This window comes from Pseudomonas sp. TUM22785 (assembly GCF_028198105.1).
GTDB lineage: Bacteria > Pseudomonadota > Gammaproteobacteria > Pseudomonadales > Pseudomonadaceae > Metapseudomonas > Metapseudomonas solani.
Window position 1 is genome coordinate 2301030 of the sequence record NZ_CP116239.1, and the last position, 55814, is coordinate 2356843.

Below are 55814 nucleotides of genomic sequence, written 5' to 3' on the forward strand. Positions count from 1 at the left end.
GCGGCGACAGCCACAGGCGGGTCGGAATCGAGCCCTTGACCTTGTCCAGCAGCTTACCGGCAGCGCGGAAGTGGCCGATGTTGGTCATGCAGGAACCGATGAACACTTCGTCGATCTTGTCGCCGGCAACGGTGGAGAGCAGGCGGGCATCGTCCGGATCGTTCGGAGCGCAGAGAACCGGCTCTTTCACGTCGGCCAGGTCGATCTCGATGATCTCGGCGTATTCGGCGTCCTTGTCGGCTTCCATCAGCTGCGGGTTGGCCAGCCAGGCTTCCATCGCTTGGGCGCGACGTTCCATGGTGCGGGCATCGCCGTAGCCTTCGCCGATCATCCAGCGCAGCAGGGTGATGTTGGACTGCAGGTACTCGGCGATGGCCTTTTCCGGCAGCTTGATGGTGCAGCCCGCAGCGGAACGCTCGGCGGAGGCGTCGGACAGCTCGAACGCTTGCTCGACGGTCAGGTCGTCCAGGCCTTCGATTTCCAGGATGCGGCCGGAGAAGGCGTTGATCTTGCCCTTCTTCTCGACGGTCAGCAGGCCTTTCTGGATGGCGTAGTAGGGAATCGCATGGACCAGGTCACGCAGGGTGATACCGGGCTGCAGCTTGCCTTTGAAACGCACCAGAACGGATTCGGGCATGTCCAGCGGCATGACGCCGGTGGCGGCGGCGAAGGCTACCAGGCCGGAACCGGCCGGGAAGGAGATGCCGATCGGGAAGCGGGTGTGGGAGTCGCCACCGGTGCCGACGGTGTCAGGCAGCAGCATGCGGTTCAGCCAGCTGTGGATGATGCCGTCGCCAGGACGCAGGGACACGCCGCCACGGGTGCGGATGAAGTCCGGCAGGGTGTGGTGGGTGGTGACGTCGATGGGTTTCGGGTACGCGGCGGTGTGGCAGAAGGACTGCATCACCAGGTCGGCGGAGAAGCCCAGGCACGCCAGGTCTTTCAGCTCGTCGCGGGTCATCGGGCCAGTGGTGTCCTGGGAACCGACGGTGGTCATCTTCGGCTCGCAGTAGGTGCCCGGGCGAACGCCGGCTACGCCGCACGCCTTGCCGACCATCTTCTGCGCCAGGGTGAAGCCCTTGCCGCTGTCGGCGGGCTGTTCCGGCTTCTTGAACAGGTCGGAAGAACCCAGGCCCAGTTCGGCACGGGCTTTCTCGGTCAGGCCACGGCCGACGATCAGCGGGATACGGCCGCCAGCGCGGACTTCGTCGAGCAGCACCGGGGTCTTCAGTTCGAAGGTGGTGATGACATCGTCGGTGCCGTGTTTGCACACCTTGCCGGCGTGCGGGTAGACGTCGATCACGTCGCCCATGTTGATGTTCGATACGTCGAACTCGATCGGCAGGGCGCCGGCGTCTTCCATGGTGTTGTAGAAGATCGGGGCGATCTTGGAGCCGAAGCAGAAGCCGCCTGCGCGCTTGTTCGGCACATAGGGGATGTCGTCGCCGAAGAACCACAGCACCGAGTTGGTGGCGGATTTACGCGAGGAACCGGTACCGACCACGTCACCGACGTAGGCGACCGGGAAGCCCTTGGCCTTGATCTCTTCGATCTGCTTCAGCGGGCCGATGGCGCCTTGCTGCTCGGGGACGATGCCGTCACGGGCCATTTTCAGCATGGCCAGGGCGTGCAGCGGGATGTCCGGGCGCGACCAGGCATCGGGAGCCGGGGACAGGTCGTCGGTGTTGGTTTCGCCGGTGACCTTGAACACGCTCAGGCTGTACTTGTCAGCGATGGCGGGCTTGCTGGTGAACCACTCGCCAGCGGCCCAGGACTCCAGCACGGCCTTGGCGTGGGCGTTGCCAGCCTTGGCTTTCTCGGCTACGTCGTGGAAGGCGTCGAACATCAGCAGGGTGTGCTTGAGCTGTTCGGCAGCGGCGGCGGCCAGCTCGGCGTCATCCAGCAGCTCGACCAGGGTGGCGATGTTGTAGCCGCCCTGCATGGTGCCGAGGAGTTCGGTGGCGCGCTGCCTGGAGATCAGCGGGGACTTGGCTTCACCCTTGGCGACGGCGGAGAGGAAACCGGCCTTTACATAGGCCGCTTCGTCCACGCCCGGCGGAACGCGGTTGGTGATCAGGTCTACGAGGAATTCTTCTTCGCCGGCCGGCGGGTTCTTCAGCAGCTCTACCAGGCCTGCGGTTTGTTCGGCGTTCAGCGGCTGGGGCACGATACCCTGGGCGGCACGCTCTTGTACGTGTTTGCGATAGGCTTCAAGCACAGTTTTACCCTCATCAGTGGTCCCAAGGAGTTGTCCGGGACGCTCATCCAGGAATCCAGCGAACACGTGCGCCGCGCAGCTTTGTGAGCTGCCTGGCCAGGGTTTCGTTGGTTCCATCCAGAAGCTGTTTTCAAAGTTTTACGCCGGAAGGAAGGCCTGATGAGGGCTGGCGCAAGGCACTCGCTGGGGAGTGCCCAACGCCAATTTTCCTGCCGGGTGGACTGTGCTCGTGACGCTTTGAAAACAGCTTCCAACGGACATTGGCGCCTAAAATGGCGGGCCAATTCTAAAGGAAAGCTGAGCCGAAGTTAAGACAAAAGCCCTGGGTTTCTTGGGGTGACCCTGCCTAGACAAAGGGCTAAGATGCCGGCCTGTTCGTGCTTTCCCAGACCCTCCCGCCATGTCCAATCAGCGCATCAAGACGCCCTGCGTCGGCCTCTGCTCCACCGTCTACGGGGATCTCGTGTGCCGTGGCTGCAAGCGCTTCCACCATGAAGTGGTGAACTGGAACCTCTACAACGACGAGGAAAAACGCGCCGTCTGGCGCCGTCTGGAAATCCTCCTGGTCCAGGTGATGACCGCAAAACTCGAGGTTTTCGACGAAGATCGCTTGCGCATGCAGCTGGAGCAACGCCAGGTCCGCTTCGTGCCGGAGCAGTCCGCCTATTGCTGGGCCTACCAGCTCATCGCCCGTGCCTCGCGCATGATCAACCGCCTGGACGCCTACGGCGTGGCGCTGATGCCCGAGTTCCGCGGCTGGACGCTGCCGGAGCTGCGCGGGGCCATCGATCGGGAGTTCTTCCTTTTGTCGGAAGCCCACTACGATCGCTACATCGCGCCGCGCTTCCTGCTGGAGGGGATGGAGAGCCGCGTCTGAGCCCTTCATCCACGGCAGTGAAACGCCAGGCACGAAAAAGCCGCCCATCGAGGCGGCTTTTTCATGGGGCGGGTCAGCGCTGGGCGACCAGTTCCTCCAGGTGGGCGATGATTTCGTCCGGCTTCAGCACCAGCACGTCGCTTTCCAGCGAGTCCAGCACCACTTCGGCGGTGTTGCCGATCAGCGCGCCGGAGAGGCCGGTACGGGCCACGGTGCCGATCACCGTTACCGCCGCCTTGAGCTTGTGGGCGACATGGGGGATGAGCACATCGGCCGGGCCTTCCTCCACGTGCAGGCGCTCGTCGCTGACGTCGAACTCCTCCTGGAAGCTGCGGCATTCGGTGCGGTAGCGCGCCTCGATGCTTTCCTTGAGCTGGAAGGTCGGGTCCGCCGCCGAGAGCATCGGCGAGGGGTGGGCGCTGATCACGTGCAGGGTGCCCTTGGCCAGCCCGGCGATGTCGTAGCCGTGGCTGATGATGCTGGCGTGCAGGGTGCGGTGCTCGCCGTCGCTGTTGCCGACGTCCACGGCCGCGAGAATGATGCCGCCGGTCCAGGGCGTGTCGGTCTTCACCATCAGCACCGGGCCGGGGCAGTAGCGCAGCAGCTTCCAGTCGTCCGGCGTCAGCAGGAAGCGCTTCAGCGGGTTGTCCGGCACATGCTGCTTGATCACCAGGCCACAGCCTTCGGCCTGCTGCACGGCGATCACGGTCTGGTGCAGGTTCTCGTTCCAGGCCTGCTGGCTGGTCACGCTGTAGCCTTCGCTGGCGAGCGCGCCGGACAGGTCGGCGAGGTAGGCGGCGTGATCCGCCTTGCGGTCGCAGATCAGCAGGTGCAGGTGCGACTGGGTCACCCCGGCGATCAGTTTGGCGCGCTTGAGCGCCAGGCCATCGGGGTGGTTCGGATCAACTACCACGAGGATGCTGCGGATGGCTTGCATGGTCGTGCTCTCCCTGGAAGACATATAGCTGGAACCACTGTAGCTGCCCTGGACGCTTCGCGTTCTTGACATATATCAGTGCATCAAGCTGGCTGCGGCCTGCAGCCCCCGTATAATGCTCCGCCATTGCCCGCCCGACCAGATTGCCATGCCCTTGTCCGCCATCCCCGCCGTTCCGTTTTCCCTCGTCATCGCCCGCCAGGGAGCGCCCCGCCCATGAACCTCCCGGAAATCCACGAGTTCCTCGGTTGCCGCACGCCTGCCGCCTGGGTGGAGGCCGCGCTGGCGGACCAGGAAACCCTGCTGATCGACCACAAGAACAACGAGTACAAGGCGGCGTCCACGGCCATGGCGCTGATCGCCAAGTACAACACGCGCCTGGACCTGATCAATTTCATGTCGCGCCTGGCCCGTGAGGAGCTGGTCCACCACGAGCAGGTCCTGCGCATCATGAAGAAGCGTCGCGTGCCGCTGCGCGCGGTATCTGCCGCGCGTTACGCCTCTGGCCTGCGCAAGGTGGTGCGCAACCATGAGCCGGCCAAGCTGGTGGATACCCTGGTGGTGGGCGCCTTCATCGAGGCGCGCTCCTGCGAGCGTTTCGAGGCGCTGGTGCCGCACCTGGACGAAGAACTGGGCAAGTTCTACTTCGGCCTGCTGAAGAGCGAGGCGCGCCACTACCAGGGCTACCTGAAGCTGGCCTACCAGTACGGCGAAGCGGCGGACGTGGATGCGGTGATCGAGAAGGTCCGGGACGTGGAGCGCGAGCTGATCGAGAGCACGGACGAGGAGTTCCGCTTCCACAGTGGCGTGCCGGTCGCCCAGTGAGCCGGCGACACCGAGCATGAAAAAAGCGCCCCGAGGGGCGCTTTTTTTGTGGCCGGGGAGGGCTCAGTCCTTCACTTTCAGGTCCAGCGCCAGGTCACGGGCCGCCTTGGTGGCGAGCACGCCCATCAGCTGGCCGATCTCGTCCTGGCGGCTGCTGGCGCCGTTCTGCCCGGCGCCCATCATCACGCTGGGCACCGGCGCCTGGGCGGCGGCCTCGGCCCACACCTTGTTGATGGCGATCAGCGCGTCGAGCTTGGGTTGCAGCGCGCCGTCCGCCTTGATCACCGCTTCGCGGGCATAGGCTTCGGCGTCGGCGGTGATCTTGGTGGCCTGGGCGGTGATGCTGGCCTTGTCACGCAGCAGCTCGGCGGTCTGCTTCTCGATCTCGGCACGGCCCTTTTCGCGCTCGGCGTTGATGCGCGCCAGCTGCTTCTCGGTCTCGGCCTGGGTGGTGCGCTCGATCTGGTCGCGCAGGGTTTCCTGGCGGCGGGCTTCCACTTCCTTCTCACCGCGGGCGGTGACCAGCAGCTTCTCTTCCTCTTCCTTCAGGCGGTTCTGCCGGGCCACGGCCAGCTCGGCCAGGGCCTGCTGCACCTTGACCATGCGCTGCTTGTACTGCGGGTTGGGGTCGACGTTGGTGATGCGCGCTTCCACCACTTCCACGCCGTATTTGCGGAACTGCTGTTGCTTGCGCACCGGCATGCCCTTGGCGTCGATCACTTTCTCGGTGATGAACTGGCTGGCGTTGTTATCGCCGAAGCTGCCCTGCTCGGTGCCGGCCTGGAGGATGGCGGTCTGTTGCGGCACGTGGCCGCGCGGGCCCCGCACTTCCTTGCGCTTGATCAGGTAGAGGCCGTCGTTGAGCTGGTTTTCGAACTCGGCGGCGAACTCGCTGCGGGCGCCGGCGTAGAAGTCGTCGGCGGTCATCAGCGAGGCAGTGGCCTGCAGGGTTTCCTTGATCGCCGGTACCAGCGCGGTGCGGATGAAGTTCTCCGGGTTGCGGTATTCCTGGGCGATCTTGAGGAACTGCTCGCCGCTGGGCAGGCGGAAGCGCGCGGAGGATTCCACCTTGGCGTCGACGTTGCCGAGGAAGACGATGGGGAAGGCCTCGATGGTGGCGCCCAGGGAGTCGTTGTCGCTGGTGTCGTCGATCTGGTTGAGCGCTTCGGTGAGCACCGATTGCACGCTCAGGGCCTTCTTCCAGGGCGTGGCGCGGCCGAACCACTTGGTGGCGTAGCCGACGTCATCCACCACTTTCTCTTCGCCGAAGATGGTCCGCACATGGGTGGCGAAGCCGGCTTCGTTGTAGAAGAAGATGCCGTTGAACAGCACGAAGGCGGCGGCCGTGCCGGCGACGATGCCGACCAGGTACTTGATATAGGGGGAATCGCTGAACGGCATGGTCGCTCCTTGACGTGAAATCGAAAGCGGCGATGCTGCTGGCCGCGTGCCATCCCGTCAAGGAGAGCCGGCGCGGCCTGCGGAGGAGTTCGCGTTGCGCGGCTCAGTCGAGGGCGAACGGTGCCTGGCGGAAGCCCTGTTCGTCGACTTCCAGGGCCCAGCCCTGGCGATCCCAATCCCCGAGAACGATGCGCTGGGCGGGCAGGCCGCTCACTTGCAGTTCGTGTACGGCAGGGCGGTGGGTATGACCGTGGATCAGCGTCGGTACGCCCTGTGCGGCCAGCAGGCGCGGGATTTCTTCCGGGGTGACGTCGGTGATTTCCGCCGCCTTCTGCCGGGTCTGCATGCGGCTTTCGCTGCGCAGCTTGCGTGCCAGCTTGTGGCGGGTGGCCAGCGGCAGGTGGCGCAGTATCCACAGCACGACGGGGTTGCGCAGGATGCGCCGCATGCGCATGTAGGCCTCGTCGCGGGTGCACAGGCTGTCGCCGTGCATCAGCAGCACCGGGTGGCCGGCCAGCTCGACGCGGCTCGGGTCCGCCAGCAGGGTGCAGCCGGCTTCGCGGCAGAAGCGCGTGCCGATCATGAAGTCGCGGTTGCCATGCATCAGGAAGATGCGCGTGCCGCCATCGGCCACCTGGCGCAGGGCCTGGGCGATGGAGCGTTGGAAGGGGGTCATGGCGTCGTCGCCGATCCAGGCCTCGAAGAAGTCACCCAGTATGTAGAGCGCTTCGGCCTGGCTGGCGCGGGTCTGCAGGAAACGAAGAAACGCCCGGGTTATATCCGGGCGCTCCTCTTCAAGATGCAGATCGGAGATCAGCAGGATCACTCGACGATCTCGGCCTTCTCGATGATCACGTCTTCGACCGGTACGTCCTGGTGGCCGGACTTCATGGTGGTGGCCACGCCCTTGATCTTGTTGACCACGTCCATGCCTTCGGTCACTTCACCGAACACCGCATAGCCCCAGCCCTGCACGGTCGGCGCGCTGTGGTTGAGGAAGCTGTTGTCGGCGACGTTGATGAAGAACTGCGCGGAGGCGGAGTGCGGCTCCATGGTGCGGGCCATGGCCACGGTGCCGACCTTGTTCGACAGGCCGTTGTTGGCCTCGTTCTTGATGGAGGCGCGGGTGGTCTTCTGTTTCATGCCCGGCTCGAAGCCGCCGCCCTGGATCATGAAGTTGGAGATCACGCGGTGGAAGACGGTGCCATCGTAGTGGCCGGCCTTCACGTACTCCTTGAAGTTGGCCACGGTTTCCGGGGCTTTGTCTTCGAAGAGTTCCAGGGTGATGACGCCATGGTTGGTGTGCAGCTTGATCATTTCGGTATTCGCTCTGTCGAGAATTCGAAGGCCTGTCAGGGGGTTGACAGCTTCGGCTATGATAAGCGCTTTGATTTGACCGGCCTACCCTGTGCCGCGCACCCGTAGACCTAAGGATCCCATGAGCAAGCCTGAGACCCCCGCCGCCGCCAACTTCCTCCGCCCCATCGTCCAGGCCGACCTGGATGCCGGTACGCACGCCAAGATCGTCACCCGCTTCCCGCCGGAGCCCAATGGCTATCTGCACATCGGCCATGCCAAGTCGATCTGCCTGAACTTCGGCCTGGCCCAGGAATTCGGCGGTGACTGCCATCTGCGCTTCGACGACACCAACCCGGCCAAGGAAGACCAGGAATACATCGACGCCATCGAAAGCGACGTGAAATGGCTGGGCTTCCAGTGGTCCGGCGAGGTGCGCTACGCCTCCAACTATTTCGACCAGCTGCACGCCTGGGCCATCGAGCTGATCAAGGCCGGCAAGGCGTTCGTCTGCGACCTCAACGCCGAAGAGATGCGCGAATACCGCGGCAGCCTGCACGAGCCGGGCAAGAACAGCCCGTTCCGCGAGCGCTCGGTGGAAGAGAACCTGGACCTGTTCGCCCGCATGAAGGCCGGCGAGTTCCCGGATGGCGCCCGCTCCCTGCGCGCCAAGATCGACATGGCCTCGCCGAACATCAACCTGCGCGACCCGATCCTCTACCGCATCCGCCACGCCCATCACCACCAGACCGGCGACAAGTGGTGCATCTACCCCAGCTACGACTTCACCCACGGGCAGTCGGACGCCATCGAAGGCATCACCCACTCCATCTGCACCCTGGAGTTCGAGGACCATCGCCCGCTCTACGAATGGTTCCTGGCCAACCTGCCGGTCCCCGCGCAGCCCCGCCAGTACGAGTTCTCGCGCCTGAACCTGAACTACACCATCACCAGCAAGCGCAAGCTCAAGCAACTGGTGGACGAGAAGCACGTCAGCGGCTGGGACGACCCGCGCATGTCGACGCTCTCCGGCTACCGCCGTCGCGGCTACACCCCCGAGTCGATCCGCAACTTCTGCGAGATGGTCGGCGTCAACCGTGCCAGCGGCGTGGTCGACATCGGCATGCTGGAGTTCAGCATCCGTGACCACCTGGACGCCACCGCGTCCCGCGCCATGTGCGTGCTCAAGCCGCTCAAGGTGGTCATCACCAACTACCCGGAAGGCCAGGTCGAGAACCTCGAACTGCCGCGCCACCCGAAGGAAGACATGGGCGTTCGCGCGCTGCCCTTCGCCCGCGAGATCTACATCGACGCCAGCGACTTCGAAGAAGTCCCGCCGGCCGGCTTCAAGCGCCTGATCCCCGGTGGCGAAGTGCGCCTGCGCGGCAGCTACGTGATCCGCGCCGACGAAGCCATCAAGGATGCCGCCGGCAACATCGTCGAGCTGCGTTGCTCCTATGACGAGAACACCCTCGGCAAGAACCCCGAAGGCCGCAAGGTCAAGGGCGTGATCCACTGGGTGCCGGCCGAGGCCAGCGTCGAGTGCGAAGTGCGCCTGTACGACCGCCTGTTCCGTTCGGCGAACCCGGAGAAATCCGAAGAGGGCGGCAGCTTCCTCGACAACATCAACCCCGAGTCGCTGGTGGTGCTCACCGGCTGCCGCGCCGAGCCGTCCCTGGCCAATGCGCAGCCCGAGGAGCGCTTCCAGTTCGAGCGCGAAGGCTACTTCGTCGCCGACCTCAAGGATTCGCAGCCCGGCAAACCGGTGTTCAACCGCACCGTCACCCTGCGTGATTCCTGGGGGCAATGATGGCGCTGTCGATCTACAACACCCTCAGCAAGGTCAAGGAAGCCTTCCAGCCCCTGGAAGGCAACAGCGTGCGCATGTACGTGTGCGGCATGACCGTGTACGACTTCTGCCACATCGGCCACGCCCGCGTGATGGTCGCCTTCGACGTGGTCACCCGCTGGCTGCGTGAGCGCGGCTACGACGTGACCTACGTGCGCAACATCACCGACATCGACGACAAGATCATCCGTCGCGCCCAGGAGAACGGCGAGCCGTTCGAGGCCCTGGTCGACCGTATGATCGCCGCCATGCACGAAGACGAGGCGCGCCTCGCCGTGCTGCGCCCGGACATCGAGCCCCGTGCCACCGGCCACATCGCCGGCATGCACACGATGATCCAGACCCTGATCGACAAGGGCTTCGCCTACGCCCCCGGCAATGGCGACGTCTACTACCGCGTGGGCAAGTTCGAGGGCTACGGCAAGCTGTCCCGCCGTCGCATCGACGAGCTGAAGATCGGCGCCCGCATCGAGGTCGACGAATCCAAGGAAGACCCGCTGGACTTCGTGCTCTGGAAGGGCGCCAAGCCCGGCGAGCCGAGCTGGGAATCCCCTTGGGGCCCCGGTCGTCCCGGCTGGCACATCGAGTGCTCGGTGATGTCCACCTGCTGCCTGGGCGAGACCTTCGACATCCACGGCGGCGGCCCGGACCTGGTGTTCCCCCACCACGAGAACGAGATCGCCCAGAGCGAGGCGGCCACCGGCAAGCTCTACGCCAAGGCCTGGATGCACGCCGGCGCGGTGCGCGTGGACGGCGAGAAGATGTCCAAGTCCCTGGGCAACTTCTTCACCATCCGCGAGGTGCTGGAGAAGTACCACCCCGAGGTGGTGCGCTACCTGCTGGTCTCCAGCCACTACCGCAGCCCGATCAACTATTCCGAAGACAACCTCAAGGAAGCCAAGGGCGCGCTGGAACGCTTCTACACCGCCCTGCGCGGCCTGCCGGAGGCGCCCGCCGCCGAGGGCGAAGCCTTCGTCGAGCGCTTCAATGCCTCCATGGATGACGACTTCAACACCCCCGAAGCCGTCGCCGTGCTGTTCGACATGGCCCGCGAGGTCAACCGCCTGCGCGACACCGACCTGGCCGCCGCGGCAGCCCTGGCGGCCCGTCTCAAGGCCCTGGGCGGCCTGCTCGGCCTGCTGCAACTGGACCCGGACGCCTTCCTCCAGGCCGGCGCCACCGGCAAGGTCGATGCGGCCGAGGTCGAAGCCCTGATCCAGGCGCGCCTGCAAGCGCGTGCGGACAAGAACTGGGCCGAGTCCGACCGCATCCGCGACCAGATCACCGCCCTGGGCGTGGTCCTGGAAGACGGCAAGGGCGGCACCACCTGGCGCCTCGCCGAGTAGTCGTACGCGTTATGAACGAGGCCGCTTTCGAGCGGCCTTTTTCTTGGGCGCCGAAACCTTCACCGAAACTCCACGGCAACTCCATCTGCGGTCCACGCAGCCTGCACGGCGCGCGTGCATAAAGGCGACCCGCCCCGAGGAAAAGGACGTCGCCGTGGACATCACCCTGATCAACCCGCCCCACACCGCCATCGGCAGCCGCCTGCCCCGCGAGCACCTGCCGCCCCTGGGGCTGCTCGCCATCGGCGGGCCGCTGCTGGACGCGGGCTTCCACGTCTCGCTGCTGGATGCGGACCGCGAGGGGCTGAGCGTGGCGCAGATCGTGGCGCGCATCCAGGCGACGGCGCCGGATGTGGTGATGCTCGGACACTCCGGCTCCAGCTCGGCGCACCCCACGGTGGTGGACATCTGCCGTGCCCTCAAGGGCGTGCTGCCCGGGCTGGTCATCGTCTACGGCGGCGTGCACCCCAGCTATCACTGGGACGAAATCCTCCAGGAGGTGGCGGAAGTCGACTTTATCGTGCGTGGGGAGGGCGAGCAGACCGCGCTTTCGCTGATGCAGGCTCTGGCGCAGGGGCACTCGCCACTGGATGTCCACGGCATCGCCCTGCGCTACCTGGGCGAACCCTACGCCACGCCTGCCGCCGCCATGCTGCGCAACCTCGACGACTACCGCGTGGGTTGGGAGCTGATCGACCACGCCCACTACTCCTACTGGGGCGGCAAGCGGGCGGTGGTGGTGCAGTTCTCCCGGGGGTGTCCCTACCTGTGCAACTACTGCGGGCAGCGCGGGTTCTGGACCCGCTGGCGGCACCGCGACCCGGTGCGCCTGGCCCGGGAGCTGGCACGCCTGCACCGGGAACAGGGCGTGGAGCTGATCAACTTCGCCGACGAGCTGCCCACCGGCTCGCGCAAGATGTGGAAGGCCTTCCTCGAAGCCTTGATCGCCGAAGACGTACCGCTGCTGCTGGTGGGCTCCACCCGTGCCGGCGACATCGTCCGCGATGCCGACATCCTCCACCTGTACCGCAAGGCCGGGGTGATCCGCTTCCTGCTGGGCATCGAGAGCTACGACGAAGGCACCCTTGAGGCGATTCGCAAGGGCGGTACCACCCGCGAGGACCAGGAGGCCATCCGCCTGCTGCGCCAGCACGGCATCGTTTCCATGGCCACCTACGTGATCGGCTTCCAGGAGGAAACCGACGCCGACTACTGGCGCTCCCTGCGCCACCTGCTGCGCTACGACCCGGACCAGATCCAACTGCTCTACGTCATCCCGCACCGCTGGACACCCTTCTACGAAACGGCCGAGCAGCGCCGGGTGATCCAGACCGACACCCGTCGCTGGGACTACAAGCACCAGGTGCTGGCAGTACAGCGCGTGCCGGCCTGGCGGGTGTTCCTCTGGTTCAAGACGATCGAGGTCTGCATGCAGGCCCGCCCCAGGGCCCTCGGTCGCCTGTTGTTGCACCCGGATGCGGACTTCCGCCACGCCATGGCCTGGTACACCCGCATCGGTCGTCGCGTGTGGTTCCACGAGCTGGCGGAGTTCCTCTTCGCCACGCGGCTGCTCAAGGCGGGGCCGACGCTCCGCGAGTTCCTCGGCGCCTCGCTGGCAGGGCGTGAATACCTGCTGGACAAGCGCAAGGGTAGGGCGGCGGTGGAGGTGATCGCGCGGGCTGCGAACTGAATGGGGGAGCCGCGCGCTCCCCGGTCGCTCAGCGGGTCAGACCCACTGGTCGCTGCGCTTGCGTTTGACCCGCAGCATGGTCGGCAGGATCAGCCCGAGCAGCAGGCCTGCACCGGCGATGCTGCCGCCGTAGACCATGTAGCGCATCAGCACCTGCTTGTTCTCATCGCCCAGTTGCGCCTGCACCTCGCGCAGCTCGGAGCGGGCCTGGCTCAGCTCGCTGTCCAGGGCCGCGCGGGCGGCCTGGGCTTCGTCGATCAGCGCCTTGCGCGAGTCCATGGTCTCCTGCATGCCTTGCACGCGGGTTTTCCAGGTCTCGTCGATACCGCCCAGCTCGGTGCTCAGCTCGGTCACCTTTTGTTCCAGTTGCGGCAGGCGCTCGGCCTGGCCGGGCACCGATTGCAGGTCGCGGGTGGGGATCCACACGGCGCTGCCGTTCTCGCCGCGCACCTGGCTGTAGTCGCCCTGGGTGCTCAGCAGCTCGACTTTCTGCCCGGAAACCAGGGTGCCGACGATGCGGTAGCCATCGGTGGGGCCGCTGCGCACATAGGTGCTCAGGCTGTCGCTCACCCAGCGCGTGTTGTCGGCTTTCTCCTCGGCCTGCGCGGGCATGCCGGCCAGCAGCAGGCCGCCCAGCAGGCAGGCGCCGATGGCGCGGGAGGAGAACGAAGGAGCACGGGCGAGCAGATGACGGGTCAGGGGCATGGGGCAATCTTCACTGGCTATGGAACGGGACCCGAAGCGCGGGCGTGATAAGCGCCGGCCAGGCGAGCATCGCATTCAGAAAGAGCGATGGCTGCGCAGCGCCCAGGTGGCGAATGGCCACGCCATCCACCCGGTTCGAGCCGACAGCGAACTGACAATCCGCGACCCCGCGTAGTTCACTCATGGCCCCGCAAGCGAGACGGGTGGTCGAGCGGAAAAGGAGGGAATGCCGGATAGCTAGCCGAGATACAAAGGTGGACAACACCCCACCGGGCACTCCGTGCAGAGGCACCGCATGGGTTTCGCAAAGCTCTACCCATCCTACGGGGCCGTATTCGTATGGGGCCGCATTCGTAGGATGGGTAGAGCGGAGCGAAACCCATCATTTCGCAACACGACGATTATCCGGGTGTAGCAGGTAGGTCGGGTGCAACCCGACATCGTCGATGCATGAGCCACGCGGGTTTCACCCGCCCTACGGAGCTGATCGATGTGTAGGGTGGATGACGCTCTTTTCATCCACCAGCGATGCCGAGCCGAATCGCGTTGCCAACCCAGGGCACCCCGTAGCCCGGGCTTCAGCCCGGGAAGGCAGGCCTCAATGCAGCGCCCGGGTCACCAGGTAGGTGAGCAACTGCGGGTCGTCGCCCGGGTCGAGGGTGCGCACCGGCTTCGGCAGACCTTCCATCACCGCGTGCCAGAAGGCCTGGGCGGCTTCGTCGTCGCGGTAGAAGCGCACCAGCCAGTCGGTGCTGCCGTCCATCAGCACCTGGGTCGCCAGCAGGCGGCCGATGCCCTGGCGGCGGTAGCGCTTGAGGATGAACAGGTCCGCCAGTTCCAGCGCATCCATGCCCGGCAGCTCGCTGCGCTCGATCAGCAGGAAGCCGGCGATGAAGCCATCCACCAGCACCAGGTTGGCGCTCCATTGCGGTTCCTGCCAGTAGCGCGCCAGGTGCTCCTCGTGGATGTAGAAGCGCCCGTCCGCCTCCACGTCTTCCTCCTCCCAATCCGAGGACTCATAGGAGTAGAACTGGTACAGGTTGCGGATCAGCTCGGCCTGTTCGGGGCCGGTCTGCAGCAGTTCGAGGGTGACGTGGCTCATGGTCGGGGTTCGTGATGGAAGAGGGCGCGGCATTCTACCCAAGGCGCCGTGGCCATGCGCAAACGGGAGCCCCATCGAGGCTCCCGTTTTCGTTTCAGGCTTGCGCCCGCTCCGTTACTTGTTGCCGGTCAGCGCCGCGTAGCTGGTCATCAGGTTGCGGTAGTCCGGGATGTGGTTGGAGCACAGGGCGGCCAGGCCTTCCACATCGTTGCGCCAGTCGCGGTGCAGTTCGCAGGCCACGCCGAACCAGTTCATCAGCTGCGCGCCGGCCTGGCTCATGCGGTTCCACGCCGCGTTGCGGGTCATCTCGTTGAAGGTGCCGGAGGCGTCGGTCACCACGAACACCTCGAAGCCTTCCTCCAGGGCGGAGAGGGTCGGGAAGGCCACGCAGACCTCGGTCACCACGCCGGCGATGATCAGCTGTTTCTTGCCGGTGGCCTTGATCGCCTTGACGAAGTCTTCGTTATCCCAGGCGTTGATCTGGCCAGGGCGGGCGATGTAGGGCGCGTCCGGGAACAGCTCTTTCAGCTCGGGCACCAGCGGGCCGTTGGGGCCGGTTTCGAAGCTGGTGGTGAGGATGGTCGGCAGCTTGAAGAACTTGGCGAGGTCAGCCAGGGCCAGGACGTTGTTCTTGAACTTGTCCGGCTCGATATCGCGAACCAGGGAAAGCAGGCCGGCCTGGTGGTCCACCAGCAGGACGGCGGCGTTGTCTTTGTCGAGACGGTTGTAAGTGAAATTGGTCATGGTGCGTTCCTCGCTTATCGATTCTGGGTGCCGGTTCGGCGTTGGGTTCTGCTTCTCGCTGCAGGCGTTGTCTGCATGTGAGAAAGATTAAATTCGGCACCCTTGATCCGCTAGACTGCGAAAAATACCTCTAGCGTTCTATTTGGAGAACGAGCGTGGAAGACCTCAACACCCTCTACTACTTCACCCAGGTGGTGGAGCACGGCGGCTTCGCCCCGGCCGGCCGCGCGCTGGACATGCCCAAGTCCAAGCTCAGCCGACGCATCGCCCAGCTCGAAGAGCGCCTCGGCGTGCGCCTCATCCATCGCACCAGCCGGCATTGCTCGCTCACCGAGATCGGCCAGGAGTACTACCAGCGTTGCGTGGCCATGCGGGTGGAGGCGGAAGGGGCGGCGGAGGTGATCGAGCGCAACCGCAGCGAGCCGCGCGGCCTGGTGCGCATCGCCTGCCCGACCACGCTGCTCAACTCCTGGGTCGGGCCGATGCTCACCCGCTACATGCTCAAGTACCCGCTGGTAGAGCTCTTCATCGAAAGCACCAACCGCCGGGTGGACCTGCTCCACGAAGGCTTCGACATCGCCCTGCGGGTGCGCTTCCCACCCCTGGAAAACACCGACATGGTGATGAAGGTGCTGGCCGACAGCACCCAGTGCCTGGTGGGCCGGCCGGACTTCCTCACCCGGTTGCCGGCAGGTTTCGCGCCCGAGGAACTGGGCCGCCTGCCGAGCCTGCACTGGGGCGGCGCGCAGCGGGACTACCAATGGGAGCTGTTCGGCCCGGAAGGGGCGCGGCTGACCATCCCGCATCGCCCGCGCATGGTCACCGACGACCTGATGGCGCTGCGCAACGGCGTGCTGGGCGGGGTCGGCATCGCCCACCTGCCACGGGTAGCGGTACGCGAGGACCTGGCCAACGGCACGCTGGTGGAAATGCTGCCGGGCTTCTCGCCCAAGTGCGGCATCGTCCACGCCATCTTCCCGTCGCGGCGCGGGCTGTTGCCCTCGGTGCGCTCGCTGATCGACTTCCTCGGCGAAGAGTTCGCCGGCAGCGACATGGCCTGAGTGGCGCAGGGGGGGCGGTTGGCTGAAGCGGAGCGCCGCCCGGCCCACCCAACGCCCATCTGGGACTGAAGCGGGGAGGGGAGCCGGCGTCAGCCGAACTCCTCCATGCTGGCGCGCACTTCTTCCAGTGCCTCGCCCAGCAGTTGCTCCAGCGGCTGGCCCTTGATGCCGTCGCGCAGCATCTCCTTCAGCGCCTGCTTGGCGCCGGCGAAATCGTCCTGGTGGTAGTAGAGGCTGCCGAAGCGACCCTCACGGTCGAAGAACAGGAAATAGGCGCCTTCGAGGATGTCCGCCACCCTGTACCAGCCGTAGCCGATGAAGCGCTCATTCAGCGCCGCGATCTCCTCCGCGCCGAAGTGGCGGCCCGCGTCGAACTCCGGGCGGTCCCCACCCCAATGGGCGCGTATCACGTCGATGATCCCGGCCGAGCCGCCTTGCTCCTGCAGCCAGTCCGCCAGCTCGGCGGGGGCGGGAATCCAGAAGCAGTGGGACTCGGATTCGTTCTGGTTCTTCAGCCCGCCGAGGGTGCGGTAGAAGCCTTGCAGCTCCGCCGGCAGCGGGCCGGTGAGGGCGGCCAGCTGCTCGATATCCTCCTCCGACGCAGGGCCTTCGGTGTAGAGCTCGTCCTCTTCCCCGTTGATCTCGAGGTAGGTCTGGTTATAGGCATCGATGCCGTCGCGGAGGGTGTCCATGCTGTCGTCCGATCTGTTGGCTAAGCCCCGTGGGGCGGATGGCACGCACCTTAGCCGAACGCCTTGAAGGCATTGTGAAACCAGTGCGCGTTTGTGCGAGCCGGTGGTCAGGAGCAAGCCCCCGGGCTGAAGCCCGGGCTACCCAGCTTCGTAGGATGGGAAGAGCGAAGCGAAACCCATGCTGCAACAGGGGATCGCTCCGCGCTCTCTGGGCGAATGAATTCGCCCCTACAGGTATTCGGCCTGTATCACCAATCGCCTAAAGGCACGTGCCTCCAGCTTGGCTCATCGCTCAGGGCCGGGTCATCCCGGCTGGCGAGGAAGACCGGCAAATCCTGCCGGGCGATCCAGATATCCCCCTGCCATTTCAGAATGCCAATCCGCTGATTGGCCCAGCTCATTGCGGCCCGCCGGGGGGCCGCTTCGGGGTTGCGGTGGCGGTCATATAGCGTTGGCACCACCACCTCGCTAAGCCATTGGCTGATGCATCTGTGTTCTGGGTGATCGAAGCGGTACAGCAGCCGATAGGCGCCGGCCTCGCTGATGGCCAGTACCTCCTCGCTGCCACCGCTGGCGTGGCGCAGTACCACGACACGGCGCTGGTGCGGGTCCACCAGGCGGGTCATGCGGTAGGGACGCAGAGCGCCGATCAGGCGAGCGAAATCGTGGGCGACGAACCAGGGCTGGTTGTCGATCATCACGGTGCGCAGCTGGTGGTTGTGGCGTTGGAAAACGATGGGGGTGGATGCGTCGTGCATGGCGGAGCTCCTACTAGGTCGGAAGAGCTGCCACCCACGTCGCCAAACGAGGGTGGCAGACCACGCGGGGTTGGCGAACCGGCTAGTAGGAACCGGCAGACCCGGAGGTCTCCCCGCGCGATCTGCCATAACGCAGAGCAGTGCATGACTGCATGCGTGCGGGGGCCTGCAAGAACATTCGCCGTTCTCGCAAGCACCTCGGCGCCATCGCGCTTACTAACTCCCGGGCCGCCAAACCCGGCCACGGGATTGACCGTGGAGGGGGGAGGATCGAGAGCGGGGATGAGGTGGGCAATAGGTTCTTCGGAGGCTTAAGCGTAAGACCTCTCTAAATAAACCAAGCCAAAGCCCTCCGTTTCAAGTTGCTTCAGGTCGCTTAAAGTCTCTATAGGAGTGAGCTTAGCTAGCGGCGCCCTTCATTCTGAGTGGGGCTGGAATAATCTCCTATCGTTGACCAGACCATGACTGCAAGTTTGAACATCTTGCCCACAACTTGGTTGGAGCGAATATCCAGTCCGATTTGATAGGCCCTATATAGTTCGTTTGAAACCATTCCACGAATAACTCCAGCGTTCCCACTAACCATCCGCCACTCTGATACGTAGTCGCCTGCCCATTCGCCCTGCGCTACTCCGGAGGGTTTGAACTGATTTCCCATTGAAAAGATCAGGCTTTCCGCATAGCTAAGGTCATCATGAATGTTGATATGGCGAGGTGAGTCATTTATCAATTTTTGCGTCATTTGCTCACATTGACTCTTTAGATAGGACGCATTTCCTCTCATGGATTCGACTCGGAGTGCTGCCTCAATTCCGTCTTGAAATAAGTAACTCATGGTTAATAGCTCCTTGCTATGGATTTTGCGCTATGCGAGTGGTGCAATTTGGCAGCGCAAAACAAAAAATAGTAGTGGCGAGCGCCATTGGGAAGTGGGAGCTGGCTGTGGCTGCGTTGGAGTTTAGGGTGAAGCCGATGTAACCAGCCAAAATGAAGGTGTGTTTCTTGAAGGCAAGACTTTAAATAGCCAAGCCTCAGTGGCGATATGTCTTTCAAGGAGCAAAAGTAGTGACTACGGACGATCTGATAACCATGTACCGCCCCTGCGGCGAGAAGGAGCTTGCCCTGGTTGCCGCCAGCGGGTTCAAGCGCTGGCCGCCCAGGCTGCCGGGGCAGCCGATCTTCTACCCGGTGACCAACGAGGCCTACGCCATCGAGATCAACAAGTGGAACGTCACGGACTTCAAGAAGGGTTACGTGACCCGCTTCAGGGTGCGGCGCGAGTTCGTCGAGAAGTATCGGATCGAGCAGGTCGGCGGCAGCCGCCATACCGAATGGTGGATTCCGGCCGAGGATCTCGAGGCCCTCAACGACAATATCGTCGGCGAGATCGAGGTGATCTACGAGGAAGGGCCGAACCCAAAATAAGCAGCCCCGAAGGGCTGCCGGGAGCTGAGCACCCAGGAAATGAAACGGGCCCTTCCGGGCCCGTTTTTCTTGTCACTTCGACAGGAACTTCATCCCGTCTTCCAGCCCGCTCAATGTCAGCGGGTACATCTGGTCTTCGATCAGCTCGCGCACGATATTGGTCGAGGCGGTGTAGTTCCAGGTGTCCTTGGGGTAGGGGTTGATCCAGATGAGCTTCTTGTACTTCTCCATGAAGCGCTTGATCCACACGTAGCCCGGTTCTTCGTTCCAGTGCTCGACGCTGCCGCCGGCCTGGGTGATTTCGTAGGGGGCCATGGCGGCGTCGCCGACGAACACCACCTTGTAGTCCGCGCCGTACTTGTGCAGCAGGTCGAGGGTGGAGGTGCGTTCGGAGGTGCGGCGCAGGTTGTTCTTCCACACCGATTCGTAGATGCAGTTGTGGAAGTAGAAGTACTCCAGGTGCTTGAACTCGGTCTTGCAGGCGGAGAAGAGCTCCTCGCAGACCTTCACGTGGGCGTCCATGGAGCCGCCGATATCCAGCAGCAGCAGGAGCTTCACGCTGTTGCGGCGCTCGGGGCGCATCTGGATGTTGAGCAGGCCGGCGTCGCGGGCGGTGTGGTCGATGGTGCCGTCCAGGTCGAGTTCATCCTGGGCACCCTGGCGGGCGAACTTGCGCAGGCGGCGCAGGGCGACCTTGATGTTGCGGGTGCCCAGTTCTACCTGGTCGTCGAGGTTCTTGTACTCGCGCTGGTCCCACACCTTGGCGGCCTTGCCCTGGCGTTTGCCGGCGTCGCCGACGCGGATGCCCTCGGGGTTGAAGCCGCCGGAGCCGAAGGGGCTGGTGCCGCCGGTGCCGATCCACTTGTTGCCGCCGGCGTGGCGTTCCTTCTGCTCTTCCAGGCGTTTCTTGAACTCTTCGATGAGCTTGTCCAGGCCGCCGAGGGACTGGATCTGCGCGCGCTCCTCGTCGGTCAGCATGCGCTCGAACTCCTTGCGCAGCCATTCCTCGGGGATCAGCGCCTCGATGTGCTGGTTGAGGTTTTCCAGGCCCTTGAAGTAGGCGCCGAAGGCCCGGTCGAACTTGTCGAAATGGCGCTCGTCCTTGACCAGGATGGTGCGCGACAGGAAGTAGAACTCGTCCATGTCGGCGAACACCACGTTGTGCTTCAGCGCGTTGATCAGGTCCAGCAGCTCGCGGACGGAGACCGGCACCTTGGCCGCGCGCATTTCGTTGAACAGGTTGAGCAGCATGGCTGCGCCCTCTTGCTGGTTGGCCTCAGGAACGGGGTTCCCGGGGCAGGCCGTCGGCTATGGCGTACCAGTCGGCCTTGGATTCGGGGTAGATGTGTTTCTGCGGGATCTCGCCCAGGGGCGAATCCAGCGTTCCCAGGGCGATCGACACCCAGTTGGGGTGGGCCTTGTCGCTGTACCACTGCAGGGTGGCGCCGCACTGCCGGCAGAAGCTGCGGGTGACGCCGGGGCTGGAATGGTAGTGGGTCACGAAGTCTTCGCCCGCGGTCCAGCGGAAGTCGCTCCAGCGCACGTTGCCATAGGTGGCGAACGCGGCACCGTGGCCCTTGCGGCACTGGCTGCAATGGCAATGGGTGGCGGATTCGATGGGGGCGTCGATCTGGTACTTCACCGCGCCGCACAGGCAGCTGCCGTTATGCATCCTGACCTCTGGCTACGGAATGGAAGCGCCCCTCCGGAATAGGAGGGGCGACCGGGGCTCAGCGGCTGGCGCGACGGCTCATGAACGCCAGGCGTTCCAGCAGCTGCACGTCCTGCTCGTTCTTCACCAGGGCACCGGCCAGGGGCGGGATGGCCTTGGTGGGATCACGCTCGCGCAGTACGGCTTCGCCGATGTTGTCGGCCATCAGCAGCTTCAGCCAGTCGACCAGCTCGCTGGTGGAGGGCTTCTTCTTCAGGCCCGGCACCTTGCGCACGTCGAAGAACACGTCCAGCGCTTCGGCTACCAGGTCCTTCTTGATGTTGGGGTAGTGCACATCGACGATCTTCTGCAGGGTCTCGCGATCCGGGAAGGCGATGTAGTGGAAGAAGCAGCGGCGCAGGAAGGCGTCCGGCAGTTCCTTCTCGTTGTTGGAGGTGATGATGATGATCGGGCGCTGCTTGGCCTTGATGGTCTCGTCGGTCTCGTAAACGTAGAACTCCATCTTGTCGAGTTCTTGCAGCAGGTCGTTGGGGAACTCGATGTCGGCCTTGTCGATCTCGTCGATCAGCAGGATCACGCGCTCTTCGGACTCGAACGCCTCCCACAGCTTGCCCTTCTTGATGTAGTTGCGAACGTCCTGGACCTTCTCGGAGTTCAGCTGCGAATCACGCAGGCGGCTCACCGCGTCGTATTCGTACAGACCCTGGTGCGCCTTGGTGGTGGACTTGATGTGCCAGGTGATCAGGCGGGCACCGAAGGACTCGGCCAGTTGCTCGGCGAGCATGGTCTTGCCGGTGCCCGGCTCGCCCTTGACCAGCAGCGGGCGTTGCAGGGTGATGGCGGCGTTGACCGCGAGCTTGAGGTCGTCGGTGGCGACGTAGGACTGGGTGCCTTCGAACTTCATCAGGGAATCCTCGAACGGTAACGCCCGGCTCGGCCGGGGCCTTCGGTATTTACGGAAAGGCCGACTATAACGCGCGGCCCGGCGCACTGTGAACGCAGACGGGGCATTCAGTCACTGAATGGGCGGTCACTCTCCCTCCAGCCTAGCCATTCCCTTTGCGCGGCGTACCCCGACCTGCGATGGGTGAAGGCTCAAGCACGGGCCTGTCAGGGCCGCGACTGTCACCTTCGGCTACAGGGGCCACGCCCTGCGGGGGCGGATTCGTCCGCGATGGGCGCCGGCGGTCAGTCGTTCTTCTCCGGCGGCGGCCGTTCGAAGCGGGTGGTGAAGGCTTCGATGAAGGCGTTGCGCAGGATCGACAGGAAGGCCTGGAAGGCGCTGATGTCCTGGCGATGCACGTTGCCGCTGAGTTCCACGCGGGTGGCGAACTGGTCGCGCTGCTGGTTCTTCAGCAGCGTCTCGCTGCCGCCCACCAGGGCCTCCCACAGGGAGCGGAGGAAGCCCTTGTCGTCGTTCTCCACGTCCTGCTCCCAATCGAACACGTCGACGTTGCGCAGCAGCGGCTTGATGTAGCCGCTGAGCTGGGCGTTGTCGGCACGGGCCTCGATCACCAGGTCGCCGCTGCCGGCCTTGAAGTCGAAGCGGCCGTAGGCGCGGGAGAAGTCGTTGAGCCGGGGCAGATCGACGTCGCGGGCACGCAGGCGCAGTTCGAAGTCCTCGAAGTTCTTGAACGGGTCGAAGCGCGCCTCCACCTCCAGCGGCGCATGGCCGAGCAACTGCGCCCGGCCCTCGAAGCGCGCCACCCGCTCGCCGCTGTCGTCGGCGACGTTGGTCAGGTTGTAGAGGCTGGCGTTTACCTCGCTGGCGTCGATGTCCACCTTGGGCGTGGAGCTGAAGTTGTGGAAGGCGATGCGGCCGTTGACCACGCGCACCTCGTCGAGGGTGATGGGCAGCAGCTTGTTCAACTGGTCACGCCAGTCGGTGCCGGCACCGGTCTGGGAGTCCTGCTTGTTCTTGCCGCCGTCGACGAAGTTCACCTCCGGCGCCTCGAAGATCACCCGCGCCACCACGCCGTGCTCGTACCAGAGCGACTGCCAGCTGACTGCCAGGTCGATGCCGGGGGCATCCAGCAGCGGCACCGGGATATCGCCATCGGCCTTGACGATGGACAGGCCGTTGATGCGGTACGCGCCGCGCCACCAGGCCAGGTCGACATCGGTGATATGGCCGCGGTACTCGCCCATGTCGGCGAGCTTGTCGTTGAGGTAGTCGCGTATCAGCCAGGGCAGCGCGAAATGCGCCACCACCAGCAGCAGGACGAGGGCGAGGAGGGCCCCGAGGGGCAGGCTGTAGCGTCTTTTCATGGGGGCATCCGCCGGGGGCGAGTCTCTTTCATGGACTGCCACCCACCGCAATGAGTTCGGCTGGACTGCACCGGCACACGGGCATAGGCTGTTCGCCTTTCATCTGCCCGCTACCTCTAAGGACAGGACCATGACCCGCATCTACGCAGACAACTCCAAGGCCATCGGCAACACCCCGCTGGTGATGATCAACCGGCTCGGCCCCAAGGGCGTGACCATCCTCGCCAAGGTCGAGGGGCGCAACCCGGCCTATTCGGTGAAGTGCCGCATCGGCGCGAACATGATCTGGGACGCCGAGGAACAAGGCCGCCTGCGCCCGGGCATGACCCTGGTCGAGCCCACCTCCGGCAACACCGGCATCGGTCTGGCCTTCGTCGCCGCCGCTCGTGGCTACAAGCTGATCCTCACCATGCCGTCCTCCATGAGCCTGGAGCGCCGCAAGGTGCTCAAGGCCCTGGGCGCCGAGCTGGTGCTCACCGAGCCGGCCAAGGGCATGACGGGCGCCATCGAGAAGGCCACCGAGATCGCTGCCGGCAACCCCGAGCAGTACCTGCTGCTGCAACAGTTCGAGAACCCGGCCAACCCGGCCATCCACGAGAAGACCACCGGCCCGGAAATCTGGAACGACACCGACGGCGCGGTGGACGTGCTGGTGGCCGGCGTCGGCACCGGCGGCACCATCACCGGTGTGTCGCGCTACATCAAGCAGCAGTGCAACAAGCCGATCCTCTCGGTGGCCGTGGAACCGGTCACTTCGCCGGTGATCAGCCAGACCCTGGCCGGCGAAGAGGTCAAGCCCAGCCCGCACAAGATCCAGGGCATCGGCGCCGGCTTCGTGCCGAAGAACCTCGACCTCTCCATCGTCGACCGCGTCGAACTCACCACCGACGACGAATCCAAGACCATGGCCCTGCGCCTGATGCGCGAGGAAGGCATCCTCTGCGGCATCTCCGGCGGTGCCGCCATGGCCGTCGCCGTGCGCCTGGCCGAGAAGCCGGAGATGCAGGGCAAGACCATCGTCGTCATCCTCCCCGACTCCGGCGAGCGCTACCTCTCCACCATGCTCTTCGACGGCCTGTTCACCGAGCAGGAATTGCAGCAGTAAGGCCTATCGGCATGCCCCCGGCACACGGGGCATGCGTCCTTGTGGGAGCGAATTCACTCGCGAAATCCCGGCGCCGATGCGCCGGGTTTCACCCGACCTACGGCCATCGCACGACCTGAACCGGTAGGGCGGGTGCAACCCGCGTAGGGGCGAATTCATTCGTTTGGGAATGCGGAGCGATCCCCAGCAGCATGGGTTTCGCTCCGCTCTACGCCATCCTACAAGGCGCGTCTCCCTTCCAGCTTCCCGCTTCTAGCTTCCAGCTGCCTTCGCTTCATAACTCCCCGACTCATAACTGACCCCGTGCTTCACCCGTGGCGGCTCCTCGCCGTCGTGGAGCATGGTCACGTTGTCGATGATCGCCTTGTCGGCGATGGTCAGCCGGTCGAGCATGCGCAGGTGCTGCAGCCAGTTGTCCACCAGGAGGATTTCCTGCCAGTTCTCCTGGTCGCTGGTGTCGCGGTACAGCGCCCAGCGGTCGGCACCGTTGCGCAGGCGCAGGCGGCGGAGAATCTGCATGGCACGGACGAAGTCGCGGGTGCGCTCCACCGGGATGCGGTATTCGATGGTCACCAGCACCGAGCCGCGGCCGGGGTTGAAGACGAAGGTTGGCTGGCCGGGCAGGGTGGTCACCGCGTGGGCGATGCTGGTGGCGTCCAGTTCCGGCAGGCGTGACTGATAGAGCAGGAAGGCGCAGGCGATCATCAGGCAGCCGGCGGCGAACAGCGCACCCTTCACCCCCATGGTTTCCGCCAGGTGGCCCCAGAGGAACGAGCCCAGCGCCAGGCCGCCGTAGAGCGCCGTCTGGTAAAGCGCCAGGGCGCGCGCCTTGACCCAGTCCGGCACCAGGATCTGCACCGCCGAGTTGTAGCTGGCCACCGCCGCGATCCAGCAACCGCCGCCGAGGATCAGCGCCGGGAAGATCACCCACAGGCTGTCCAGCGAGCCCAGCGCCAGCAGCACCAGGCCCAGCAGCAGGCCGCCGAAGCTGATCAGGCGGCTGGTGCCGATGCGCCGTCGCGCCAGGTTCACCCCCAGGCTGCCGAGGATGGCCCCCACGCCCAGGGCGCCGAGCATGTAGCCGTACACCGCCGCGTCGCCGTCCGGGTTGCGGTGCGCCAGCAGCGGCAGCAAGGCCCACACGGCGCTGGCCGAGATACCGAAGGAGAAGGAGCGCAGCATCACCAGGCGGGTGACGCTGGAGTACTGGGTGAAGCGCAGGGCGGCGGTCACGCCCTCCATCAACCGTTCCGGCGGCAGGCTGCGCACCGGCAGTACGCGGCGCCAGCGCCAGATGGCCCAGATCAGCCCCAGGTAGCACAAGCAGTTGAACAGGAAGACCCAGGCCGGCCCCACCGCGCTGAGCATCAGCCCGCCTATGGCCGGGCCGGCGGCACGGGCGACGTTGTAGTTGACGCTGTTGAGCAGCACCGCATCGCCCACCATCTTCGCCGGCACCTGCTCGTTCACCGCCGCCTGCCAGGCCGGGATGGTGATGGAGCCCCCGATGGAGATCCACAGGATGGAGACGATCAGCAACAGCGGGTCCAGGTAGCCGAAGAAGGCCATGGCGGTGAGGAAGGTCGCCCCGCTCATCTCGAAGGCCAGGCCCGCCATCATGATCTTGCGCCGGTCGTGGTTGTCGGCCAGCACGCCGGACATGATCGAAAGCAGCACCAGCGGCAGCGCGGCGGCGACCTGGATCATCGCCACCGTCGGCGGGCTGGCGTGGGCTTCGGTCACCACCCAGGCGGCGGCCACCGATTGCGCCCAGGTGCCGAGGTTGGCGAACAGGTTGGCGATCCAGATGATGCGGAACGCGGTGATGGTGAAGGGGCTGAACAGGCCGCTCTTGGGGGCTTCCTCGGATTCGGGTGTGCGCGGCAGGTCGTTCTTCGGCGATACGGACTGGAGCATGGGGTGTTTCCTTGCGAGGCCGGACCGGGCCATGGGCGCCGGTCCCTGGTTACCGCGCAAGTGTAGTCAGCGCCCCGGCGGACAAAGGCCGGATCGGCGGTTTTCGCCAGTTGCATTCTTCCTCGCGGGTCCGCTGGGACTTTTGTGCAATTGTCTCGCCTGGCCACCGGGGTAAAGCTGGCGCAACGGCAGTATCGACTACGCTTGCCGAGCCCCGACTCCAATCCGCAGCCAGGAAACAAAGACAATGAGAAGTTCCTTCGCGCCTCTGCTCCTGACCCTCGCCGTGTCCGGTGCCGCACAGGCCGCCGAAACGGTGAAGATCTACAACTGGACCGACTACATCGCGCCGGACACCGTCGCCACGTTCAGCAAGGAGACCGGGATCCAGGCGACCTACGACGTCTACGACAGCAACGAAACCCTCGACGGCAAGCTGATGACCGGCAAATCCGGCTACGACATCGTCGTCCCGTCCAACCACTACATGGCCAAGCAGATCGAGGCCGGCGCGCTGAAGAAGCTCGACAAGAGCCAGCTGCCCAACTGGAAGAACCTCAACCCGGCGCTGCTCAAGGCCCTGGAGGTCAACGACCCGGGCAACGAGCACGGCTTCCCCTACCTCTGGGGCAGCACCGGCATCGGCTACAACCCGGCCAAGGTCAAGGAAGTGCTCGGCGACAACGCCCCGCTGGATTCCTGGGACCTGATCTTCAAGCCCGAGAACATGGAGAAGCTCGCCAAGTGCGGCGTCGCCATCCTCGACAACGGCCCCGAGCTGCTGCCCATCACCCTCAACTACCTGGGCCTGCCGCACCACACCAAGAAGCCGGAAGACTACAAGACCGCCGAGGCCGCGCTGCTCAAGGTCCGCCCCTACGTGCGCTACTTCCACTCGTCCAAATACGTGGGTGACCTGGCCAACGGCGAAATCTGCGTGGCCGTCGGCTTCTCCGGCGACATCCTCCAGGCCGCCACCCGCGCCAAGGAGGCCGGCAACGGCGTCGAGATCAAGTACTCCACGCCCAAGGAAGGCTCGCCGATGTGGTTCGACATGGTCGCCATGCCGGTGGACGCCCCCGACGAGAAAGCCGGCTACGCCTTCATGAACTACCTGCTGCGCCCCGAGGTGATCGCTGGCGTCAGCAACTACGTGCACTACGCCAACGGCAACAACGCCGCCGAACCGCTGGTGGAAGCCGACATCAAGGCCGACCCGGCGATCTACCCGCCGGCCGACGTCATGGCCAAGCTGTTCGCCCTGGAATCCATGCCGCAGAAGATCGACCGCGTGCGCACCCGCACCTGGAACACCGTCAAGACCGGCAAGTGATCCCTCGCTGAAACGAAAACGCCCCGGCTTGCCGGGGCGTTTTTCTTATGGGCATTGTTCTTGTGGGAGCGGATTCATCCGCGATGGCCCAACACCGCAACGCCGGGTTTCACCCGACCTACAGGGGTGGCCAAGGATTTCTGCCACCTCCACCGCATGGGTTTCGCTTCGCTCTACACCATCCTACGAAAGCCGTCGCCATGTGGGCGCTGGGTCGGTGCGCACATCAATGTGAGGATTCGAGCGAAGAACGTTGGAGCAGCCGCCAAACGCCCCTTCCCAGAAGGCCGAGCGAATCGTCGTGTAAGGGGGTGAGCGACATGGATGTCGCGAGAGCCGCGATGGGCCAGGGATGGCCCTTCGCGGCGTGCCCCTGGAACGATGATGGAGCGAGGGGAGTCTGGCGAAGCCAGACCCGTATGGAGGGGCAAGTTTTTTGGTTCCTTTTCAACGACTGGAAAAGGGACTCGCCCGGGGGGGCGAAACCAGAAGCACCAGCAAAGCTCAACAATCAGCTGGGCTCAAATCCTCTAGCAACACTCAACGCAGACATAGCCAATTCATTCGCCCGGCGACGCCCCAATCCGCACCGATCTAAGACGCCTGCTCCACCTTCACCGCCGCCACCGCCGGGCGCAGCACCAGCCACAGCGCCAGGGCGATCAGCACGCCGCCCTGCAGGTGCGCCCAGGACAGCGACTCGTCCAGCAGCAGCGCCCCCCAGAACACCCCGAACAGCGGGATGAGGAAGGTCACCGTCATGGTCTTCACCGGGCCGACGTTGGCGATCAGGCGGAAGTAGATGACGTAGGCGAACGAGGTGCACAGAAGCCCCAGCCCGGCCAGGGCCAGCCAGATGCCGGGCTCGGCCAGGGGCGCCAGGGGCATGGCGTGGCTGCTGGCGAGGAAGATCGGCAACAGGCACAGGGTGGCGCCGGCCTGGGCGCCGAAGGCCGAGAGGCCGCTGTCCAGGCCGCCGGCATCGTTGATCCAGCGTTGGGTGAAGAAGCCGGCGAAGCCGTAGCAGGTGGTCGCCATCAGGCAGGCCAGGGCACCGCGCAACAGGTCGGCGTCGAAGGCCACCGGCCCGGCACCGGTCAGCACCGCCACGCCGGCCAGGCCCAGCAGCACGCCGGCGGCCTTGGGCAGGGTTAGCTTCTCGCCGAAGAACAGCCCGCCGATCAGCACGCCCATCAGCGGCGTGGTGGCGTTGAAGATGGCCGAATAGCCGGCCGGCAGCACCTCGGCGGCCAGGGCGTACATGGCCGCGGGAATGCCCGAGCTGACCACGCCTATCAGCAGGATCTTGCCCAGCTTGCCGCGGAAGTCCCAGGTCACCCGCAGCAGCGCCAGGATCGCCACCAGGCCGATGGCCGAAATGGCCACGCGGAAGAACGCTGTCGGCAGCGCGCCGATCACCGGCACCAGCACGCGCATGAACAGGAAGCTGGCGCCCCAGATGGCGGCGAGGCTCAGCAGGCGGACGAGATCGGCGGGTTTCATGGAAGGGCTCCGAGGCAGGAGCGGCACAGCTTACGCCGCCCCGGTAGCGGTGCAATCGACAACTTGCGATCAAATCGGCGGCACAGTTTGGCAAGGCGTCTGGGCTGGGCGTTGTGCGGGGCGGGTGGTTCGTTGGGCGGGTAAACATCCATGTTTGTAGAACGTGGCTTTGCTTTTGGTGCCCTGGAAGGGAGCGCAACCAGACCTTGGAGCATGCAGCCGTCGCTCACTCCGGACGTAGGGTGTGCTGCGCGCACCGGGAGCTCGCCGGAAGCACCGAGCGGCGGTGCGCACGGCACACCCTACGGCACGCGTTCATCCTGTCGAGTCCTCAGGTTGTAGGTCGGGTGAAACCCGGCGTTGTGGGGCGGGGCATCGCGGATGACTCCGTTCCCACAAGGGCGCCGGGGCGGGGCCGTTACAGGGCGGCTTCGAAGACTTCCTTGCCACCGAACCAGGTCTTCAGCACCTGGGTGTCGCGCAGGGCCTCGGGCTCCACCTGGAACACGTCGCGGTCCAGCAGGATCAGGTCGGCCTGCTTTCCGGGGGCCAGCGAGCCGATCTGCCGGTCCAGGCCGATGGTGCGCGCCGCGTTGAGGGTGTAGGCCTGGAACATGGTTTCCCGGTCGATTTCCTCGCTCGGGTTGAGCACGCCCTTGGGCCCCTTGCGGCTGACGGCCTGGTAGATCGCCTTCCAGGGTTGCGGCGTGGTCACCGGCCAGTCGCTGGCGCCGGCGATGGTGGCGCCGTTCTTCAGCAGCGAGCGGGCCGGGTATTGGTACTGGAAGGCCATGGCGCTGATGTAGGGCTGCACCAGGTCCAGGGTGGCGTCGTCGGCGCTGGCCCAGTAGAGCTGCATGGAGGCGATCACGTCGAGCGGCTTGAAGCGGGCGAACTCCTTGGGGTTGACCATCTGCAGGTGGGTGATGGAGTGGGGGATGCCGCTGTGCCGGTCCTTGCGCGCCTGCTCGATGCCGTTGAGGGATTCGCGCACCGCGCGGTCACCGATGGCGTGCACGTGCACCAGCCAGCCCCGGGCGTCTGCTGCGCTGACCAGCTCGCCGAAATGCGCCGGGTCGATCAGCAGCTCGCCGTACTTCCTGGAGTTCTTGTAGGGCTCCAGCAGGGCGGCGGTCTGCGCCGGGTATTCGGGCACGCCGTCGGCGAAGATCTTGATGCCCGGCAGGCTCAGGTTGGGGATGCCCTGGAACTGCTGGCGCACGTTCTCCAGGGTGTCCAGGTCGGCGGGGCGGCTCTTCGGATGGGCCACCAGCAGCGCGGCGACGTGAGCGGTCAGTTCGCCTTTCTCGGCCATGGCCTTGTACACCGGCAGGATGCCGAGGGTCTGGGCGGTGGGCTTGAAGTCGAACAGCGGCTCGCCGGGGGCGGCGTTGGCCGCCGGGTCCATCCAGGCGGTGATGCCCAGGCTGAGGTTGTAGCGCAGGGCCGCGCGGCCGGCCTCCAGCAATTGCTCGGGGGTCGCCGTCGGGTATTGCGCCAGCACCGGGTCGAGGCCGGCGTCGGCGAGGAAGCCGTTGGGGCGCTGGTCTTCGTGGTGGCCGACGGTGGCCAGCTGCTCGCCCTTGAGGGCTTTCACGGTATTGGTGTCGATGCCGGCGCGCTTCAGCATGGCCTGGTTGACCCAGCCGGTGTGCTGGTCCCAGCCGATGAAGGCGATGGGCACGTCCTTCCATTCACCCTGGTTGAAGCGCCGCTCGAACTCCGCCACCTGGCTCCAGTAGGCCGAGGGCAGGCCGCCGACGCTGAGGATGTCGCCCTGGCGTGCCTTGCCGTCGTCGCGCCACTGGCGCAGGCGCCGCTCCAGCTCGTCCATGGGCAGGAGCTGGGTGTCGACGGTGGCCGACGCCAGCTCCAGGCCGCCCATGACCGCATGGGAGTGGGAGTCGACGAAGCCGGGCATCAGCACCTTGCCGCCCAGGTCGACCACGCGGGTGTCGGCTTCCTTGAGCCGCAGCATGTCGGCGTCGCTGCCCACCGCGCGGATCTTGCCGTCCTCCACGGCCACGGCCTGCTGCAGGGGCTGGCCGGGCTCGGCGGTGTAGACCTTGGCGTTGTGCAGGATCAGGTCCACCGCCGCCATGCTTTCCAGGGAGGCACAGATCAGGGCGGTGGCGAGGAGGGTGGGGGCGAGGCGCTTCATCGGCTGGGCTCCGGTTTTTGTTGGTATGGCGCTGAGCCTAACCAAGCCGGGGCGGCGGCAGAATGCTATGTTCGCGCACAACTTCTATGCCGGATCGGAACAGGTGGATGGACAAGCTCAGTGCCCTCTCGATGTTTATCGCCACCGCCGAGCACGGCAGCTTCAGCCGCGCGGCCGAGCACCTGGGCAAGACGCCCTCGGCGCTGACCAAGGCGGTGGGCCACCTGGAATCCGAGCTGGGGGTGCGCCTGTTCGAACGCACCACCCGGCGCATGGCGCTGACCGAAGCCGGGCACATCTACCTGGAAGGTGCGCGCCAGGCACTGATGCAACTGCAACTTGCCGGCGAGGAAGTGGACCAGCTGCAGCACGAATTGCGCGGCACCCTGCGCCTCACCGCGCCGCCGTCCTTCGGCCCGGCCTTTCTCAATGAGGTCTGCTGCCGCTACATGGACGCCCATCCCCAGGTGCGCCTGGAGGTGGACCTCAACGACGCCTTCGTCGACCTCATCGACGGCGGCTACGACCTGGCCCTGCGCGACGGCCCCACCGACCTGCCGGGCTTGATTGCCAGGCCCCTGGCCGAAAACAGCGTCTACCTGTGCTGCACCCCGGGCTACCTGGAGCGCAAGGGCATGGGGGTGACCCTGGAGAACTTCCAGCAGCACGACTGGCTGATCTTCCAGCACCCCATGCTCAACCGGCATTTCTGGTGGCTGCGCCTGGGCGAGGAGCGCATCCGCCTGGCCCATCCGGTGGCGCACCTGGCCAGCGACAACTACGACTTCTTGCTCGCCTGCCTGCTGCGCGGCCATGGCCTGCAGCCGCTCCCGCGCTGGAGCGCCAAGCCTTATCTGGCCAGCGGCCAACTGGTGCGGGTGATGCCCGAATACCTGCTGGAGCCCGATGTCTTCGGCCCCTGGGTGCACGTGCTCTACCTCTCCCACCGCCGGCGTACGCGCAAGGTCCGGGCGTTCATCGACATGCTCGAAGGCTATATGCAGGAGCGGGGGATCGGCTGAGGGCGAGTGGTGGACCGGTGTCGATCCATCGCGAATGAATTCGCTCCCCCGAGGTGTGTGGCGTGCGCTCCGGGTGGTGGGGCTGCCTCGTAGGATGGGTAGAGCGCAGCGAAACCCATGCGGTCTCTCGTGGGCACGCTGCGCGCGCCTTGGGCGAATGAATTCGCCCCTACAGGCGGACCGGTGTGCGTTGCCTGGGGGCAACGCACCGGGCCATCAGAACGACTTGCTGACGCTCGCCACCACCGTCGCGCTGCAGGTGTCGGTGAAGCCGTAGTTGCTGGCGCACTGGCTTTCCGAGAGGTTGGTGTCGACGTAGGCGAGGCCCCAGGTGACGCCGAGGAAGTCGCGGGTCAGCTTGGCTTCCCACTCGCGGTACGACTCGCTGCCGGTGCCGCTGCGCGACCAGAACAGCGGGTCCTTGAAGTCCATGCGCCCGTAGCGCAACTCCAGGCCCACCTCCAGGGGCAGCTGGGTCTCGTAGCCGACCCAGGTGTAGAGGGTGTCCTGGTCCTCGCCGATGATGTTGGGCGCGTCGTCCGAGTAATAGGCCGCGGCCTTGAGGCCGTAGGCGCTGAGGATGGCGTACACCTCGCTCTGGTTGAACTGGCTCTCCTTGGGGTAGGCGTACTTGATCACGCCCAGGTCCAGGCTCACATCGTCCGTGGCCTGCCAGTACCAGCCGGCGTAGTAGTCCACTTCCTGGCGGGTCTTGAGGCCGAAGCCGAAATCGACGTTGGAGGTCCAGGCCCCCGCGTACAGACCGCTGGAGTGCAGCAGCGTGGCGCCGGCCTGGGCGGCGGGGTCGCCCTGGGTCTGGGAGATGCCGCGGGTGCGGTAGTCGCTGGCCAGGTTGAGGTCGATCTGCACGGCGAAGTCGTCGGTGATCGGCAGCGCGGCCTGGCTGCACAGCGGGGCCAGCGCGAGGCCGGCGAGGAGGAGGGGGGTGGAACGCTTCATGGTGGATTCCCGATCTTGTGGTTGTTATGGGCAGATGAAGGGCAAGGCTCCGCCCGACCCCCATGCAGCGGGGGCCAGGCATCACCGGTGGTGCGGTTGTTGTTATGGGGCGGGGGCGTAGATCTCGCGGCCGCCGAAGTAGGTCTTGAGCACCTGGGTTTCGGCCAGGGCCTTGGCGTCCACCTTGAACACGTCGCGGTCGAGGACGATGAAGTCGGCCTGCTTGCCGGCGGCCAGCGAGCCGATGCTCTTCTCCTGGCCGATGGTCCGGGCGGCGTTGAGGGTGTAGGCGTAGAACATGGTCTCGCGGTCCAGGCGCTCCTCGGCGTTGAGTACGCCTTTCTCGCCTTCGCGGGTCACCGCCTGGGCCATGGCCGCCCAGGGGTTGGGCGAGGACACCGGCCAGTCGCTGGCGCCGGCGATGGTCGCGCCCTGTTGCAGCAGCGAGTGGGCCGGGTACTGGTAGCGGAAGGCGAAGGCGCTGACGTAGGGCTTGACCATATCCAGCGTGTAGTCGTCACCGGCGGCCCACAGCAGCTGCATGGAGGCGATCACGTTGAGCGGCTTGAAGCGCGCGAACTCCTTGGGGTTGACCAGTTGCAGGTGGGTGATGGAATGCACCACGCCGCTCTGCCGGTCCTTGCGTGCCTGCTCGATGCCGTTGAGCGCCTCGCGCACCGCGCGGTCGCCGATGGCGTGGATGTGCACCAGCCAGCCGCGTGCGTCCGCCGCGCTGACCAGCTCGCCGAAGTGCGCCGGGTCGATCAGCAGCTCGCCCTGCTTGTGGCTGTTGCTGTAGGGGTCGATCAGCGCTGCGCTCTGCGCCGGGTACTCCAGCACGCCGTCGGCGAAGATCTTGATCCCCGGCAGGCTCAGGTTGTCGATGCCCTGGAACTGCTGGCGCACCTTCTCCAGGGTGTCCAGGTCGGCGGGGCGGCTCTTCGGGTGGGCCACCAGCAGCGCGGCGACGTGGGCGGTCAGCTCGCCTTTCTCGGCCAGCGCCTTGTACACCGGCAGCACGCCGACGGACTTCTCCGTGGGCTTGAGGGCGAACAGCGGTTCGCCGGGGGCGCCGTTGGCGGCCGGGTCCATCCAGGCGGTGATGCCCAGGCTGTTGTTGGTGCGCACCGCGTTCTCGCCGGCGCGCAACAGCAGGGCCGGGTCGATGGGTGGCAGCACGGCGGCGACGCGGTCCCAGCCGGCGTCCACCAGGAAGCCGTTGGGCTCGCCATCCTTGCCCAGGCCGATGGTGCCGCGCTCGGCCTCTGGCAGGGCGGCGACCAGCTTGGCATCGATGCCGGCGCGCTTGCGCATGGCGGCGTTGGCCCAGGCGGTGTGGTGGTCGCTGCCGACGAAGACGATGGGCACCTCGGCCCATTCGCCCTGGTCGAAGCGCTGGCCCATGGCGTCGGCCTGGGCCCAGTAGGCGGAGGTCATGCCCGCCACGTTGAGGGTGTCGCCGTGGCGCGCGGTGCCGTCGTCGCGCCAGCCGCGCAGGCGTTTTTCCAGTTCCTCCAGGCTCACCTGCTCATCGCCCATGTTGGCGGTGGACATCTCCAGGCCGCCGAAGATGGCGTGGGAGTGGGTGTCGATCAGGCCCGGCATCAGCGCCTTGCCGGCCAGGTCGATGCGTTGGGTGGAGGCGTCCGCCAGGGCCTTGATCTCGGCATCGCTGCCCACCGCCAGCACCTTGCCGTTCTCCACGGCGATGGCCTGCACCATGGGCCGGGCCTTGTCGGCGGTGAACACCTTGCCGTTGAACAGCACCATATCGGCGCCGGCCATGGCTTCCATCGAGGAAAAAGCCACCGCAGCGGCCAGTAGTCGTGGAACAAAGTTTTTCACGGGCTCCCCCCTTTGTTTTTATCGGTCTGCCAGCGAGACTAGCGGCTCCCCTGGGCTGGCAGAACGCCGGCAGCGTGCAAAACCCTTTTGCCTGAATGGAAAAACCATGGACAAGCTCGGTGCCATCGCCATGTTCGTCGCCACCGCCGAACAGGGCAGCTTCAGCCGTGCCGCCGAGCAACTGGGCAAGACCCCCTCGGCCCTGACCAAGGCCGTCAGCCACCTGGAGGCCGAGCTGGGCGCGCGCCTGTTCGAGCGCAGCACCCGGCGCATCGTCCTCACCGAAGCGGGGCGCCTCTACCTGGACACCGCGCGCCAGCTGCTGCAACGCCTGCACGACGTCGGCGAAGAAATCGGCCAGCTGCAGCACGGCTTGCAGGGCAGCCTGCGGATGACCGCGCCCCTGGCCTTCAGTCGCGCCTTTCTCGATGAGGTGTGCGCCGGTTTCCTCGAGGCCTACCCGCAGATCAGCCTGCGGGTGGACCTTTGCGACGCCTTCGTCGACCTGGTGGAGGCCGGCTACGACCTGGCCCTGCGCGAAGGGCAGAGCGACCTGCCGGGGCTCATCGCCCGGGTGGTCGGGCGCAACCGCCTGGCCCTCTGCGCCAGCCCCGCCTACCTGGCACGCAAGGGCATGCCGACGCTCGATGATCTCGAGCGCCATGACTGGCTGGCCTACCGCCACCCGGCGCTGAGCCGGCAGTACTGGTGGGTGGAGTGCGACGGCCAGCGCACGCGCCTGGCCCAGCCCGCCGCGCCGCGGCTGGAAAGCGACAACTACGACCTGCTGCTGGCCAATGCCCTGGCCGGTGTCGGCGTGCTGCACACCCCGTTGTGGAGCGCTGCGCCCTACATCGCCGACGGCCGCCTGGTGCGCCTGCTGCCCGACCACGAGATCGACCCGGACGCCTTCGGCGACCAGATCCTCGCCGTCTACCCCAGCCATCGCCGGGCCACCGGCAAGGTGCTGGCGTTCATCGATTACCTGGCGACGTTCCTCGCTGCACGGGGCCTGGCCTGAGCCTGTGACCGGCCGGTCGCAAGCGGTCCGGCCGGGGCCGATGCAGCGGGAGCTTTTTTTCGGCGCGGGCTGTGGCTAAGCTCCGTCTTCCGAATTCCCAGCTGAGTGTTCCCCATGGCGCAGCAATGGCCGGCCGCAGATATCGCGCGACTGATCCTCGATGGTTTCGACGACTACCGTGAACATTTCCGTCAGATCACCGACGGCGCCCGTGCCCGCTTCGAGCAGGCGCAGTGGCAGGAAATCCAGCAGGCGGCCGCCGCGCGGATCGCCCTCTACGAAGAAAAGGTCAGCGAAGTCAGCGAGCGCCTGCGCAGCGCCTTCGATGAAGAGGTGCTGCTGGACGTGCAGCTCTGGCCGCTGGTCAAGAGCGCCTACATCAAGCTGATCGACCTGCGCTTCGACGACGAACTCTCGGAAACCTGGTTCAACTCGATCTTCTGCGGCCTGTTCAGCCATGACCAGATCAGCGACGGCTGTATGTTCATCCACACCACGCGGCCGTCCCTGCGTGCCCACGAGCGTGCCCCGCAGACCCGCAGCTACCACCCGCGCGGCGACCTCAAGGCGGCGCTGCTGCAGGTCCTCGACGACTACCGCTTCGCCGTGCCCTTCGACGACCTGGACCGCGACCTCGAACGCCTGGTGGCCCAGCTGCGCGACAGCCTGCCGGACTGGGTGATCAAGGACCCGGAGCTCTGCGTCGAGCTGTTCTCCTCCACCCTCTACCGCAACAAGGGCGCCTACCTGGTGGGCCGCATCTACACCCGCGACGAGCAGTGGCCGCTGGTCATTCCGCTGCTGCACCGCGAGGGCAAGGGCATCCAGGTGGACGCGCTGATCACCGACGAAGCCGACGTTTCGATCATCTTCTCCTTCACCCGCTCCTACTTCATGGTGGACGTGCCGGTGCCGGCGGAGTTCGTCAGCTTCCTCAAGCGCATCCTGCCGGGCAAGCACATCGCCGAGCTGTACACCTCCATCGGCTTCTACAAGCACGGCAAGTCGGAGTTCTACCGCGCCCTGATCAACCACCTGGCCAACACCGACGACCGCTTCATCATGGCGCCGGGCGTGCGCGGCATGGTCATGAGCGTGTTCACGCTGCCGGGCTTCAACACCGTGTTCAAGATCATCAAGGACCGCTTCTCGCCGTCGAAGAACGTCGACCGCAACACCGTGATCGAGAAGTACCGCCTGGTGAAGAGCGTCGACCGCGTCGGGCGCATGGCCGACACCCAGGAGTTCGCCGACTTCCGCTTCCCCAAGGCCAAGTTCGAGCCCGAATGCCTGGCCGAGCTGCTGGAGGTGGCACCCTCCACCGTCGAGCTGGAAGGCGACACCGTGCTCATCCGCCACTGCTGGACCGAGCGCCGCATGACCCCGCTGAACATCTACCTGGAAAGCGCCAGCGAACCCCAGGTACGCGAGGCGCTGGACGACTACGGCCTGGCCATCAAGCAGCTGGCCGCCGCCAACATCTTCCCCGGCGACATGCTGCTGAAGAACTTCGGCGTCACCCGCCACGGCCGCGTGGTGTTCTACGACTACGACGAGATCAGCTACCTCACCGAGGTCAACTTCCGCTTCATCCCGCCGCCGCGCTACCCCGAGGACGAGATGTCCTCCGAGCCCTGGTACTCGGTGGCCCCGCACGACGTGTTCCCCGAGGAGTTCCCGCGCTTCCTGTTCGCCGATCTCGGCCAGCGCAAGCTGTTCAACCAGCTGCACGGCGACCTCTACGACGCCGACTACTGGAAGAGCCTCCAGGACGCCATCCGCGCCGGCAAGGTGATCGACGTCTTCCCCTACCGGCGCAAGGAACGCCCGGACTCCATCCAGTGACGGCCTGAAGGCCATGGGCGACTCGCTGTTCTCCCGGGCCACCTGGCTCAACTCGCTGCACATGTCGACGCTCACCGTGGCCTGCCTCGGTGAGCGCGGCATCGACGCCGCCAGCCTGCTGGAAGGCAGCGGCATCACCGAGGACGACCTGCGCGCCCTGCAGCGGCTGATCAACCCCGGGCAGGAGCAGCAGGTGTTCGCCAACGCCCTGCGCCTCGCCGACACCCCGGCATTGGGGCTGGAGCTGGGCCAGCGCACGCGCATCTCCGCCTACGGCCTGCTGGGCTACGCGCTGCTTTCGGCGCCCACCCTGGGCGAGGCCCTGCGCATCGGCCTGGGCTACCCGGTGCTGTTGGGCACCTACTTCCACCTGCGCCTGGTGGAGGAGGGCGACCTGGCCTGGCTGCTGGCCAGCGGCTACGGCGAGCGCGAGGCGCTGAAACCTTTCAACACCGAACTCTGCCTCGGCTCGCTGCGGGTGACCTGTGCCGACCTGCTCGGCCAGCCGCTGCCGGTGGCCGCGCTGGAGCTGGACTACCCTGAGCCACCCGGCGCCGCGCCGCTCTACCGCCAGGCCTTCGACCGTACCCCGCGCTTTGGCCGTGCGCGCAGCGGCTTCGGCTTCCCCCGTGAATGGCTGGAGCGCCCGTTGCCCCTGGCCGATCCGGTCACCCACCGGGAAATGCTCGAACAGTGCCGCCGGCAGAACGCCGAATTCGCCACCCGCCGCGCCTGGCTGGAGCGCGTGCGCGACCTGCTCGCCCAGCGCCTGGCCGCGCCGCCGGGGCTGGAGGAGCTGGCCCGCGCCATGAACTGCTCCGCCCGCAGCCTGCGCCGCCACCTGGCCCAGCAGCAGACCAGCTACCAGCAACTGCTCGACGACCTGCGCTTCGCCCGCGCCAAGGAACTGCTGCAACAGGGCGAGCTGCCCATCTACCGCATCGCCGAGGAACTCGGCTTCAGCGAAACCGCGAGCCTGCGCCACGCCTTCCAGCGCTGGAGCGGCCAACCCCCCAGCCAGTTCCGCGGCTGAGCCCCGGCACAGACCACCCGGGGGTGTAGGGTGGATGGCGCTTCTCCCATCCACCAAACGGAGCCCCCAATCGCGCTGAATCCACCAGTATGTAGGGTGGGCCGGGCGGCGCTCCGCTTCAGCCCACCGCTTCTGTATCCCGACCCCAGACATTGCCTTCGTGCACGCCACGTCGGGTTGCACCCGACCTACAAGGGCGCGGCGTTGCGAGCCGATCGTCCCCGTGCTCCCCGTGGACACCGCCGGTGGATGAAAAGAGCGCCATCCACCCTACGTATCGATCGGCGCCGAGCGCAGCCCGGGTAGGGCGGGTGAAACCCGCGTTGCCTTTTGTCGGCGCCCGCCCATGCGCAATGCCATGGCCAGTCAGATTGGCCATTTCGATCCCCTATTGGCCGCCCGTCCCCCTGCGCAAGGGGCCTCGATCCGCCACAGAATCCATCCACCAATAACAAGATGAGGTTCCCGGCATGCTGACCGTGTACAGCGACGACCACCGTCTCCATTTCGGCCAGTCCGAACTGGTGGATGGCAAGCTCCAGCCCTGCTTCGAGATGCCCAGCCGCGCGGACACCGTGCTGGCGCGGGTGCGCCACCAGGCGCTGGGGGAGGTGATCGAGCCCCGTGACTTCGGCCTGGAACCCATCCTGCGGGTGCACGACGCCGCCTACGTGGACTTCCTCAAGGGCGCCTGGGCGCGCTGGGCCGCCGAAGGCCACAGCTGCGACATGCTGCCGAGCACCTTCCCCGCGCGCCGCCTGCGCCGTGACGGGCCCATCCCCACCGCGCTGCACGGCCAGCTCGGCCATTACTGCTTCGACACCGAGGCGCCGATCACCGCCGGCACCTGGCAGGCCGTGTACAGCTCGGCGCAGGTCGCGCTCACCGCCCAGGACCACATGCGCAACGGCGCCAACACCGCTTTCGCCCTGTGCCGCCCACCGGGCCACCACGCCGGCAGCGACTTCATGGGCGGCTACTGCTTCTTCAACAACGCCGCCATCGCCACCCAGGCCTTCCTCGACCAGGGCGCGCGCCGCGTGGCCATCCTCGATGTCGACTACCACCACGGCAACGGCACCCAGGAACTGTTCTACAGCCGCGACGACGTGCTCTTCGCCTCCATCCACGGCGACCCGCTGGTGGAATACCCCTACTACCTGGGCCACGCCGACGAACGCGGCGAGGGCGCTGGCGCCGGCTGCAACCACAACTACCCGCTGCCCCACGGCACCGGCTGGGAAGGCTGGGCCGCCGCCCTGGAGGACGCCTGCCGCAAGATCGCCGCCTACGCGCCGGACGCGCTGGTGATCTCCCTCGGCGTCGACACCTACAAGGACGACCCCATCTCCCAGTTCAAGCTGGACTCGCCCGACTACCTGGCCATGGGCCGGCGCATCGCCGCCCTCGGCCTGCCGACGCTGTTCATCATGGAAGGCGGCTACGCGGTTGAGGCCATCGGGGTGAACGCCGTCAACGTGCTGCAAGGCTATGAAGAGGTGGCCCGATGAACGCCCGCCATCTCGTCGCCCTGGCGCTGCTGGGCGCCTCCTTCAATGCTGCCGCCGAGCCGGTGGTGCGCATCTACAACTGGTTCGACTACATCGCCCCGGACACCCTGGAGAACTTCCGCAAGGACAGCGGCATCACCCCCAAGTACGACGTCTACGACAGCAACGAGGTGCTGGAGGCCAAGCTGCTCTCCGGCCACTCCGGCTACGACCTGGTGGTGCCCAGCGACGGCTTCCTGCCCAACTACATGAAGGCCGGCGTGTTCCAGCCCCTGGACAAGAGCAAGCTGCCCAACTGGAAGAACCTCAACCCGGCGCTGCTCAAGGTGCTGGCCGCCAAGGACCCGGACAACCAGTACGTGATGCCCTACATGTGGGGCACCAACGGCATCGCCTACAACCTCGACAAGGTGCGCGCTGTACTGGGCGAGAACGCGCCGGTGGATTCCTGGGAGCTGATCTTCAACCCCGACAACCTGGCCAAGCTCAAGCAGTGCGGCGTGGCCTTCCTCGACTCGCCCACCGAGGTGATCCCCGAGGTGCTGCACTACCTGGGCCTGCCGCCCAACAGCCGCAACCCCGACGACTACGCCAAGGCCGAGGAACTGCTCACCCGCCTGCGCCCGAGCGTCACCTACTTCAGCTCCTCGAAGTTCGTCAGCGACCTGGCCAATGGCGAAATCTGCGTCGCCCTGGCCTGGTCCGGCGGCGCCATGCAGGCCGCCGCCCGTGCCGAGGAAGCCGGCAACGGGGTGAAGGTGGAATACCGCATTCCCAAGGAAGGCACCGCCGCCTGGTTCGACGTGCTGGCCATCCCCAGGGACGCGCAGAACGTCGAGCAGGCCCACGCCTTCCTCAACTACCTGCTGCGCCCGGAAGTGGTGGCGCCCATCTCCGACCACGTGGCCTACGCCAACCCCAACCAGGCGGCGGACGGGCTCATCTCCGCCACCCTGCGTGACAACCCCAACGTCTACCCTCCGGCGGAGGTGCAGGCCAAGCTGTTCTCGGTGGAGATGCTGCCGCCCAAGCTGGAGCGCATCCGTACCCGCACCTGGACCAAGATCAAGACCGGTACCTGAGGCGCTCGCTCCCACGCCCGTAGGATGGCGTAGAGCGAAGCGAAACCCATCACTGCTGCAGATGATGGGGCGCAACAAAGAAGGGCCGCACTGCGGCCCTTTCTCATTTGCGATTCCAAAATGAAATGCTATGTTATGTAGCGTTTCGTATATGGATCGATTGCCATGGGTATCGTCAAGATTTCCGATGTACTGCACGAAGAGGCGCGCATCGCCTGCCGCGCCATGTCCCGCTCCATCAACGCCCAGGCCGAGCACTGGATGCGCATCGGCATGCTCGCCGAGGCCCAGCCGGAGCTGACCTACGCCGACATCATCAAGCGCCTGATGGAAGAGGCCCGCGAGCTGGAACTCTCCGCCGCGCCACCGGTGGAGGCCGTGGAGTGAGCAAGGTCACCCTCAAGAACGCCGCCGAGGTCGAGCGCATGGTCGTCGCCGGTCGCCTGGCGGCACGGGTGCTGGAGGCGCTGGATGACTTCATCGTCCCCGGTGTCACCACTGCGCAGATCGACGCCTTCGCCGAGCGCTACATAGTCGAGACCCTGCAGGCCATCCCCGGCAGCAAGGGCCAGTACGGCTACCCCTTCACCGTCAACACCTCGGTCAACCAGGTGGTCTGCCACGGCTGGCCCTCGGCGGAGGAGGTGTTGCAGGAGGGCGACATCGTCAACGTCGACGTCACGGTGATCAAGGACGGCTTCTACGGCGACACCAGCAAGATGTACTGCCTCGGCGCCATCAGCGACGACGCCCGGCGCCTGGTGCACACGACCCAGCAGTGCCTCTACGACGCCATCCGCCTGGTGCGCCCCGGCGTCACGCTGGGCGACGTCGGCCACGCCATCCAGAGCCGCGCCGAGGAGGCGGGCTACTCGGTGGTGATCGAGTACTGCGGCCACGGCATCGGCCGGCAAATGCACGAAAGCCCGCAGGTGGTCCACGTCGGCCATCCCGGCACGGGCCTGCGCCTGCAGCCGGGCATGACCTTCACCATCGAGCCGATGATCAACCAGGGCCGCCGCAGCGTCCGCACCCTCGCCGACGGTTGGACCGTCATCACCCGCGACGGCAGCCTCTCGGCCCAGTTCGAGCACACCATCCTCGTCACCGAAACCGGCTACCGCGTGCTCACCCTGCGCGAGGAAGAGCGCGACGCCTTCCCAGCGACGCCGTAGCAGACAATCCGTAGCCCGGGCTTCAGCCCGGGAGCGCGCTGCACAAAGGGCTCCCCGTAGGGCGGGTGAAACCCGCGTCGCCACCGTGCCGAGCCCTGTCGGGTTGCATCCGACCTACCACCACTCGGTACCGTAGGTTGGCGCCGAGCGCAGCGAGGCCCAACGGAGTGGGCTGGTCGTATCTTGTGGGCGCGCCACCGCATGGGTTTCGCTTCGCTCTACGCCATCCTACGGGTGTGCGCCTGCACCTTTGTAGGATGGGTAGAGGCACGAAACCCATCGATGCGGATCAGCCGGTTATCGCTCGCTTACCCCCGGCACATCGCCACGGTTTCCACCTTCACCTCTTCCCGCGCCTTGAGCATCAAGCCACCCGCCAGCAGCAGGGCGCCGGCGGCGAGCAGCAGGGCGGGGCGCAGGCCGCCGCTGAAGTGGCTGCTCAGGGCCGCCAGCAGCGGGCCGCCGAGCTGGCCCAGGGCGAAGCCGGCGGTGAGCAGGCCGACATTGCGGGCGTGGCCCAGCGGGTCGATCTCCCGGGCCCGCTGCATCACCAGCAGCATGCTGGCGAGGAAGGGCCCGCCGCAGAAGATCACCCCCAGCGCCAGCCCGGCCATGCCCGGGAACAGGCAGGCCAGCACACCGAATGCCTGCAGCCACAGTGCGCCCACAAGCCAACGCCCGGTGCTGCCGGAGCCCGTGCGGCGCAGGCTTATCAGCAGCACGCCGAGGGTGGCGATCAGGCCGAAGGCGGGCCAGAACAGGTCGGCCAGCCACTGGCCGTGGAACTGCGCGGCGGCCATCTGCGAAAGGAAGGTGGCGGGGATGATGTAGCCGATGCCCACCAGCGAGTACGCCACCAGCAGCGGGTAGAAGGCCTTCGGCCGCGGGCCCGCCTGCTGCGGCGCGGTATCGGCGCGGGCCTGCGGACGCGGCAGCAGCGGGTGGATGGCTGCGGTCAGTATCAGCGCGGTAACGCCATACAGCAGCCAGGCGCTGGACGAGCCCTGGCCCAGCAGGTTGAGCGCCAGGGCCATCAGCCCGGTGGCCAGCACGCCCAGGCTCGGCCCGGTGAAGATCAGCCCGGCCAGGCGTGGTCGACCGGCCTGCACCGCCACCTGGGCGGCCAGGGCGGTGAGCACCACCAGCACCCAGGCGCTGGCCACGCCGGCGGCGAAGCGCAGCGCCACATGGGGCCAGAAGCCGAATGCCCAGGCGGATGCGAGGGTGATGGCGACGCCGGCCCAGAGCCCGCCGAACAGGCGGCGCCGCGCCTGCTTGGGGGCGGTGGCGCGCAGGGCGTCAAGAGCGCCCACCAGGTAGCCGAGGTAGTTGGCGGCGGCGATCAGCCCGGCGCCGGTGAGGTCGACCTGGCCTTCGGCGATCAGGTGCGGCAGCTGCGGAGTAAGCGAGAAGCGCCCCACGCCCATGGCGACGAACAGGGCGAGGATGCTGGCGAGGATGCGGATGATGGGCGACATGGCGGCCTCCAGGGTGGCGATGGAAGCCATGCTAGGGTTTTGACTTGTTCAGTTAAAACGAATAATAAAGAACAACTTGTTCAACTAAAGAGAATGCTTGCCATGGAACTCAGCCAGCTGCGCATCTTCCAGGCGGTCGCCGAGGAAGGCTCCATCGCCAAGGCCGCGGTGCGCATGAGCCGCGTGCCATCGAACCTGTCCACCCGTCTGCGCCAGCTGGAGGAAGCCCTGGGCGTCGATCTGTTCCTCCGCGAACGCCAACGCCTGCAGCTGTCCGCCGCAGGCAAGGTGCTGCTGGGCTACGCCGAGCGCATGTTCAAGCTGCAGGCCGAGGCGGAGGCGGCGCTCAAGGGCGGCGAGCCGGCGGGCGACTTCGTCATCGGCTCCATGTACAGCACCGCCGCCATCCACCTGCCGGGGATGCTGGCGCGCTTCCACCGGGCCTGGCCAGCGGTCAACCTGCAGGTGCAGACGCTGCCCAGCGGCGAGCTGATCGAGGGCCTGGTCAGCGGCAAGCTCGACGCGGCGCTGGTGGACGGCCCCATGGACTACGCCGAGCTGGACGGCCTGCCGCTGTTCGAGGAAACCCTGGTGCTCATCACCAGCCTCGGCCACGCCCCGGTGACCTCGGCGGCGGATGTGCTGGGCGAGGCGGTGTACAGCTTCCGCCCGCGCTGTTCCTACCGCAAACGCATCGAAAGCTGGTTCGCCGCCGCGCGGGTGCCCATGGGGCAGATCATGGAGATCGAGTCCTACCACAGCATGCTCGCCTGCGTGGTCGCCGGTGGCGGCGTGGCGCTGATGCCGCTTTCCATGCTGCAGACCCTGCCCGGCCGCGAAGCGGTGGCGGTGCATCACCTGGCCGAACCCTTCGATCACACCACCACCTGGCTGATGTGGCGCAAGGGCATGCTCGGCGCCAACCTCAAGGCCTGGATCGAGGTGATGGACGTAGAGCCCATGCAACCCGCGTAATCATTGCCTGTAGGGGCGAATTCATTGGCTATGTCTGCGTTAAGTGTTGCTAGAGGATTTGAGCCCAACTGATTGCCGAGTTTTGTTGGTGCTTATGGTTTCGCCCCCCCGGGCGAGTCCCTTTTAACAATCGCCTTAAAAGGAACCAAAAGCGCTCGCCCCTGCATACGGGTCTGGCTTCGCCAGACTTCCCTCGCTCCATCATCGTTCCAGGGGCACGCCGCGAAGGGCCATCCCTGGCCCATCGCGGCTCTCGCGACATCCATGTCGCTCAACCCCCTACACGACGATTGCGCTCGGCCTCCTGAAAGGGGCATTTGGCCGCTGCTCCAACGTCTTCGCCAGAACTTTCATCAATGTGCGCATCACGCTCGGGCCGTAGTCGCTTCCGTAGGGTGGTGTAGAGCGAAGCGAAACCCACGCGGTGGGCGTGACAAGGAGTCATAAATGCCTGGAAAGCACCGTGCTTAAGCCCTTGTTTTAGAACCACAACAGCTAATGCAGACAGAGCCAGTTCATTCGCTCAGCGCTGCCAGATCGTGGGAGCGGATTCATCCGCGATAAGACCCGACCCTTGCACGAGGCCCGATACCCAGCGTTGGGCCTCGCTGCGCTCGGCGCCAACCTACGATGAGTTGATCGCGGGACTACGCCACGCTCCCCCGGAAGCTCTGCCGCCACGCCGAGGGCGAGACGCCGAAGGCGCGGCCGAAGTGGTGGCGCAGGGAGACGGGCGAACCGAAGCCGGCGAGGGTGGCGATTTTCTCCACGCTCTGGTCGGTGCTCTCCAGCAGGCGCTGGGTCAGGGCCAGGCGCTCGGCCAGCAGCCAGTCGCCGAGGGTGCTGCCGGTGAGCTGGCGGAAGTGGCGGCTGAAGGTGCGCCGGCTCATCAGCACGCGCTGGGCCAGGCTGTCGAGGCTGTGCTCCTGCTCCAGGTTGCTGCGCACCCAGTCCAGCACGCAGGTGAGGCGGTCGTCGCGCGGGCTCGTAGGCAGGGGTTGCTCGATGAACTGCGCCTGGCCGCCCTGGCGGTGGGGCGGCACCACCAGGCGCCGGGCCACGCGGTTGGCGGTCTCGGCGCCGCAATGCTGGCGCAGCAGGTGCAGGCAGCAGTCGATGCCGGCAGCGGTACCGGCCGAGGTGAGCAGTTCGCCGTCTTCGAGGTAGAGCACGTCCGGGTCCAGCTGCACCTGCGGGTAGCGCTCGGCGAAGTCGCGGGCCCAGGCCCAGTGGGTGGTGGCGCGGCGGCCGTCGAGCAGGCCGGCTTCGGCCAGCACATAGGCGCCCAGGCACAGGCCGACCAGCTTCGCGCCGCGCGCGTGGGCGGCGACCAGGGCGTCCAGCAGGGCCTGCGGTGGGCGTTCATCGGGGTGGCGCCAGCTCGGCACTATCACCGTGTCGGCGCTGGCGATGGCCTCCAGGCCCAGTTCGACGGCAATGGAGAAGCCCGCCGTGGTGCGCAACGGTCCCGGTTCGGCCGCGCACACGCGCAGGTCGAAGGGCGCCATCTCCGGGCAGGTCTCGCCGAACACCAGGCAGGGCACGGAGAGGTGGAAGGGGATGATGCGGTCGAACGCGACCACGACTATCACGTGTTCCTGCATGGGCGGGGGCTCCTCGGGGTTGGCCCGATATTAGCGGAAGTTGGCAGTCGGGCCACTCACCGGCTGGGGTCGTCAGGGCGAAGAATGCGCACCAACCCACCCACAACAAGGAGCTCCACCATGTCCCAGCCGAAGCGTGCGCTGATCGTCATCGATGTGCAGAACGAATACGTCAGCGGTGACCTGCTGATCGAATACCCGCCCGTGGACCAGTCCCTGGCCAATATCGGCCGGGCTATGGACGCCGCCACCGCCGCCGGCATCCCCGTGGTGCTGGTGCAGCACCTGGCGCCGGAGGATTCGCCGATCTTCGCCCGCGGCAGCCGTGGCGCCGAACTGCACCCGCTGGTGGCCGACCGCGCCCATGACCATCGGGTGCAGAAGGACTTCCCCAGCGCCCTGACCGGCACCGACCTGGGCCCCTGGTTGCGCGAGCGCGGCATCGACACCCTGACCATCGTCGGCTACATGACCCAGCACTGCGACGAATCCACCGCCCGCCAGGCCTGCCATGAAGGCTGGAACGTCGAGCTGCTGCACGATGCCACCGGCTCGGTGCCCTTCGCCAACGCCTTCGGCTCGGCCAGCGCCGAGGAGATCCACCGAGTGTTCACCCTGGTCTCCCACACCGGTTTCGCCGCCGTGGCCAGCACCGAGCAGTGGGTCGCCGCCCTGGCCGCCGGTGAGGCGTTGCAGGCGGACGATCTCTACCTCTCCAACCAGCGCGCGGTGAAGGCACGCGGCTGACGCAGCGGCAGGCCCGTCCCGGCGCTCTGGGACGGGGCTGCCGGCGTTGCAGAAATATTCCCTGAACCCTGCTGGCAGGGCCCGGTCGATGCAGTGTGCCCCTCACACGAAAAGGACCGAGCCATGGGCGAGCCCAATCCCCTCAACGTCGTCTTCAGCCTTGCCGCCGGGCTGTTCCTGGTGATCGTCCTGGCCGGCTTCGCCCGTGCCGGGGAGCTGCCGCCAGCCGATCCGCTCCACCCGGCCGAGCACGGCGCGCTCCAGGGCTAGGCTGCGTGCCCTGGGTAGCGCCGGAAACAGCCTGTGATAAATCCACGCCATGCCCCGGGGGGAAATTTGATCCAGGGCATTTTCGCTTTGGCGCGGCAGGACTACTCTGTACTTGGCAGCGGAATCGTTCCGTTCGCCGAGGGCGGCCAACCTGTCTCGGGCCGCCCGACCAACCTTTTGATCGACTGGAGGGGCCCATGAAAGCTTGGCTGAGCCATATTGCCTGGCAGTTGTCCGTGACCCTAGGGCTGACCGAGCGTCCGCGCCTGCAACCCATCCCCGTTCGCAGCGACGAGCAACGTCGCCTGGCCGAGCAGCGTCGGCGCCGCTAGGGCGCCGGTTCAGCAGCGCCTTGCGCGGTCAGTCGTGCGCCTTGAACCAGGCACCGATCAGTTCGCGCAGACGCTCCCCGGAGAAGCTCGGGAAATGCCCGCCATGCACGGTGCGAACCGGAAGGTCGCGCAGCCGTGCGAGGCTCTTCGCGTAGTCATCCAGATTCGAGTGGTAGGCGTCCTCGATCAGCGGCCCGTCATAGACGATATCGCCGCTGAACAGGGTGCCGGTCCGCTCTTCCCACAGGCTGATGCCGCCGGGTGAATGCCCGGGGGTGTGCAGCACTTCGAGTGTCCTGTCCCCCAGGTCCAGCACATCGCCTTCCTCGATCAGCCGCGTGGCCGGCGCCGCCTTGACGCGGTACTCGGCGTAGCACAGCGGGCAGTCCGGGTGCGCCTCGAACATCTCGTCGCCGACGAAGGCGCGGGCCAGGGTGTTGTCGCCGTCCGGTGCGGCGAGGATGTCCGCCTCGGCGGGGTGCACCAGGCGTTCGTCGAACTCGTGGTGCCCGGCGATATGGTCGAAGTGGGTGTGGCTGGCCACCGCCAGCAGCGGGCGTTCGGTGAGCCAGGGCAGCTGCTCGCGCAGGCTGACCAGGCCCGAGCCCGAATCCACCAGCACGTCGCGGTCGCGGCCCTGCACGTGCCACAGGTTGCAGCGGTAGAAGGGCCTCACATAGGGCTCGCTGATCAGGCTGACGCCGTCGTAGAGATGCTCGACCTCGAACCAGCGGTCTCGGCTGACGATCTTCATCGGGGGCTCCCTTGTTGTGGTTGTGGGGGCAGCATACCTGTCCGGTGCGGGCCATGGCGGTGGCGTTTCCAGCATGGGCCTGTGCCGCACCCTGCTCCGCCTGGTGGAGGTAAAGAGCGACCTCCACTCTACGACTGTGGGAGCGAATTCATTCGCGAAACGCCCCCGCACGTAGCCCGGGCTTCAGCCCGGGAGCCCGGTTTCACGGTGCAAAGGGCGCGGCTTCGGCCACCTCGATGATCAACGGCCGGTCGCTTGGTGCATTGCGCAGCAGTTCCTGCAGGTGCGCGTGGTCGCGGGCCTTCTCGGCCTGGCAGCCAAAGCCGCGGGCGATGGCGATGAAGTCCGGGGTGTAGATGTCCACGCCCAGCGGGGTGATGTCGCGGCGCTCCATGTAGCGCTTGATCTCGCCGTAGCCCTGGTTGTTCCACAGCAGCACGATCACGCCGACCCGCGCTTCCACGGCGCTGGCCAGTTCCGGCAGGGTGAACTGGATGCCGCCGTCGCCCATCAGGCTGATCACCGGGCGGCCCGGTTCGGCCAGCTTGGCGCCGATGGCTGCCGGCAGGCCGTAGCCCAGGGTGCCGTAGCCGGTGGAGGCGTTGAACCAGCGGCGCGGGCCGTCCAGCTCCACCAGGTGGTTGCCGCTGTACACGGTCTGGGTCGAGTCGCCGACGAAGCGGGCGTCCGGCAGGGTCTCGAGGATGCAGTCGAACAGCTGGCGGTAATGGGCCCAGCCGGAGAAGTCCTCGGCCAGTTGCGCGCGCACCCCGGCGGCGCGCTGGGCGCCCGGGCTGCTGGTGCTGGCCTCCCGCGCCGGCAGTTCGGCCAGCAGCACGCGCATGGCCAGGCGGGCGTCGCTGTGGATGGCCAGGGCCGGGGCGTGGTTGCGCACCAGCTGCTGCGGGTCGATGTCGATGCGGATCAGCTCGCCGCCGATGCGGAAGTTGCCGTCGAACACCACGTCATAGTCGGTTTCGCCCAGCTCGGTGCCGATGGCCAGCACCACGTCGGCCTCCAGGGCCAGCTGGCGCACCGGGATCAGCGATTGGTTGCTGCCCACCAGCAGCGGGTGGTCGGGTTGCAGCAGGCCCTTGGCGTTGATGGTCAGCGCGGTAGGGGCGTCCAGCGCGGTGGCCAGGGCGCGGGCCTCCGCCTGGGCCTCGACGCAGCCGCCGCCGAGCAGCAGCAGCGGGCGCTTGGCGTTGCGCAGGCGGCTGGCGGCTTCGCGCAGCTGGGCCATGGCCGGGGCCGGGCGCGAGAGGGCAGGGCGGGGCTGCACCTGCAGGTGCTCGGCGGGCGCGGTGATGATGTCCAGCGGCAGCTCGATGTGCACCGGGCGTGGACGCTGGCTGTCGAACACGGCGAAGGCGCGGGCCAGCACGGCCGGCAGCTCCTCGACGTTCATCAGGGTGTGGCTGAAGGCGGCGACGCCGGCCACCAGGGCGCGCTGGTTGGGCAGCTCGTGCAGGTAGCCGTTGCCCAGCCCCAGGCGCGAACGCTCGTTGACGCTGGAGATCACCAGCATGGGGATGGAGTCGGCGTAGGCCTGGCCCATGGCGGTGGTGATGTTGGTCATGCCCGGGCCGGTGATGATGAAGCACACGCCCGGCTTGCCGGAGACGCGCGCGTAGCCGTCGGCCATGAAGCCGGCGCCCTGTTCGTGGCGCGGGGTGATGTGGCGGATGCCGCTGCCGGGCAGGCCGCGATACAGCTCGACGGTGTGCACGCCGGGGATGCCGAACACGGTGTCGACGCCCCAGGCTTGCAGTTGCTTGACGAGGAATTCACCGCAGGTGGTCATGGCAGGTTCCTTGCTCTTCCGGTCTCGAATAAAACGAATCCCGGCCTGCGGGCGCAGGCCGGAATTCCAGGGTGGCCGCCGGGATGGTGCGGCCGTTCACGCAAACTCAGGCCAGGCTGGTGCTGGCCGCCGGGCGACGGGACAGCAGGCTGACCAGCACGAAGCTGACCAGGCCCACCGCCAGGCTGTAGTAGATCGGGGTGTTGGCGTCGAGGCCATCGATGACCATGAAGGCGAGGACGGTGGCGAAGCCGAGGACCATGCTGGTTATGGCGCCGACGGTGGTGGCGCGCTTCCAGTAGATGGCGCCGATCAGCGGGATGAGCATGCCGCCCACCAGCATGTTGTAGGCCACGGTCAGGGCGCTGATGACGTCGCTGACCACCAGGGCGATGCCGAGCATCACCAGGCCCAGCAGCAGGGTGGCGACGCGGTTCTCGTGCACGTCGCCGTTGCCGCTCTCACGGCCTTTGCGCAGCAGCGGCAGCAGGTCCTGAGTGATGGTGGTGGAGGCGGCCAGCAGGCCGGCGCTGGCGGTGGACATCAGCGCGGCCAGGGCCGCGGCGATGACCAGGCCGCGGATGCCGTTGGGCAGGCTGTGCTCGACGACGCTGGCGAAGGCGTTGTTGACGTTGTCCAGGTCCGGCAGCAGCACCTTGGCGGCCATGCCGATCAGGGCGCCGGCCAGGCCGTAGAGGATGCAGTAGAGGCCGGCGGCGGTGCCGGCCACCTTGGCCACGCCCTCGCTGCGGGCGGTGAACACGCGCTGCCAGATGTCCTGGCCGATGAAGATGCCGAAGAAGTAGATGAGGAAGTAGGTGACGATGGTGTCCCAGCCGATGGCGGTGAAGTCCAGGTAGCTGGCGGGCAGCTTGTCCATCATGGCGCTCCAGCCGCCGGCGTCGCTGATGGACATGGGCATCAGCAGGAACACCAGGCCGATGGTCATGATCAGGAACTGCACGATGTCGGTCAGGGTCAGCGACCACATGCCGCCGATGGTGGAGTAGAGCACCACCACGCCGCCGCCGATGAGGATGGCGACCCAGAAGTGCAGGCCGAACAGCACCTGCATGACGGTGCCGATGGCGATGGTCGAGGTGGCGCCGATCATCAGCGCGTAGACCAGCATGATCAGGGCGCTGGCGTGACGCGCGGCGGGGTTGTAGCGGCGCTCCAGCACCTGGGTGACGGTGTAGATCTTCAGCTTCAGCAGCGGCTTGGCGAGGAACAGGCTGAGGCCGACGATGCCCAGGCCGATGGCGCCGCAGAGCCAGAAACCGGAGATGCCGTGGACGTAGCCCAGGCGCACGGTGCCGATGGTGGAGGCGCCGCCGAGCACGGTGGCGGCCATGGTGCCGAGGTAAAAGCCCGGCCCCAGGTTGCGCCCGGCCACCAGGTAGTCGTCACGGGTCCTGGCGCGGCGCATGCCGTACCAGCCCAGGGTGAGCATCGCGGCTACGTATAGCAGTACGACGAAGATATCCAAGGCCATTGTTCAGCTCTCTCTTTCTCATTGTTGTAGTTCAGGCGGGTCAGGCCTGGCGTAGCACGTGGCGGGTGCAGCACCGGGGCGGTTGCCCCGGGTTGGGCGAGTCACCGGCGGCCGGGCTCCGGCCACCGCTGCACGGGATGCGGATCAGGCGATTTCAGCATTGCCCAGGCCGCTGGGGGCGCGCTTTGCGCGTACCCAGCGCGGGCCCTTTGGGCCGTACACCTCGGCGGGCTCGGGGAACAGGTTGAGCAGCGCCAGGTAGAGCAGGGCGGCCATGCCCAGGGTCACCGGCAGGCTGATGTCGATGCCGCCGGCCAGCTCGCCCAGCGGGCCGACGAACTGCCCCGGCAGGTTGACGAAGCACAGGCCCACCAGCGCGCTGGGAACCCAGGCGCCCATGCCGCGCCAGTTCCAGCCGTTGTGGAACCAGTAGCGGCCGCCGGTCTCGCCGCGGGTAAACACCTGCAGGTCGTCCGGGCAGTAGAAACCACGGCGGATCACCAGGCCGAGGATCATGATCACCATCCAGGGGCTGGTGCAGGTGATGATCAGCACGGCGAAGGTGGACACGCTCTGCACCAGGTTGAAGGCGAAGCGGCCGATGAAGATGAAGGCGATGGACATCAGCCCGATCATCACCGTGGCCTGCACGCGGTTGAGCAGGCGCGGGAACACCGAGGACATGTCCAGGCCGGTGCCGTACAGAGAAGTGGTGCCGGTGGACATGCCGCCGATCACCGCGATCAGGCACACCGGCAGGAAGAACCAGGTCGGCGAGACGGCCAGCAGGCCACCGACGTAGTTGTTCTGCGCGATGTAGTCCGGTGCCTGGACGGCGACGATGGTCGCGGTCACCAGGCCGAAGAAGAAGGGGATCAGGGTCGCCAGCTGCGCACCGATCACCGCCAGCATGATGCGGCCCTTGCTCGCCTCGCGGGGGATGTAGCGCGCCCAGTCACCGAGGAAGGCGCCGAAGGACACCGGGTTGCTCATGGCCAGCAGGGCGGCGCCGATGAAGGCGGCCCAGAAGCCCTCGCTGCCCACCTGCACCGAGCCCGCGTAGCTGGCGTCGAAGGGGCCGGCGAAGGCGAAGATGCCCAGCAGGAACAGCGCGCTGGCGCTCCACACCGCCACCTTGTTGACCCACAGCAGGAAGCGGAAGCCGTAGATGCACACCGTCAGCACCAGCACCGCGAACAGGCCGTAGGCCAGGCCCAGGGTCAGGTCGGTTTCCGGCAGGCCCATCAGGCGCTTGGCACCGCCGATCAGCGCGTCGCCCGAGCTCCACACCGAGAGGGAGAAGAAGGCGATGGCGGTGAGCAGGGAGAGGAAGGAGCCGACGATCCGCCCGTGCACGCCGAAGTGGGCGCCCGAGGAGACCGCGTTATTGGTGCCGTTGAGCGGGCCGAACAGGCCCATCGGCGCGAGGATCAGCGAGCCCACCACCACACCCAGGAGGATGGCCCACACGCCCGCCTCGAAGGACAGGCCGAACAGCACCGGGAAGCTGCCCAGCACGGCGGTGGCGAAGGTGTTGGCGCCGCCGAAGATCATGCGGAACAGGTCGACTGGCGTGGCGTTGCGTTCGTGATCGGGGATCTGCTCGACACCGAAGGTTTCGATTCGGGTCAGGCTTTGCTCGTTATTGTTGTTATGCATCGTTGTTCTCCCGGGGGAGCCTCATCAGGTTTGGGGCAGGTGCTCCGGCATTGCCGACAAGTGCTCATGACAGGCCAGCCAACGGCCCTGTTCTTGTTGTTGGCGGAAGACGATGGTCTCCCGTTCCAGGCTCGTGATCGCCTCGCCGCCCACACGCAGGCGGGTGACCACGTCGTGCATGAAGATCGCCACCTCGCCCTGCAGGCTCAGCAGCGGATTGCGCGATTCGCAGCCCAGCACGCGGAAACCCTCGCGTTGCCAGGTGTCCCAGAGTTCGCGGTAGGCCGCGCGGCCCTGCAGCACACCGGGGGTGGTGTGGAACAGGAAGCTGGCGTCCTCGCTGAAGGCGGCGAAATAGGCCTCGGTGTCGTTGCGGGCGAAGGCGGCCACCAGTTCCCTGGCGGCCTCCATGACCTGGGCGTGGCGGTCCATGCTCAGCGGTGCTCCACGCCGGGGAGGATGCAGAGCATCTCGTACAGCAGGTTGGCGCCCAGCAGCGAGGTGTTGCCGGTGGTGTCGTAGGGCGGGGAGACCTCGACCAGGTCGCAGCCGATGATGTCCAGGCCCTGGCAGCCACGGATGATCTCGATCGCCTGGATGGTGGTCAGGCCGCCGATTTCCGGGGTGCCGGTGCCGGGCGCCCAGGCCGGGTCGATGCCGTCGATGTCGAACGACAGGTACACCGGGCCGCCACCGACCTTCTCGCGCACTTCGGCCATCAGCGGGGCCAGCGACTTGTGCCAGCACTCCTCGGCCTGGACCACGCGGAAGCCCTGCTTGCGGCTCCAGTTGAAGTCCTCGGCGGTGTAGCCCTGGGCGCGCAGGCCGATCTGCACCACGCGGTCGCAATCGAGCAGGTCCTCTTCCACCGCGCGGCGGAAGGTGGTGCCGTGGGCGATCTTCTCGCCGAACATGTGGTCATTGACGTCGGCGTGGGCATCGATGTGCACCAGGCCCACCTTGCCGTGCTTCTTCTTGATGGCACGGAGGATGGGCAGGGTGATGGTGTGGTCGCCGCCCAGGGTCAGCGGCAGGATGCCGTGGCCGAGGATGCGGTCGTACTCCTCCTCGATGATGCGCACGGCGTCGAGCAGGTTGAAGGTGTTGATGGCGACGTCGCCGATGTCGGCCACGTTCAGCGAGTCGAAGGGCGCGGCGCCGGTGGCCATGTTGTAGGGGCGGATCATCACCGATTCGGCGCGGATCTCGCGGGGGCCGAAGCGGGTGCCGGAGCGCAGGGAGGTGCCGATGTCCAGGGGCACGCCGACGAAGGCGGCGTCCAGGGCGTCGAGTTCGGCAGGGGTCTGGATATGGGGCAGGCGAAGCATGGTGGCGATGCCGCCGAAACGGGGCATTTCATTGCCGCCCAGGGGCTGGTGGAGTTTCTTGTCCACGGGGTGGCCTCACGTTTGTTGTGGTTGTCGTGGGCCGATTCTGGTGACCTGGCGACGCGGGAAGAATCCCCACGGGCAAATAATCACTTCAGGTATTTCTAAACTATCCGCAGCGGGTAGACTGCGCCGATCTGTCGCAGGCGCGTCGTGATCGTGGGAGCGGATTCATCCGCGAAACGCCGCAACGCGGCGCCTGGGCGGGCCTGCGGCCCGCATCGCGAATGAATTCGCTCCCACCGAGCCCCGTAGCCGATAGTTTTGCCGGAGCCCCATGTCCAACACCCTCCCCGATATCAAGCTCCTGCGCATCTTCGCCACGGTGGTGCGCAACCAGGGCTTCGCCGCTGCGCAGCAGGAGCTGAACCTCTCCACCTCGGCCATCAGCACCTACATGAGCCAGCTGGAAGCGCACCTGGGGCTGACTCTCTGCCACCGTGGCCGGGGCGGCTTCAGCCTCACCAGCAAGGGCGAGCTGTTCTACCAGGAGACCCTGCGCCTGCTGGGCGAGCTGGAGGGCTTCGAGCGCTATTCCGCCTCCCTCAAGGGCGAGCTGCGCGGCACCCTCAACCTCGGCGTGCTCGATTCCACCGTCAGCGACCCGGCCCTGCCCCTGGCCGAGGTCATCGGCGCCTACAGCCGGGAACACGCCGGCGTGCACCTGCACCTCTCGGTGATGAGCCCCTACGACCTGCAACTGGGTGTGCTCGACAACCGCCTGGACCTGGCCATCGGCGCCTTCTCCACCCGTATGAACGGCCTGGTCTACCAACCGCTGTACCGCGAACAGCACTGGCTCTACTGCAGCGACCGCCACCCGCTGTTCACCGAGCGGCGCATCCCCGCCGAGGTGATCACCCAGCAGCGCATGGTCGGGCGCGGCTACTGGAGCCAGGCGGAGCTGGCGCGCCACGGCTTCAAGCACA

At 66.4% G+C, this 55814-nt stretch carries 50 protein-coding genes (2 of these 50 cut by a window edge); 22 read left to right on the plus strand and 28 right to left on the minus strand.

What is annotated here, in order from left to right; translation table 11 throughout:
• Positions 1-2218, minus strand: the 5' portion of a protein-coding gene (gene acnB, locus PI990_RS10720) for a bifunctional aconitate hydratase 2/2-methylisocitrate dehydratase (RefSeq protein WP_271660579.1). Its footprint begins 383 nt before the window's first position; 2218 of the gene's 2601 nt are visible here — the first part of the coding sequence; it begins with the start codon at positions 2216-2218; its stop codon lies beyond the left edge, outside the window.
• 400 nt (positions 2219-2618) lie between these two features.
• On the opposite strand from acnB, the gene PI990_RS10725 reads away from it, so the two are divergent.
• Complete coding sequence (locus PI990_RS10725) at positions 2619-3095, plus strand: DUF1289 domain-containing protein (RefSeq protein WP_271660580.1); 477 nt, start codon at positions 2619-2621, stop codon at positions 3093-3095.
• Between the two features lie 73 nt (positions 3096-3168).
• On the opposite strand, the gene PI990_RS10730 is transcribed toward PI990_RS10725, so the two are convergent.
• Positions 3169-4032: a universal stress protein gene (locus PI990_RS10730; RefSeq protein WP_271660581.1), complete on the minus strand. Its 864-nt coding sequence runs from the start codon at positions 4030-4032 to the stop codon at positions 3169-3171.
• A gap of 216 nt (positions 4033-4248) precedes the next feature.
• Here PI990_RS10730 and PI990_RS10735 point away from each other — a divergent pair, with 216 nt between their 5' ends.
• Positions 4249-4857: a tRNA-(ms[2]io[6]A)-hydroxylase gene (locus PI990_RS10735; protein WP_263402241.1), complete on the plus strand. Its 609-nt coding sequence runs from the start codon at positions 4249-4251 to the stop codon at positions 4855-4857.
• A gap of 63 nt (positions 4858-4920) precedes the next feature.
• Here the strand turns inward: PI990_RS10735 and PI990_RS10740 are convergent, their stop codons facing one another.
• The 3 genes from PI990_RS10740 to PI990_RS10750 all read right to left on the minus strand — a co-directional run bounded on the left by PI990_RS10740 (position 4921) and on the right by PI990_RS10750 (position 7575).
• Positions 4921-6258 carry an SPFH domain-containing protein gene (locus PI990_RS10740; protein WP_043246707.1) on the minus strand — a complete coding sequence of 446 codons (1338 nt, stop codon included), beginning with the start codon at positions 6256-6258 and terminating at the stop codon, positions 4921-4923.
• A 103-nt stretch (positions 6259-6361) separates the two neighbouring features.
• Positions 6362-7084, minus strand: a complete 723-nt coding sequence (gene lpxH / locus PI990_RS10745; protein ID WP_271660582.1) for a UDP-2,3-diacylglucosamine diphosphatase — start codon at positions 7082-7084, stop codon at positions 6362-6364.
• Positions 7081-7575, minus strand: coding sequence for a peptidylprolyl isomerase (locus PI990_RS10750; RefSeq protein ID WP_271660583.1), 495 nt, complete (start codon positions 7573-7575; stop codon positions 7081-7083). The genes lpxH and PI990_RS10750 overlap by 4 nt, the downstream gene beginning before the upstream one ends.
• A gap of 121 nt (positions 7576-7696) precedes the next feature.
• Here PI990_RS10750 and PI990_RS10755 point away from each other — a divergent pair, with 121 nt between their 5' ends.
• From PI990_RS10755 to bchE, 3 genes are all read left to right on the plus strand, one after another.
• The gene (locus PI990_RS10755; protein ID WP_271660584.1) at positions 7697-9364 is read left to right on the plus strand and encodes a glutamine--tRNA ligase/YqeY domain fusion protein; all 1668 of its coding nucleotides are present in this window, start codon (positions 7697-7699) and stop codon (positions 9362-9364) included.
• Positions 9364-10749 carry a cysteine--tRNA ligase gene (gene cysS / locus PI990_RS10760; RefSeq protein WP_271660585.1) on the plus strand — a complete coding sequence of 462 codons (1386 nt, stop codon included), beginning with the start codon at positions 9364-9366 and terminating at the stop codon, positions 10747-10749. The genes PI990_RS10755 and cysS overlap by 1 nt, the downstream gene beginning before the upstream one ends.
• 154 nt (positions 10750-10903) lie before the next feature.
• Positions 10904-12439, plus strand: a complete 1536-nt coding sequence (bchE, locus tag PI990_RS10765) for a magnesium-protoporphyrin IX monomethyl ester anaerobic oxidative cyclase (protein WP_271660586.1) — start codon at positions 10904-10906, stop codon at positions 12437-12439.
• Between the two features lie 36 nt (positions 12440-12475).
• On the opposite strand, the gene PI990_RS10770 is transcribed toward bchE, so the two are convergent.
• From PI990_RS10770 to ycaC, 3 genes are all read right to left on the minus strand, one after another.
• Positions 12476-13144 (minus strand): TIGR04211 family SH3 domain-containing protein, encoded by a 669-nt coding sequence (locus PI990_RS10770; protein ID WP_184489334.1) that lies wholly within the window; start codon positions 13142-13144, stop codon positions 12476-12478.
• A 598-nt stretch (positions 13145-13742) separates the two neighbouring features.
• Positions 13743-14246, minus strand: coding sequence for a GNAT family N-acetyltransferase (locus PI990_RS10775; protein WP_271660587.1), 504 nt, complete (start codon positions 14244-14246; stop codon positions 13743-13745).
• 114 nt (positions 14247-14360) lie between these two features.
• Positions 14361-14990, minus strand: coding sequence for an isochorismate family cysteine hydrolase YcaC (gene ycaC / locus PI990_RS10780; RefSeq protein WP_271660588.1), 630 nt, complete (start codon positions 14988-14990; stop codon positions 14361-14363).
• A 155-nt stretch (positions 14991-15145) separates the two neighbouring features.
• On the opposite strand from ycaC, the gene PI990_RS10785 reads away from it, so the two are divergent.
• Complete coding sequence (locus PI990_RS10785) at positions 15146-16051, plus strand: LysR substrate-binding domain-containing protein (RefSeq protein WP_271660589.1); 906 nt, start codon at positions 15146-15148, stop codon at positions 16049-16051.
• Positions 16052-16140: 89 nt separating this feature from the next.
• On the opposite strand, the gene PI990_RS10790 is transcribed toward PI990_RS10785, so the two are convergent.
• The 3 genes from PI990_RS10790 to PI990_RS10800 form a co-directional block, all read right to left on the minus strand.
• Positions 16141-16743: a hypothetical protein gene (locus PI990_RS10790; RefSeq protein WP_271660590.1), complete on the minus strand. Its 603-nt coding sequence runs from the start codon at positions 16741-16743 to the stop codon at positions 16141-16143.
• Positions 16744-16991: 248 nt separating this feature from the next.
• Positions 16992-17501: a BRO-N domain-containing protein gene (locus tag PI990_RS10795; protein WP_271660591.1), complete on the minus strand. Its 510-nt coding sequence runs from the start codon at positions 17499-17501 to the stop codon at positions 16992-16994.
• 403 nt (positions 17502-17904) lie between these two features.
• Complete coding sequence (locus PI990_RS10800; protein WP_271660592.1) at positions 17905-18336, minus strand: hypothetical protein; 432 nt, start codon at positions 18334-18336, stop codon at positions 17905-17907.
• 230 nt (positions 18337-18566) lie between these two features.
• Between PI990_RS10800 and PI990_RS10805 the strand changes: the two genes are divergently transcribed.
• On the plus strand, positions 18567-18926 hold the full coding sequence (locus tag PI990_RS10805; protein ID WP_021220276.1) for a hypothetical protein: 360 nt from the start codon (positions 18567-18569) through the stop codon (positions 18924-18926).
• A 72-nt stretch (positions 18927-18998) separates the two neighbouring features.
• Here PI990_RS10805 and PI990_RS10810 read toward each other — a convergent pair whose 3' ends face one another.
• From PI990_RS10810 to PI990_RS10825, 4 genes are all read right to left on the minus strand, one after another.
• Positions 18999-20177, minus strand: coding sequence for a vWA domain-containing protein (locus tag PI990_RS10810; protein ID WP_271660593.1), 1179 nt, complete (start codon positions 20175-20177; stop codon positions 18999-19001).
• 25 nt (positions 20178-20202) lie between these two features.
• Positions 20203-20598 (minus strand): GFA family protein, encoded by a 396-nt coding sequence (locus PI990_RS10815; protein WP_271660594.1) that lies wholly within the window; start codon positions 20596-20598, stop codon positions 20203-20205.
• Positions 20599-20656: 58 nt separating this feature from the next.
• Positions 20657-21502, minus strand: coding sequence for an AAA family ATPase (locus PI990_RS10820; RefSeq protein WP_021220273.1), 846 nt, complete (start codon positions 21500-21502; stop codon positions 20657-20659).
• Positions 21503-21786: 284 nt separating this feature from the next.
• A complete protein-coding gene (locus tag PI990_RS10825) occupies positions 21787-22866 on the minus strand; it encodes a DUF748 domain-containing protein (protein ID WP_271660595.1) in 1080 nt (359 codons plus the stop codon).
• A gap of 130 nt (positions 22867-22996) precedes the next feature.
• Here PI990_RS10825 and cysK point away from each other — a divergent pair, with 130 nt between their 5' ends.
• On the plus strand, positions 22997-23971 hold the full coding sequence (cysK, locus tag PI990_RS10830; RefSeq protein ID WP_271660596.1) for a cysteine synthase A: 975 nt from the start codon (positions 22997-22999) through the stop codon (positions 23969-23971).
• Positions 23972-24223: 252 nt separating this feature from the next.
• Here the strand turns inward: cysK and PI990_RS10835 are convergent, their stop codons facing one another.
• Positions 24224-25888 (minus strand): MFS transporter, encoded by a 1665-nt coding sequence (locus tag PI990_RS10835; protein ID WP_271660597.1) that lies wholly within the window; start codon positions 25886-25888, stop codon positions 24224-24226.
• A gap of 247 nt (positions 25889-26135) precedes the next feature.
• Between PI990_RS10835 and PI990_RS10840 the strand changes: the two genes are divergently transcribed.
• Positions 26136-27221 carry a polyamine ABC transporter substrate-binding protein gene (locus PI990_RS10840; RefSeq protein WP_263402220.1) on the plus strand — a complete coding sequence of 362 codons (1086 nt, stop codon included), beginning with the start codon at positions 26136-26138 and terminating at the stop codon, positions 27219-27221.
• Between the two features lie 594 nt (positions 27222-27815).
• Here PI990_RS10840 and PI990_RS10845 read toward each other — a convergent pair.
• The gene (locus PI990_RS10845; RefSeq protein WP_184488996.1) at positions 27816-28724 is read right to left on the minus strand and encodes a DMT family transporter; all 909 of its coding nucleotides are present in this window, start codon (positions 28722-28724) and stop codon (positions 27816-27818) included.
• A 418-nt stretch (positions 28725-29142) separates the two neighbouring features.
• Complete coding sequence (locus tag PI990_RS10850) at positions 29143-30885, minus strand: amidohydrolase (protein WP_271660598.1); 1743 nt, start codon at positions 30883-30885, stop codon at positions 29143-29145.
• Positions 30886-30992: 107 nt separating this feature from the next.
• Here PI990_RS10850 and PI990_RS10855 point away from each other — a divergent pair, with 107 nt between their 5' ends.
• Positions 30993-31907, plus strand: coding sequence for a LysR family transcriptional regulator (locus PI990_RS10855; RefSeq protein ID WP_271660599.1), 915 nt, complete (start codon positions 30993-30995; stop codon positions 31905-31907).
• Between the two features lie 216 nt (positions 31908-32123).
• Here PI990_RS10855 and PI990_RS10860 read toward each other — a convergent pair whose 3' ends face one another.
• The gene (locus tag PI990_RS10860) at positions 32124-32867 is read right to left on the minus strand and encodes a TorF family putative porin (protein WP_271660600.1); all 744 of its coding nucleotides are present in this window, start codon (positions 32865-32867) and stop codon (positions 32124-32126) included.
• A 102-nt stretch (positions 32868-32969) separates the two neighbouring features.
• Positions 32970-34712, minus strand: coding sequence for an amidohydrolase (locus PI990_RS10865; RefSeq protein WP_271660601.1), 1743 nt, complete (start codon positions 34710-34712; stop codon positions 32970-32972).
• A gap of 106 nt (positions 34713-34818) precedes the next feature.
• Here PI990_RS10865 and PI990_RS10870 point away from each other — a divergent pair, with 106 nt between their 5' ends.
• The 7 genes from PI990_RS10870 to map all read left to right on the plus strand — a co-directional run bounded on the left by PI990_RS10870 (position 34819) and on the right by map (position 42379).
• Positions 34819-35733 (plus strand): LysR family transcriptional regulator, encoded by a 915-nt coding sequence (locus PI990_RS10870; protein WP_271660602.1) that lies wholly within the window; start codon positions 34819-34821, stop codon positions 35731-35733.
• A 114-nt stretch (positions 35734-35847) separates the two neighbouring features.
• Entirely contained in the window at positions 35848-37578 is a 1731-nt protein-coding gene (gene aceK, locus PI990_RS10875) for a bifunctional isocitrate dehydrogenase kinase/phosphatase (protein ID WP_271660603.1), read from the plus strand.
• Between the two features lie 13 nt (positions 37579-37591).
• On the plus strand, positions 37592-38611 hold the full coding sequence (locus tag PI990_RS10880) for an AraC family transcriptional regulator (RefSeq protein ID WP_271660604.1): 1020 nt from the start codon (positions 37592-37594) through the stop codon (positions 38609-38611).
• A 470-nt stretch (positions 38612-39081) separates the two neighbouring features.
• Positions 39082-40122, plus strand: a complete 1041-nt coding sequence (locus PI990_RS10885; RefSeq protein WP_271660605.1) for a histone deacetylase family protein — start codon at positions 39082-39084, stop codon at positions 40120-40122.
• Positions 40119-41204: an extracellular solute-binding protein gene (locus PI990_RS10890; RefSeq protein ID WP_271660606.1), complete on the plus strand. Its 1086-nt coding sequence runs from the start codon at positions 40119-40121 to the stop codon at positions 41202-41204. The genes PI990_RS10885 and PI990_RS10890 overlap by 4 nt, the downstream gene beginning before the upstream one ends.
• A 165-nt stretch (positions 41205-41369) precedes the next feature.
• The gene (locus tag PI990_RS10895; protein WP_021221539.1) at positions 41370-41591 is read left to right on the plus strand and encodes a ParD-like family protein; all 222 of its coding nucleotides are present in this window, start codon (positions 41370-41372) and stop codon (positions 41589-41591) included.
• Between the two features lie 38 nt (positions 41592-41629).
• Positions 41630-42379: a type I methionyl aminopeptidase gene (map, locus tag PI990_RS10900; RefSeq protein ID WP_271661288.1), complete on the plus strand. Its 750-nt coding sequence runs from the start codon at positions 41630-41632 to the stop codon at positions 42377-42379.
• A 308-nt stretch (positions 42380-42687) separates the two neighbouring features.
• Here the strand turns inward: map and PI990_RS10905 are convergent, their stop codons facing one another.
• Positions 42688-43857, minus strand: coding sequence for a YbfB/YjiJ family MFS transporter (locus PI990_RS10905; RefSeq protein WP_271661289.1), 1170 nt, complete (start codon positions 43855-43857; stop codon positions 42688-42690).
• Positions 43858-43959: 102 nt separating this feature from the next.
• Here PI990_RS10905 and ptrR point away from each other — a divergent pair, with 102 nt between their 5' ends.
• On the plus strand, positions 43960-44832 hold the full coding sequence (gene ptrR, locus PI990_RS10910; RefSeq protein ID WP_271660607.1) for a putrescine utilization regulator PtrR: 873 nt from the start codon (positions 43960-43962) through the stop codon (positions 44830-44832).
• A 647-nt stretch (positions 44833-45479) separates the two neighbouring features.
• Here the strand turns inward: ptrR and PI990_RS10915 are convergent.
• Positions 45480-46436: a helix-turn-helix domain-containing protein gene (locus PI990_RS10915; RefSeq protein WP_271660608.1), complete on the minus strand. Its 957-nt coding sequence runs from the start codon at positions 46434-46436 to the stop codon at positions 45480-45482.
• Between the two features lie 120 nt (positions 46437-46556).
• Here PI990_RS10915 and PI990_RS10920 point away from each other — a divergent pair, with 120 nt between their 5' ends.
• From PI990_RS10920 to PI990_RS10930, 3 genes are all read left to right on the plus strand, one after another.
• A complete protein-coding gene (locus PI990_RS10920) occupies positions 46557-47183 on the plus strand; it encodes a cysteine hydrolase family protein (RefSeq protein ID WP_271660609.1) in 627 nt (208 codons plus the stop codon).
• A 123-nt stretch (positions 47184-47306) separates the two neighbouring features.
• The gene (locus PI990_RS10925) at positions 47307-47453 is read left to right on the plus strand and encodes a hypothetical protein (protein WP_021222824.1); all 147 of its coding nucleotides are present in this window, start codon (positions 47307-47309) and stop codon (positions 47451-47453) included.
• A 197-nt stretch (positions 47454-47650) separates the two neighbouring features.
• A complete protein-coding gene (locus PI990_RS10930) occupies positions 47651-47785 on the plus strand; it encodes a PA1414 family protein (protein ID WP_021222823.1) in 135 nt (44 codons plus the stop codon).
• A gap of 28 nt (positions 47786-47813) precedes the next feature.
• Here the strand turns inward: PI990_RS10930 and PI990_RS10935 are convergent, their stop codons facing one another.
• The 6 genes from PI990_RS10935 to speB form a co-directional block, all read right to left on the minus strand.
• Entirely contained in the window at positions 47814-48539 is a 726-nt protein-coding gene (locus PI990_RS10935) for an MBL fold metallo-hydrolase (protein ID WP_043245840.1), read from the minus strand.
• Positions 48540-48741: 202 nt separating this feature from the next.
• Positions 48742-50343 carry a 5-guanidino-2-oxopentanoate decarboxylase gene (locus tag PI990_RS10940; protein WP_271660610.1) on the minus strand — a complete coding sequence of 534 codons (1602 nt, stop codon included), beginning with the start codon at positions 50341-50343 and terminating at the stop codon, positions 48742-48744.
• Between the two features lie 106 nt (positions 50344-50449).
• Positions 50450-51838, minus strand: a complete 1389-nt coding sequence (locus PI990_RS10945) for a sodium:solute symporter (RefSeq protein WP_043245842.1) — start codon at positions 51836-51838, stop codon at positions 50450-50452.
• A 144-nt stretch (positions 51839-51982) separates the two neighbouring features.
• Positions 51983-53497: a purine-cytosine permease family protein gene (locus PI990_RS10950; RefSeq protein ID WP_271660611.1), complete on the minus strand. Its 1515-nt coding sequence runs from the start codon at positions 53495-53497 to the stop codon at positions 51983-51985.
• Positions 53498-53521: 24 nt separating this feature from the next.
• A complete protein-coding gene (locus tag PI990_RS10955; protein ID WP_021222818.1) occupies positions 53522-53929 on the minus strand; it encodes a YybH family protein in 408 nt (135 codons plus the stop codon).
• A 2-nt stretch (positions 53930-53931) separates the two neighbouring features.
• The gene (speB, locus tag PI990_RS10960) at positions 53932-54891 is read right to left on the minus strand and encodes an agmatinase (protein ID WP_021222817.1); all 960 of its coding nucleotides are present in this window, start codon (positions 54889-54891) and stop codon (positions 53932-53934) included.
• A gap of 271 nt (positions 54892-55162) precedes the next feature.
• Between speB and PI990_RS10965 the strand changes: the two genes are divergently transcribed.
• A protein-coding gene (locus PI990_RS10965; protein ID WP_271660612.1) for a LysR family transcriptional regulator crosses the window boundary here: on the plus strand, positions 55163-55814 show its 5' portion. It continues 242 nt past the right edge of the window; only the first 652 of its 894 coding nucleotides appear in the window; it begins with the start codon at positions 55163-55165; the stop codon falls past the right edge of the window.

What these genes read in the sequence shown, in the direction of transcription:
- PI990_RS10725 (WP_271660580.1), top strand. Translation starts at nt 2,619, where the DNA reads ATGTCCAATCAGCGCATCAAGACGCCCTGCGTCGGCCTCTGCTCCACC.
- PI990_RS10730 (WP_271660581.1), bottom strand. Translation starts at nt 4,032, where the DNA reads ATGCAAGCCATCCGCAGCATCCTCGTGGTAGTTGATCCGAACCACCCC.
- PI990_RS10735 (WP_263402241.1), top strand. Translation starts at nt 4,249, where the DNA reads ATGAACCTCCCGGAAATCCACGAGTTCCTCGGTTGCCGCACGCCTGCC.
- PI990_RS10740 (WP_043246707.1), bottom strand. Translation starts at nt 6,258, where the DNA reads ATGCCGTTCAGCGATTCCCCCTATATCAAGTACCTGGTCGGCATCGTC.
- PI990_RS10750 (WP_271660583.1), bottom strand. Translation starts at nt 7,575, where the DNA reads ATGATCAAGCTGCACACCAACCATGGCGTCATCACCCTGGAACTCTTC.
- PI990_RS10755 (WP_271660584.1), top strand. Translation starts at nt 7,697, where the DNA reads ATGAGCAAGCCTGAGACCCCCGCCGCCGCCAACTTCCTCCGCCCCATC.
- cysS (WP_271660585.1), top strand. Translation starts at nt 9,364, where the DNA reads ATGGCGCTGTCGATCTACAACACCCTCAGCAAGGTCAAGGAAGCCTTC.
- PI990_RS10770 (WP_184489334.1), bottom strand. Translation starts at nt 13,144, where the DNA reads ATGCCCCTGACCCGTCATCTGCTCGCCCGTGCTCCTTCGTTCTCCTCC.
- PI990_RS10775 (WP_271660587.1), bottom strand. Translation starts at nt 14,246, where the DNA reads ATGAGCCACGTCACCCTCGAACTGCTGCAGACCGGCCCCGAACAGGCC.
- ycaC (WP_271660588.1), bottom strand. Translation starts at nt 14,990, where the DNA reads ATGACCAATTTCACTTACAACCGTCTCGACAAAGACAACGCCGCCGTC.
- PI990_RS10790 (WP_271660590.1), bottom strand. Translation starts at nt 16,743, where the DNA reads ATGGACACCCTCCGCGACGGCATCGATGCCTATAACCAGACCTACCTC.
- PI990_RS10795 (WP_271660591.1), bottom strand. Translation starts at nt 17,501, where the DNA reads ATGCACGACGCATCCACCCCCATCGTTTTCCAACGCCACAACCACCAG.
- PI990_RS10800 (WP_271660592.1), bottom strand. Translation starts at nt 18,336, where the DNA reads ATGAGTTACTTATTTCAAGACGGAATTGAGGCAGCACTCCGAGTCGAA.
- PI990_RS10810 (WP_271660593.1), bottom strand. Translation starts at nt 20,177, where the DNA reads ATGCTGCTCAACCTGTTCAACGAAATGCGCGCGGCCAAGGTGCCGGTC.
- PI990_RS10815 (WP_271660594.1), bottom strand. Translation starts at nt 20,598, where the DNA reads ATGCATAACGGCAGCTGCCTGTGCGGCGCGGTGAAGTACCAGATCGAC.
- PI990_RS10820 (WP_021220273.1), bottom strand. Translation starts at nt 21,502, where the DNA reads ATGAAGTTCGAAGGCACCCAGTCCTACGTCGCCACCGACGACCTCAAG.
- PI990_RS10825 (WP_271660595.1), bottom strand. Translation starts at nt 22,866, where the DNA reads ATGAAAAGACGCTACAGCCTGCCCCTCGGGGCCCTCCTCGCCCTCGTC.
- cysK (WP_271660596.1), top strand. Translation starts at nt 22,997, where the DNA reads ATGACCCGCATCTACGCAGACAACTCCAAGGCCATCGGCAACACCCCG.
- PI990_RS10835 (WP_271660597.1), bottom strand. Translation starts at nt 25,888, where the DNA reads ATGCTCCAGTCCGTATCGCCGAAGAACGACCTGCCGCGCACACCCGAA.
- PI990_RS10840 (WP_263402220.1), top strand. Translation starts at nt 26,136, where the DNA reads ATGAGAAGTTCCTTCGCGCCTCTGCTCCTGACCCTCGCCGTGTCCGGT.
- PI990_RS10845 (WP_184488996.1), bottom strand. Translation starts at nt 28,724, where the DNA reads ATGAAACCCGCCGATCTCGTCCGCCTGCTGAGCCTCGCCGCCATCTGG.
- PI990_RS10850 (WP_271660598.1), bottom strand. Translation starts at nt 30,885, where the DNA reads ATGAAGCGCCTCGCCCCCACCCTCCTCGCCACCGCCCTGATCTGTGCC.
- PI990_RS10855 (WP_271660599.1), top strand. Translation starts at nt 30,993, where the DNA reads ATGGACAAGCTCAGTGCCCTCTCGATGTTTATCGCCACCGCCGAGCAC.
- PI990_RS10860 (WP_271660600.1), bottom strand. Translation starts at nt 32,867, where the DNA reads ATGAAGCGTTCCACCCCCCTCCTCCTCGCCGGCCTCGCGCTGGCCCCG.
- PI990_RS10870 (WP_271660602.1), top strand. Translation starts at nt 34,819, where the DNA reads ATGGACAAGCTCGGTGCCATCGCCATGTTCGTCGCCACCGCCGAACAG.
- aceK (WP_271660603.1), top strand. Translation starts at nt 35,848, where the DNA reads ATGGCGCAGCAATGGCCGGCCGCAGATATCGCGCGACTGATCCTCGAT.
- PI990_RS10880 (WP_271660604.1), top strand. Translation starts at nt 37,592, where the DNA reads ATGGGCGACTCGCTGTTCTCCCGGGCCACCTGGCTCAACTCGCTGCAC.
- PI990_RS10885 (WP_271660605.1), top strand. Translation starts at nt 39,082, where the DNA reads ATGCTGACCGTGTACAGCGACGACCACCGTCTCCATTTCGGCCAGTCC.
- PI990_RS10890 (WP_271660606.1), top strand. Translation starts at nt 40,119, where the DNA reads ATGAACGCCCGCCATCTCGTCGCCCTGGCGCTGCTGGGCGCCTCCTTC.
- PI990_RS10895 (WP_021221539.1), top strand. Translation starts at nt 41,370, where the DNA reads ATGGGTATCGTCAAGATTTCCGATGTACTGCACGAAGAGGCGCGCATC.
- map (WP_271661288.1), top strand. Translation starts at nt 41,630, where the DNA reads ATGGTCGTCGCCGGTCGCCTGGCGGCACGGGTGCTGGAGGCGCTGGAT.
- PI990_RS10905 (WP_271661289.1), bottom strand. Translation starts at nt 43,857, where the DNA reads ATGTCGCCCATCATCCGCATCCTCGCCAGCATCCTCGCCCTGTTCGTC.
- ptrR (WP_271660607.1), top strand. Translation starts at nt 43,960, where the DNA reads ATGGAACTCAGCCAGCTGCGCATCTTCCAGGCGGTCGCCGAGGAAGGC.
- PI990_RS10915 (WP_271660608.1), bottom strand. Translation starts at nt 46,436, where the DNA reads ATGCAGGAACACGTGATAGTCGTGGTCGCGTTCGACCGCATCATCCCC.
- PI990_RS10920 (WP_271660609.1), top strand. Translation starts at nt 46,557, where the DNA reads ATGTCCCAGCCGAAGCGTGCGCTGATCGTCATCGATGTGCAGAACGAA.
- PI990_RS10925 (WP_021222824.1), top strand. Translation starts at nt 47,307, where the DNA reads ATGGGCGAGCCCAATCCCCTCAACGTCGTCTTCAGCCTTGCCGCCGGG.
- PI990_RS10930 (WP_021222823.1), top strand. Translation starts at nt 47,651, where the DNA reads ATGAAAGCTTGGCTGAGCCATATTGCCTGGCAGTTGTCCGTGACCCTA.
- PI990_RS10935 (WP_043245840.1), bottom strand. Translation starts at nt 48,539, where the DNA reads ATGAAGATCGTCAGCCGAGACCGCTGGTTCGAGGTCGAGCATCTCTAC.
- PI990_RS10940 (WP_271660610.1), bottom strand. Translation starts at nt 50,343, where the DNA reads ATGACCACCTGCGGTGAATTCCTCGTCAAGCAACTGCAAGCCTGGGGC.
- PI990_RS10945 (WP_043245842.1), bottom strand. Translation starts at nt 51,838, where the DNA reads ATGGCCTTGGATATCTTCGTCGTACTGCTATACGTAGCCGCGATGCTC.
- PI990_RS10950 (WP_271660611.1), bottom strand. Translation starts at nt 53,497, where the DNA reads ATGCATAACAACAATAACGAGCAAAGCCTGACCCGAATCGAAACCTTC.
- PI990_RS10955 (WP_021222818.1), bottom strand. Translation starts at nt 53,929, where the DNA reads ATGGACCGCCACGCCCAGGTCATGGAGGCCGCCAGGGAACTGGTGGCC.